The following is a 56,096-nucleotide window of genomic DNA, read 5'->3' on the forward strand; positions in this document are numbered from 1 at the left end:
TCTTGCAACATTTTACCTAATTACCTACATTTTCGATACAATATGAATTAAATATTCACATAAATCAAATCTTAATATTCACATAAAGGTTTTTCGTGTTAGGTGATAAGATCCTTGCTATGCTCAAAGATGAGATTTCGCAGATTGAGTATGAACGCTACATAAAAAATCTCTCTTTTGATGAGGAGGCCTCCAAAGTTGATCAAGCAGTCTTCAATGCTCCAAATCTTTTCATAGCAAACTGGGTAAAGACAAAGTACAAAGAGAAGCTTCAGCAACTTTTTGAACTTGAGACCGGTATCGAGACAGAAGTAATAATTCGTTCATCTAAAAAGAGTGTGCAAAAAATCCAAAAACAAATGGCTTCTCAACCCCCATCTAACACGAGCACAAAGATCAATCCTACCTACACTTTTGAAAATTTTGTTGTAGGAAGCTCTAACCAGTTTGCATATAGTGCGGCTGAGAGTGTTGCCAAAAAACCAGGGGTAACATACAATCCTCTCTTTATCTATGGAGGTGTTGGACTTGGAAAAACCCACCTTCTCCATGCTATTGGTAACTATAACATCAAGCAAAACCGCGTAGTTATCTATGCTACAATTGAACAGTTTATGAACGATTTTACCTATCATTTGCGCAATAAAACGATAGAAAAATTTCGTGAAAAGTACAGAGATTGTGATATTTTACTCATTGATGATATACAGTTTCTCAGTGGAAAAGAGCGTACACAAGAGGAGTTTTTCCATACTTTCAATGAGCTCCACAACGAACACAAGCAGATAGTCCTCACAAGCGATAAACCTCCAAAAAAGATTGCCGGACTTGAAGAACGTCTCAAAAGCCGCTTTGAGTGGGGACTCATCGCCGATATCCAGCCACCAGAACTTGAAACAAAAATTGCAATTATCAAAAAAAAGTGTGAGCTCAATGGTATCAATCTTGATGATGAGATAGTTAATTATCTTGCAGCAAACATGGATAGCAATATCAGAGAAATTGAGGGTGTTATCCTCAAACTCAACGCCTATTCCACACTTGTCAACCAACAGATAACTATGGATCTAGCCAAAAATGTCTTGGGTGAGCAAAAAAGAGAACAGCAAAAAAATATCTCTCTCAAAGATATTGTCGATGTGGTATCGAGTGAACTCAATATCAAACCAAGTGAAATTAAAAGTAGAAGCCGCAATCGTCAGATAGTCAATGCAAGGCGCATCGTCATCTATTTAGCTCGTACTCTCACACCAAACTCCATGCCACAACTTGCCCAGTTTTTTGGAATGAAAGATCACACTTCGGTAAGTCATGCAATGAAAAAGGTCAAAGAGATGATAGAACAAGATGAAAATTTCAAACTCAAAATAGAAGAGCTTGCACACAAAATTAAATCACATGCAAGTAGTGAAGAGTGAAAAAAGAAAAAACTTATCGCACCCACAAAAACAGTATAAAGCTCAACTTTTTCACCTTTTCACTCCAAATTACTACTACCACTAAAATATTTTAAATAATATAAAGGAAAATAACTATAAAATATAAAAAATCCCTTAAACGGAGAAAAGTATGAAGATCGAGATCAAAAAATCCCTACTCGAACAGATTCTCTCACAAATGCAACCATTTTTGGAAAAAAAAGACTTAAGCCAAATAACTTCACATATCTATCTTGAAGCAGATGAGAGTGGACTTATAGTTAAAGGGACTGATTATGAAACAGGTCTCAAAACAAAAACAGATAATGTAAGAGTCATACATCCGGGAAAAGCTACTGCAAATGGAAAAAAACTCCTCGACATTATACGAATTCTTAAAGATAGTAATGTGACACTTGCTACCGTAGATGAAACACTCCATATTACGCAAGAACACTCAAAGTTTAAACTTCCTATGTTTGATCCAAATGAATATCCAAAATTTCCAGAAACTGACAATCTTCCAAAGATTGACATCAAAAGCGGAGAGTTTATCAGCTCACTCAAAAAAATCACACCTGCAATTGATACAAACAATCCTAAATATGAACTCAATGGTGCACTCATAGATATCAAAGAGAATAAAATCAACTTTGTAGCAACCGATACAAGACGCCTTGCTATTGTAACGCTTCCACAATCTATGGGAAAAGTGTTCCACCTCATTATTCCCAAAAAAGCAATTATTGAGATCCAAAAGCTTTTCTTCGATGATATTGCGATGCACTATGATGAGACATACCTCATTATCCAAAGTGGGCCATACCTCTTCTTTACAAAACTCATCAACGGTAAATTTCCAGATTATGAACGTATCATTCCAAAATCCCTCAACTACGAATTAACATTACCAAAAGATAGTATGGTAGAGGCGATAAAACAGATCACTATTGTCTCTAATGAGATAAAACTGACATTCTTAAAAGATAGAATAATTTTTAAAAGTCTTAGTGATGAAAATATTGAAGCGCAAACAGAACTCGAAATTGCTACACCATTTGAAGAAAAGTTTGTCATGGCAGTCAATAGCCGCTATATTCTCGATTTTCTCAACAATATCGATGGCAACGAATTTATCATGGGAATTAATGAACCAGAACTTCCATTTGAACTCAAAAACAATAACTTCATAACTATCGTTATGCCAATAGTAATTTAACAGTTTTAAAGGGAGTCTATGAACACTAACCAATACAGTGCAGAAAAAATCAAAGTCCTCAAAGGTCTTGAAGCAGTACGCAAAAGACCAGGGATGTATATCGGAGATACAAGTATAAAAGGATTGCATCACCTTATTTATGAAGTAGTGGACAATGCCATTGATGAAGCTATGGCAGGCTACTGTGACAAAATAGAAGTAACTCTTACAAAAGATGGAAGTGCAAGAATCAGTGACAATGGACGAGGAATCCCAGTAGATATCCATCCTACTGAAAAGATTCCAGCTGCTACTGTAGTTCTCACAGTTTTGCATGCTGGTGGGAAATTTGGCGGTGATAGTGCATACAAAGTAAGTGGTGGTTTGCATGGTGTGGGTGTGAGCGTTGTGAACGCACTATCGAAAAAACTCATTATGACTATTAAACGTGATGGAAAAATTTGGCGCCAAGAATTTGAAAGAGGTATACCTGTAACAGATCTTGTTGTCATAGGAGAGACTAATCGTACTGGAACTACAATAGAGTTCTGGCCAGATGACGAGATATTCGAAACAACGGAATTTAAATTTGACATTCTTGCTAAACGTTTCAAAGAACTTGCATATCTCAATCCAAAAATAACTATCAAATTTACTGATGAAAGAATTGGTAAAAAAGAGGTTTATCACTTTGAAGGCGGTATTTCACAATTTGTTCAGGATCTCAATACCAAAGAGGCAATTACAAGTACTATTACTATCCAAGATAAGATCGATGATGTTGAGGTGGATATAGCACTTCTTTATAACTCAGGATTCGATGAAAAGGTTTTAAGCTTTGTAAATAATATCCGCACACCAGAAGGTGGAACACACGAAAGTGGCTTTCGCGCTGGACTTACGCGTGCGATTTCTAACTATATCGCACAAAACGCGAATCAGCGAGAAAAAAATGTCAAAATAACTGGTGAAGATGTACGTGAAGGTCTTGTGGCAGTTGTGAGTGTAAAAGTACCAGAACCTCAATTTGAAGGACAAACAAAAGGAAAGCTTGGTTCATCTTATGTACGTCCGATCGTCCAGAAACTGACATATGAGAAGCTAACTAAATATTTTGAAGAGAATCCAATAGATGCAAAAGCAATCATGCAAAAAGCTCTTGCAGCTGCAAGGGGAAGAGAGGCAGCAAAAAAAGCTAGAGAGCTAGTACGCCGTAAAGATAGCATGAGTGTTGGAACTCTTCCAGGTAAGCTTGCAGACTGTCAGAGTAAAGACCCATCAATTAGTGAGCTCTTTTTGGTTGAGGGAGACAGTGCAGGTGGTAGTGCTAAACAGGGACGTGATAGAGTTTTTCAAGCAATTTTGCCCTTGAAAGGTAAAATTTTAAATGTTGAAAAAGCACGTCTAGACAAAATTTTAAAATCTGAAGAGATCAAAAATATAATTACTGCACTTGGATGTGGTATCGGTGAAGAGTTTGATGAAAATAAACTGCGCTATCATAAGATTATCATTATGACAGATGCCGATGTAGATGGTAGCCATATTCAGACGCTGCTTCTTACATTCTTTTTCCGCTTTCTCAAGCCAATTGTAGAAAAAGGATATCTCTATATGGCGCAACCACCTCTGTATCGTTATAAAAAAGGCAAAAAAGAGGTATACCTCAAAGATGATACAGAACTTGCACAATTTTTGATCGAAAATGGCGTAGATGCTATTTTGGATCAAGTTAATCTCGGTCGCTATGACCTCATAGATTTTTTGAAAATGGTAGCCCACTATCGTATGGTGCTTAAAGATCTTGAAAAACGCTATGCACTTATTGAAGTAGTACGTTATCTTATAGAAAATCGTGACCTTGCAGCTCTTGATAATCAAAAACTTTATGAAGAGATCAAGAAATTTTTGGATAGTAAAAATTACAATATCTTAAATAAGCAGATAGATGATGAAAAAATTCATCTCTATGTGCAAACTGAAGATGGTTTGGAAGAGATTATTATTGATGATGAGCTCTTTACAAATCCCTACTATGTTGAGGCTGTCTATATTTTTGAAAAGATCGAGGAACGTATTCCACCAGAACTTAAAGACAAAGATATTATAGATATATTGGAAGAGGTAGAAAAAAATGCGAAAAAGGGTGCATATATTCAGCGCTATAAAGGTCTTGGTGAGATGAATCCTGAACAGCTTTGGGAAACAACTATGGATCCAGAAAATAGACGACTTCTTCGTATTACAGTAGATAATGCCGAAGAAGCAAGTGAGATTTTCAATCTCTTTATGGGTGATGAGGTAGAACCTCGCAAACGCTATATTGAAGAGCATGCCAAAGATGTGAAACATCTGGATGTGTAAGTGTATTCAGCAAAGTATGATCGCCAAAGAAAATTTCTCTTAGCACTCCGTACCGCTATACCAATAGTGATTTTAATGTCACTATTGGTTTTGGTAATTACTAATGAGAGTCGATCATTTTTGTATGATACTTTTATACTCCTCTCTGGTATCTTTGCTTCAGTCTATTTCATATTTTTTATGATCTTTTCCTCGCAAAAAGAGAAGATCCTCGATGATATGACCGAGAGTTTTAATAGACGATTTTTTGAAAAATTCTTGCGAAAAAATATCAACCCGCAAAGAAGCATCCTCGTACTCATTTCAATCGATAATATCAAAGATATCAATGAACGCTACGGTATAGAGAATGGCGATAAGGTCTTACAGAAGTTTTCCCATATTATTGATAGCTACTTCTCTACTATTTTCGGAAGTGTTCCAATAGCTCGCATGCGTGCTGGAGATTTTTTACTTTTGATAAATGCACCAGAAAAGAGAGTCAAAGAGGCAGTTGAGAACTTCTTGCTTACTTATGATAATCAATTTATTGACAATATTGAGATAAAACTCTTTGCTACTTACACACAAGCTGATCATAATGATATCAAGCACCTTCTTGATCATCTCTATGAAGAGATATATTACTGCAAAGGAAAATGCAAACTCACATCCAAAAAGAGGCCAAAAAAAGATAGTGATTTTGATGCGATAGTGAGAAGGAGCATTGAAGAGAATAAAATTCTCCTTTTCTATCAACCCCTCTACCATCTCCAAGTCAAAAAGTTTGACTATATCGAGATTCTTGTTAAGCTCTTAGATAGTGAGGGAAATATCATTCACCCTAGCCAATATATACCCGTCATGAATAGACTGGGTTTAGAAAATAGCTATGATCTAGCTGTTGTAACAAAGTTGATAGAAGAGTGTAAAAAGTATCAATTAGATACAAAGAGCCTCTACTCATTCAATCTCTCACCCTATTCAGTGCGTAACCGCCTCTTTAGCAAGAGATTTTTCAAACTTTTTGAAGATTCTGTACTTTCACCGCACAATGCAGTAATAGAGCTCTATGAGCCTACTGTCTATAATGATATTAAGTATTATAAATCGATTTTACAGATGTACAAAGAGCATGGCTTTAAAATTGCATTCAATAATTTTGGAGCTTTCAATGCATCAGTAGAGTATATTAAAAATATCGAGGCCGATTTTGTGTTGTTTGATAAGTTTTTTACGAAAAAAATTGATGAGGACCGCTACCGCGTACTTTTGGAAAACTGGATCGTGATACTCCATAAACTGGGTATAAAAAGTATCATAAAATTTATAGATAAAATTGAACTTTTGGATATTTTTGCTAGGATTGGGGCTGATTATGTAGGCGGTTTTGCAATAGCCAAACCTATGCAAGCCGAAGAGCTCAAAAAGTTTTTAGGAGAGAAGTATGAAATATGGTGAGAAGGAGATCAAGGAGTTTGATCCCCAAAAAGATCTTGAGATTTGGCCAAATAAGCACAAAAAAAACTATCGCATCAAAATAACACTGCCTGAATTTAGCTGTCTGTGCCCACGCAGTGGTTATCCAGACTATGCGACTATCAATCTAGAATATATTCCAGATGAATATGTGGTAGAACTTAAAGCTTTGAAACTCTATATCAACTCCTTTCGAGACCGGTATATTTCCCATGAGGATAGTGCCAATGAGATTTTTGATACTCTCTATGCAAGACTCAAACCAAAATGGATGAAATTGGTTGCTGACTTTAATCCAAGAGGCAATGTCCATACATTGATTGAGATCGATAGCGAGACTATTGAGAGAGAAGCATGAAGTGTGATGTAGTTATTGTAGGAAGTGGGGGTGCAGGGCTTGTTGCTGCAATAAGGGCTGCTGAGCTTGGCAAAGATGTAGTGGTCGTGAGCAAAGGCTACCCAACTGAAGCGCAGACTTCCATGGCACAAGGTGGTATCAATGCAGCTTCAACGCAGCAAGATATCCAGCAGCACATCGAAGATACTCTCCGATCAGGCCAAGGTCTCGCAGACCCTGAAGTAGTGGAATTTGTGTGTACGCAAGCTCCTAAAGCTATCAAGTGGCTCGATAGTATTGGAGTGCCTTTTGATAGAGATGACAAGGAGATTGCAAGGCGAAAGCTTGGTGGAGCGTCAAATCCACGTGCTTGCTATGCGCAAGATTATACAGGCCTTAAAATATTACATACACTCTATGATAACGCTTTGAAACTTGGTGTGCGTTTTGTGCATGAGCACTTTTTACTCAATATTATCAGTGAAGATAATAGAGCTTATGGTGTAACACTTTTAGATAAAAGGAGTACACAAGTCAAGCAGCTCTTGAGTCGTGCAGTCATTCTTGCAACGGGAGGCTTTGCCAAAATTTATGGGCCATTTAGTACAAATGGTGAAGGGAGTTTTGGTGAAGGAATTGCTGCGGCTATGCGAGCTGGAGCAAAGCTCAGTGATCTTGAATTTGTCCAGTTTCACCCAACAGCTCTTGCAAAAAGCGCTATTCTCATTAGTGAAGCTGCAAGAGGACTAGGTGCAAAGATAGTCAATCAAAAGGGTGAACAATTTATCGATGAGCTTGCCACAAGAGACAAAATCTCTCGTGCTATCTATGAGCAGCTAGCAATTGGTAATGAGGTCTTTTTGGATATGCGAGAAATCGGAGAAGAGATTATTCAAAGAGAACTCCCCCAAGAGCGAAAACTTGCTATGATCTATGAAAATGTAGATCCAGCAAAAGAGCTTTTGCCTATAAAACCTGCTGCTCACTATACAATGGGAGGTATAGATACAGAGAGTAATGGTGGTACAAATATTGCGGGTTTTTTTGCAGTGGGAGAGTGCGCCAATGTGAAGCTTCATGGAGCCAATAGACTCGGTGGTAACTCATTACTTGAGCTTGTAGTAATGGGTAAGAGGGTTGGTGAGAGTGCAGCAGCTGTGAGTCTTGAAATAGAAGAGAAAAATTTTGAAAGAACACTTATAGATAGTAATTTTATTAAAGCAGTTTTTACTCTTCCAAACAGTATCGACTTTATGGAGAGAAAAGAGTTTTTGCAAAAGGTACTCTTCCATAATGCTGGAATTGTAAGAGAAGAGCTTGCACTCAAAGGAGTTCTCTCTGTTATTCGTCAGCATCAAAAAGAGCTTGCTTTTATGGGGATCAAAGATAAATCTCCACTTTACAATACCGAACTTATAGCATTTTTGGAGTATGGCAATATGGTAGAACTAACCGAAGCGATGGTAGTAGGAGCAGTGCAGCGCAATGAGAGTCGCGGAGCACACTATCGCAAAGACCATCCAAAAACCAAAGAGGAGTATCATGCACACACTTTTATTTGGAAAGAGGATGGTGTCTTATGTGCAGATTTTGTTAAGCAAAATATAACAAAAAATTAATATAATGGAAATATTATGAAGATTAAAGTACGTCGCTATCATCCCCATTTTGCACCACCTACTATTGAAATGGAGTATGATATACCGCAGGATGTGACCCTCTTACAGGCTCTGAGTCACATCAAACGCCACATTGATAGGACTTTGACATTTTCATTTATGTGTCGCAGTGGTGTGTGTGGCAGTTGTGCTATGCGTGTCAATGGCAAAGAGGTTTTAGCCTGTGAATACAAAGTGCAAGAAAACGATATCATCGAGCCACTGCAGTTTACTCCGACTCTGCGAGATTTAGTTAGTGATAAAAAGAGCGCACTTGAAACTCTTGAGCGATCCAAAGCCTATCCACTTAATATGGAAGAGGTAGAATTGGAGCAAGCTGATATTGCGTTTTTGCAACGTCAAAGTGACTGTATCTTATGTAGCAGCTGCTATAGCAGCTGTCCTGTATATGAAGTCAATGAAGCGTTTCTAGGTCCATTTGCGCTGACACGAGTCTACCGCTATGTGTGTGATAAAAGAGAGCAGAAGAAAAAAGAGCATATCGACGCGATAGTTGAAAATGGTATCTGGGACTGCACTTTGTGTGGCAACTGTACAGAGGTTTGTCCGCAAGGGATCGATCCCAAAAACGATATTTTGATGTTACAGAGCTGGGCTGCCAAATTTGGCTATACAAATCCTCATATGGGATCATTTGGAAGTTTTGGATTGGAGTTTTGATGGATAGACAAGAGTATAATATAGAACTTTTTTCTGCAGTCCCAAATTTTGTCATAGATGATATCAATCGCTACGGCAAAATTGTAGAGTATTATAAAAATATGCCTGCTATGAGTAGCGATGATACTATGCGTTACTTCTATTTTATTATAGAAGGGCGTATCAAGGTGTATCAATTCAACTTTGAAACCTCTAAAGAGCAGACTATTAAGATTCTTTCTCGAGGAGATATGTTTGATGTGATAGTTTTAATGGATGAGAAACCGCATGAAGTGGTGACTGAAGCATATGAAGACTCCAAGGCTTTGCAAGTACCACTTGATATTGTGCGCGAATGGATCAATCAAAATAGTGAATTTCGCAAAATTTTCTTTCGTTATGTAGCAAATGAGATGCGTAATCTCGAAGAGCTTGCGACAGATCTTAGCCTCCTTGATACATCTACACGTTTTATCAAGCTTTTACTTAAGCACTTTGATCCACAAACTGCTAAACTCCGCCTCATCCATGACCTCCCCCATGAAGAGCTTGCCTCGTTGATAGGTACTGTCCGCCACGTGGTCAATCGCCATATTCAAGAGCTCAAAAAAGAAGGAAGCCTCGAAGTTGAGCGTAAAAAGCTCAAACTCACAAATATTGCAAACCTTCTTGATAGATTGCAACTAAAGTAGCAGCATAATTATATAGAATGTACTAAAATCATTTCAACCAAAATAAAATAAGGAGGTTGAAATGAAAAAACTCATTCTGAGTATTGCTACTGCTTCACTTTTGGTAAGTGGTGCTGTTGCTTCTGTAGCAAGTAAGGCAGAATCAAATAAAGCTGTTGCACAAGCAAAAAGTGAAGTGAAAAAAGAGCAAAAAGAGCTCAAAATTGTAAAAGAGGCAGTTGAGGCTGTTGCACTTACAAATAAAGTGTTAGTAGAGCTTGATAAAGGAAACAAAGATCAAGCGATTAAAGATCTGGAAAAGGCTATAGGAAAGCTTGAAGTAGTGTTGAGTGTGCCAAATGCTCCAGCACTTATACCGATTGACAGTTCTATAGAGGTTGTAGATTTTCCTGGAACTCTTGAAGATATCAAAACTGCAATTATTAGTGCAAAAGCGCTTCTAGCAGAAAACAAAATCCAAGAAGCAAGAGCAATTCTAGATACATTACGCAGTGAAATTGTGCTCAAAATTATCAACTTGCCACTTGCATCTTATCCTGCGGCTTTGAAACTTGCTGCAAAATTTTTGCATGAGAACAGAGTTGATGAAGCAAAAAATATTCTCAATCAAGCCCTTGCTACTTTTGTAGAGGTTGATGTTGTTACACCAATTCCACTTCTTCAAGCGATTCATCTTGTAGAAGTAGCAAAGAGTGAGGCGAAAAATGATAAGAAAAAAGCACTCGAGATGCTCACTGAAGCAAAAAAAGCTCTCAAAAAAGCGAAAGCTTTAGGATATACAAGTAGTTCTGATACTACATATAAAATGCTTGATGATTTGATAGAGAAGGTAGAAAAAGAGGTCAAAGGTAAAAATAAAGCAGAAAAACTCTTTGAAGAGTTACTTGCTAAACTCAATGAATTTAAAGATAAAGCTGTAAAGAAAGTAAACAAATAAGGAGGAGAAAATGGCAGTAATGGGGTTTCATCATCTAGAAGAGTTATTTAGAAGAGGAGCAAGCCTTGATATCAAAAAAGGTCATGCAAAAGATGTTACGGATATCGTAGAGCAAAAGCTTTACGATCTTTTGCTCATGGGTCAAAAGGCAGCCAAATATAATGGTCGTGATGTGATCTGGAAATATGATCTTCCTATCACAAAAGGTTTGGAAGAGACAATCAATGAGTTTAAAAAGTTAGAGCAAGAGATTGAAGTAAAAGATATATTAGAGCGTCTTGCAACATATCCACCTCTTTTAGAGCTTGAAGTTGAGCTAGAAAAGAGCTTGCCGGAGATTGTAGGAGGATTGACACTTGTTTTGGCACGTATTATGAAAAAACTTGATGAAGAAAATAGAGCTGTAACACATGAGCTTATCGAAAAAGCCAAAGGTGTTATGGACCTAACACTATAGGAGGTATATTATGGTTGGTTATCAAAATTTTATCGGAGACAAAGAGCTTTTGAAAAACTTTGAAAAACACTCCAAAATTGCTGGAGTAATTTTTCTTCTGTTGGGACTTGTTGGTATATTTTATCCAGTCGTGATGAGTCTCACTACTGCATATTTTGTAGCATTTTTGTTTATTTTTAGTGGTATTACAATAGGTTATCACACATACCAGACAGACAAGAAAGATTGGCTAGGATGGCTCAAAGCCTTTATCTATTTTCTTACAGGGGCACTTGTTATCTTTTTCCCTCTTCCAGGTGTAGCAGCTTTAGGTATTATCTTGTCTATTTACTTCTTTCTAGATGGCTTTGCCTCTTTTGCACTGGCTGGGCAGATGAAGGGAGAAAATAAATACTGGTGGCTCATTCTCATCAATGGTATTCTCTCAATTATTTTAGGAGTGATCTTTTTGGTAGGATGGCCATTTAGCTCTCTCTTTTTGGTTGGACTTTTTGTAGGTATTAGTCTCTTTTTTGATGGTATTGTACTCCTTACAATGAGTTCAGCTGTGAAGAAACTCGAAGAGAGCGATAAGCAAAAGAGTAACTCATAAGAGATTTTTCTCTTATGAGTAAAAACTACTTTTGTAAATGCTCAATTTCTAAAGAGATTTTTGTTGCATTCTTCTTTGCAAAAAAGTATAAGTTTATCTCCAGTTTATCAAGCAACTTTTTCACAATATTCATTCCCAATCCAAAGCCAGGAACATAGAGTGCTTCTCGGTAGTGACGCTCAAAAAGCTTTTGAGGATTTTTAATAGGTTCTCCCGGATTTTCTATACTCAGTTTCCCATTTTCATACATAATCTTAATATCGATTGTAGGAGTACTATATTTCATTGCATTAATCAAGAGATTGTCCAAGATACGAGTAAACATCATCTTATCTGTGTAGAGTTCTAATTTTAAGGGAATATCAACAAAAAAGTTGGCATTTTGGTTCATAGAGTGCAGATATTCAATACGCGAATCTACAAGTTTTTTGAGATTGAACTTTTGTGGATGAAAACTCTTTTGAAAAAGCATAAACTGTTCAAGATTTTGGTAGAGTGCTTTGAGTGTATCAACTGCAATATTGAGGCGCTTCAGACTCTTTTGGTTGGAGCATTGCAGTAGCTCACTATTTAAAGAGATCGTTGTCACGGGAGTTTTCATATCATGAATAATATCTTGAGTAAATCCATAGATAGCACTGTATGCTTCTTTTGCTGGCTTGATGGCATATTTTGCCAAAAAATAACTCACTAGAAGGAAAGGAAAAAAGAGCAGGATATACATAAATGCAATTTTGTAAAGGATTTTCTTTTGCTCATTTTTGATAAAATCTGCTGATGTTTTGACTACAAAGACTTTGTTTGGAAAAAATTTATTGGCACAAGCGACATATTCGATATGCTTGTCTGTTATTGTAAATGCGGGAAAATGGTATTTTTGAGCCTTATCGATATATATATCAAAACCTTTTGGATGAATATTAGGATTTTGACGCAGCTGTGAGACTACTTGCTGCATTTTCATATTGGCTTGTATGAGAATATCTCTTTTTGCATCAAAATAATAAAGTACTGCAATAATTGCAAGGAGGAAAAAGGAAGTAAACATATAGATTGATATAAATTTTAAAAGCATTTTTCTTTCATAATGTTTCCAGTCTATAACCAACCCCTTTGATTGTGCTAATATGCTCTTTTCCCAAAATTTTGCGAAGCTCTTTTATGTAGATCCGAATGATTGCAGGATCTGGAAGCTCTTCATTTTCCCAAAGAGTCTCTTCAATGACTCCTTTTTCTACAGTTACATTTGCATGGCGAGCTAAAATGTACAAAAGTTTCTTGAGTTTTGGTGAAAGATCATACTCTTCATTTTTATAGAGCAGTCTTTTGTGTACAAGATCAAATGAAAAGGTGTCATCTATTGCAATAATCTCACTTTTACCGCTATGCAATCTTTTATAAATGGCTTTAAGTCTTAGAAGAAGTTCGGTAATAGTAAATGGTTTGCGGATATAATCATCCGCTCCTTTTTGAAAACTCTTTTCTAAGTTTGTTGGAGTATCGAGTGCAGTCATAAAGAGAGCACCAATTTTTGGATTGTATTGGTGCGCCTCTTCTAAAATTGTAAAACCATCAGCGTAAGGGATATCGATATCAAGAAGAAGTATCTCATAATGTTTGGTAAAGAGCTTTTCAAAAGCCTCTTTGCCATTATAAGCCGATTCTATTTCTATTCCTTCTGCCGATAAAACATCATAGAGCGTATCACAGAGTGCTTTATCATCCTCAACGAGCAGTATTCTCATATATTTATTATACCTGTTTGATTGTCTTATAAAAAGGCTCTACCGGACCTTGTACCACATGAGCCCCTACAGGTCCTGCAGCTTTTTGAAATCTCACATCTATATGGGAGTTTTCATGATCCCATACACTCTCCCATACCCCATGCATAATGTATGCTCTTTGGTCACCATCTTTAAAAGCATTTTGTAAGATCTCAGTTGTAACTGCTTTGCGATAGTAGTGATTGTCAGGTGATCCTGGTTTTCCATTTGGATATGCTGGATCATAATCACTATCATTGATATCTGGACGGTAAGTTTGCTGTGCTACAGTTAGCAGGGCCTTAACTTTTGTATTAAAATCTTGGAGATCTTCATCGTAGATAGTCACATGGTTCTCTACTGTTATATAATCATTTCCTACCTCATCAGACTGATTTTGCAAGAAATTACGTATCTCTTCATCGCTAGTGTAGATATTGTTGCGATCTCCTGCAGCAACTGTTATGTAGACCCCTTCATAGTAGTCTAATGCAATAGGGGTTTTGACTGGTTGACCATTCTCATTTGTTCTATATGCATAAAGATGCGGTGCGACACTATTTTTGAAAAACTCTTTTGCCTGTGAGTTGAGCATACTATCATAACTATCAAAGCGGATAAAAAGTGTGTAAAAGAGCGGAAGCTTATGTGCCTGAAAACCATCTACATAAGCACTTTTGAGAACCCCTTTGAGATTGTTCGGATAGTTTTTCACCATTGTCGACTCTCCCACCATCTGCTTAAATGAGAGTGAATAAAACCCTTGCTTTTGACTCATTTCATTAGCCAAATCATTTATTGCAGTCATCACAGCAGCATTTGCTGGTCCAGGAACTCTCATCTCATAATAGAGTGTGACAGGGCCCTCAGGTTTTGGTTGCTCGCTAGTATCTGTAGCGTTACTGCTATTACACGCTGATAGCATCATCCCTGCACTAACAATTCCTGTAAAGGTAAAGAAGTCTCTACGCTCCATAATCTCTCCTTTTGTGTTTTGCAATCTCATTATAGAAGAGCAACGTATACTTAACGTATAAAGAGTCATTTTTGTGCTTTGCGATTAAAGTTGCAGACAATATTTTCTTTATTTCTTACAATAGTGCCAAAAATATAAAAGGAGAGATAATGATCATCAAAAAAGAGGCTGCAAAAATACTCCTTGCACTCCATAGAAGTGATGATAAAACTATCAATGTTGAAAAACTCAATAGTGAAGCAGTTGAAGAGCTTAATTTCTCAGGACTTGTTCGCTTTCCAATCCCTGCAAAAATTGAACTTACTTACAGTGGTGCTATAGTGGCTGATGTCCTTGATAGAGTTGAAAAAAATATCGAAAAGATTGAAGATTGGAAAGATAACTTCAAATGGATCAGTTCTGAAGTCATTGCTATGATCGATGGAGCAGTCAAAAACAAAGACAAAACTACTTCAATCACACAAGAAGAGCTTGCAAAAAGAGGTTTTGCCAACGAAAAAGGTGAGCTCACACAAGAGGCAAAAGATATCTATAACGCATATGCTATTACTGAGCCCGAACTTGTCATCGATGCCGTGCTTGCTGAGTATATTAGAAAATCTCCAATGGGTCCTACTGATGCACACTATCTGCCTATTGAAGGAAATAAAAAAGATCTGTTAGAGGCTATGAGACTCATTGCATACTCTATTCCATATGGAGACTTCTTCACATTTACCGAACTTGGTCAAGCAGTCAAAGAGACACTTACCCTTGGTGGATGGGCGAATGAAGGAAGCGTTCTTGATATCTCTATTCTTGAATCAATTGCCCTTGTAGCAGATGGGGAAGATGTAGATGTAGATACTCTCATCAATCTCGAAGCTTTAGGGTATGTAAGCGATGTGGATACGTTGACAAAAGCAGGAGAAAAAGCGTTAGAGGTTTATAGAATTTTTAAAGATAAAACAGAAAAACCACTTTACTCTTTCGCTATTGAAAAAGAGGAGGTTGAAACACTCAAAACTATCGATAAGATCTGGAAGGAAAAATATACTTCCAACCCAGAAGAGACTGCAACATTTGATGAGATCAAAAGAGAACTTGTGGATCGTAAGGTGCGTGAATACAAGAAAATGCTTGAAAAATATGGTCGTAGACTCAATGAGATGCCGAAGAAAAAACAAGAGATTCTCAAAAAATTTGGCGAAGCAAAAGATATGGTCAAATGGTTTGAAGAAAACTTTGATTTGAGAGAATATCTCTATAGTCTTGAAGCTTTTGGACTTATAACTGAGGGTATTGATAGTAAAGGAAGAGCTGTCTACTATGTTACTGATGATGGGCAAAAAGTTATAGAAGATCAACGTGATGAGAGAAGTATTCACTCTTGGAGTGTAAAAACCCTCACAATCTCTAATAAAATCTTTAGCTCACCAAATAGAGAATGGGTATTGGAAGCGCGAAAAGAGCGCATACTCGGAACATTTGAGCCGAGCAGCTCAGGATTACTTTATGAAGAGCTTGCAAGTCATGAAAAGCTTCCATTTATGACACGCTATGAAATGGATATTTTCAAAATGATTCCGGACCATGGCATTGCATGCGAAGATGTTCTTAGTGAATCATTGCATGAGGATGAGTATGTTCATCGCAAAGAGGCTCTTGATAAACTTGAAGCAAAAGGTTTTATTGAGATTATGCCTGATGGTCATATTATTGAGACAGAATATGGCAAGATGATGGATGAGGCTTTGAGTGGTGTGCCTGAAGGATTTGGTGCGCCTATTAATCCAACAATTTACAGAGTGGTAAAAGCAATAGCAGAAACTGGAAGTATGTTCGTCAAAGAGCAAAAAGTACGCATTATGCCAGAAAATATCAAAGAGGCGATTAAGCGCAGTGGCCTAAGCAAAGAGAGCTTTGAAAAGGCATATGTGGCTGCTAGAGAAGCAAAATTCCTTGGCAAAAACAGTGTAAACGAAGCAGGTTTGAAAATGCTTGAAGCTGTTGAGGTACTCAATAGCTAAGCTACTTTTGTAGCAGAAAATTTTACTGTTTTGGAGTAAAATGTCCATAAAGCCAAAAAAGGAGGCTAGTATGGGATTCAATGAAAGACTCCAAGAGATTCTCGACTCTCAAGTAGATGTCGTCAAAAAAGTGATGAATTTAGTAAGTGAAAGTATCGATGAGCTCAAAGAAAAAGCAAAAGCTGAGAAACGCTCACTCGAAGATGTGATCGAAGAGATTATGCAAAAAGCAATAAAAACAAAAAAGGAGGGTAGAATGGGAATGCCGCTACTTGGAGATAAATTTCCAAGCCTCAATGTACAAACAACACATGGACCAATGAGTTTGCCAGATGATCTTAAAGGTAAATGGACAGTGCTCTTTAGTCACCCAGCAGATTTTACACCAGTATGTACTACTGAGTTTGTAAGTTTTCAAAAACACAAGAGCGAATTTGATGCAATCAATACACAACTTATAGGTCTTTCAATCGACCAAGTATTTAGCCATATCAAATGGATTGAGTGGATCAAAGAGAAGTTTGATGTAGAGATCGAATTCCCTATCATTGCTGCTACTGACACACTTGCAGCACAAATTGGTATGGTGCATCCAAATAAAGGTACAAACACTGTGCGCGCGGTATTTATCATCGACCCTGAAGGTGTTGTGAGAACAATTCTTTACTATCCACAAGAGATAGGAAGAAATATACCTGAAATCATCAGAGCTGTTAAAGCATTGCAAAAAAGCGATGCTGAAGGTGTTGCAACACCTGCCAACTGGCCAGAGAATGAGCTGATCGGTGATAAAGTTATCATTCCACCAGCCACTGATTGCGAAACTGCAGCAAAAAGACCAAAAGAGTATGAGTGTTTTGACTGGTGGTTCTGCTATAAAGAATCAAAATAATTTTCAGGCCATTTGGCCTGATGGATTGCTAAAGAGTAGATCTTTTGCTATCTAAAATGTACCACTATTTTTTCTACTTCTATTAAAATATTCTCAATCCAACAGTTTCCCCTTATCTTTTTCATATTCACGAGAATGCTCCTTTTTTATAGTAATCGAGTAATTAAATAAAACCTTTACACGAAAATTGCACATTTAATTGTGTATAGTGGAGAGTATAAAACAAAGGGAGACATTATGAAGCGAGTGACAATATTAATTGGTGCAATGACATTATTGGGAATAATGAATTTACAGGCGAGTGAAATGAAGTGTGGTTCTGGCATGATGCAAAAGAGTGAAGGCACAATGATGGAAAAAATGAATAAAAAAGGGATGCATAAATGTGGCCCTGGTATGATGCAGAAGATGCAAGAAAAAAATAGTACAAAAAAAATGAATAAATGTGGTGATGGTATGATGAAAAATAAATTGCAAATAAACAGAAAGGATGAATCTGGAAATAAGATGATGTTAAGAAGTGAGTGCAAAGAAAAAATGCACAAGATGATGAGGCAATGTCAAGAGGAAATGCGAAAGGGTAATATGCAGAAGAATAATAATGATATGACGGAATCAACTATGAGAAAAAAAATAGATAGATGAAAAAAAGAAGAGCCTTTCTGATACTTTGTGGTGCCTCTTTTTTTGTTCCAGTCTCAACACTATTGGCTTCGGATCAAAAAAAGATACTTCAAGCGCTTGTTGAAATTCTCATTCCATATTCTGACAAACAACTACAAGACGCTGCACATAACTATATCATCTATTTTATTTTTACACATCCTACATTAAATAATCAAAAACGAAAATTTTTGAAAAAATCTCTTCTTTGGCTCAATACATTTTCTATAGAAAAAAAGAGAAAAAGTTTTGATGCCCTTGCAAAGAATGAGCAACAATACCTACTCGAAGAGCTCCTTGAGCATGACTGGGGCAAAGAGATGATAGCTCATTACACAACTTTACTTCTGGAAGCAACACTGGGTGATCCGATCTATGGCATAAATCCTAAAGGGCTGGGATGGAAAAGAGTCGGTTTTACGCCAGGATTTCCAAGACCAAAGAGGGTATATCGTGGAAGTTGATGTATGCATTGTAGGTAGTGGTGCCGGAGGAGCTCCCATAGCCTACGTTTTACAGCAAACTGGATTTGATGTGGTGGTAGTAGAAAAAGGTCCCTATATCAAAAGAGAAGATTTCAGTAAAGATGAGATTGCACTTCGAAGAGGAATATACCGGAGCAATATCAATGAAGAGTTTCATGTCATCTATCAAAATGGCAAGCGTTACGTTGGAAAGGAGTGTGGATGGAGTTTCAATAACGGAAGCCTCGTAGGTGGTGCTACCAATTTTATGAGCGGATATTTTCACCAGATGCAGCCTATCGATTTTCGGTTAAAAACGGAATTTGGTGGTATAGAAGAAGCAAATATCGAGGATTGGCCCATAACATATGAGGATTTGAAGTCCTATTATGACAAAGTAGCTCATGTTGTAGGAGTCAGTGGAGAGGGACTGCCCTATCCTCCTTTGAAAGAGAATATTGCTGCACAATGGTTTGATGAAGCATGTAGAAAGTTAGGGATTTATCCCGTAAAAACCTCCAGGGCCATTCTCTCTTTATCTAAAGGAGATAGAAACAGCTGTGTCTATTCTGGATTTTGTGGAAGTTATGGTTGCAGTAGCGGCGCAAAATCGAGTTCACGCGAGGCGCTTTTGCAAGATGTGAAGATTTTAGATAACTCTTTTGCGTATAAGCTTGATAGCGATGCAAAAAGAGTGCATACGCTGTACTATTTTGATCAAAAGAGAAAATCACATAAAATACATGCCTCAATCTTCGTTTTGGCGCTTTCACCTATTGAGACGGTCAGATTGCTTTTCAATTCAAAAAATAGATACTTTCCAGATGGCCTTGCCAACAGCTCATCCCAACTTGGGAAAAACCTCATTTTCAGTGCAGGTGGGGTTGGCGGAGGAGTGATGAAAAAAGAGATGATGCATGAAGATCTCTTTACAGAACTTCAAAATAGAGCTCTCTTTTTGAATAGAAGCTTGAAAGAGTGGTATGTGTATGAGAAAGGTAATCGAAGGCAAAAAGGAGGAGTGATCGATTTTCTGTTTGAACATAGCAATATCATTATGCAGGCGCAAAATAGAATGTGGAGTGGCAATGAGCCCCTTTGGGGTGTGCAGTTGGCGAAACGATTGGAGAAGATCAACAATGAGCGGGTGATACAGTTTGAAGTGTTCAATGACTGGCTTCCTACCGATCGATGCTATGTGAGTATAGAGCAAGGTGTAAAAGATAAATGGGGGATCGATGTCGCAGCTATCTATCTGGATGTCCATCCAACAAACAGAGAAGTTGCAAACTTTTTAGGGAAAAAAGGGATGGAAGTACTGAAAAAAATGGGTGCAACATCGCTCTATTACTCTTTAAGCGACGATCCACCCACCAACCTGGTGGCAGGGGGATGCCGATTTGGAAATGATCCTAGACATTCTCTTCTCGATCCTACGTGCAGATCATGGGATCTAGAGAACCTCTACATCAGTGATGCTTCTTTTATGCCAACTGGTGGAAGCGTCCCTTATACCTGGACCATTTATGCAAACGCCTTTCGAGTGGCGGATAGTATCAAAAAGCAATTACAATAGTCCAAGGAGTGCTACCGTTAAAACAGGAGGTGTTATGACAAGTCCCACTTTCATATACTCTCCCCAGCCGATTTTTACGCCTTTGTTAGCCAAGACATGTAGCCACAAAAGTGTAGCGAGTGAGCCAATAGGCGTCATTTTCGGTCCAAGGTTGCATCCAAGGATATTCGCATAGGCTAGGTGCTGGGCGTTTGCTTGATCCAGTGCTATATCCATCACCATAACTGTTGGCATGTTGTTCATTATTGAGCTTAAAAGTGCAGATAAAAATCCTGTGCCGTATACTGCATAGGTTTGACTCATATCTTGCAAAGCTACAATTATCTTTGCCAACTCATCGGTAAGTCCCACGTTTTTGAGTCCAAAAACCACTACATAAAGCCCTATACTAAACCATACCACCTGCCAAGGGGCGATTTTGAGTGTCATGAGAGGTTTCACAGCCTTGAAGTGCGCTCCAAGCGCCAAAAAGACCAAAGCGCCTCCCAAAGCGAAAATGGAGACTAGAATGTGGTAGATATCTGCTATGAAGTAGCCAACAAGCAAAAGAGCCAAAAAGAGCCAGCTGAGCATAAACATCGTTTGGTTTTTGATGGCACTTGATGGGTTCTTGAGCAGCGTTATATCCACCGTTTTTGGAATACTTTTGCGAAAATAGACGAAAAGAACCAAAATGGATGCAACAATACTGAAAAGATTTGGCAAAAACATCGCTTTTGCATACTCCCAAAAGCCGATACCAAAATAGTCAGCCGTAACGATATTGGTGAGATTGGAGATTATAAGCGGATTGGAAGCGCTGTCTCCTATGAATCCGCCAGCCATAATAAAAGCAAAAAGTGCTTTTTGATCAAGTTTTAGTATTCGCATCTTTGATAGCAAAATAGGCGTCAAAATCAAGGCTGCCCCGTCATTGGCAAAAAGGGCGGCGACTATTGCTCCAAGAATCAAAGAGTAGATAAACATCTTTGTGCCACTTCCGCCACTCAGCTTTGCCATCTTCAGCGCTGCCCACTCAAAAAAGCCGATCTCATCCAAAACCATCGATAAAATGATGATACCAATAAAGGCTAACGTTGCATCCCAAACGATTCTAACAACCTCTATCACATCACCCCAGCTTACAATGCCAAGCAAAAGTGCAACTATCGCTCCAAGCATAGAGGTCGTACCAATCTGCAGCCCCTTTGGCTGCCAGATTATGAGGATTAAAACGACCAAGAAAAGAGTGATTGCTGTAATCATCCCAAAATCCAATTAAAAAGATAGCCAATAACCATAATGCCGATACTGACAACGCCAAAAAAGATAAAAAGCAGTTTTGTACTCATGATCTTTTTTAAAATCATCGCCTCTGGTAAACTCAGAGCCGTAATGGCCATCATAAAGCTTAGTGCCGTTCCAAGACTCATGCCCTTATTCACCAAAACTTCAATCAAAGGCAAAACCCCGGCAGCATTGGAGTACATCGGAACGCCAAGAAGAGTTGCCAAAGGTACGGCATACCATGCGTCTTTCCCGGCAAGCTGGACAATGAAGTCAGTCGGAACATATCCATGGATAAATCCACCAATGGTCACAGCAATGACTACATAAAGCCAAATCTTTTTGAGCAGATCCATTGTATGATACCAAGCCTCTATGGTTCTATCTTTCAATGGAAGGGGTTCAGCCTCGAAAGCCTCGGCATTTATCGGTTTTGGTTTGATCAAAATCTCATCTTCCAGATCCATTTTTCCTATGATGATTCCAGCTACAATTGCAACCAAAAGCCCAAATCCGATATATAGAGCCGTAATCTTCCACCCAAACAGAGCAAACAGCAACGCGATAGCAATCTCGTTGTTCATAGGAGCAGAAATAAGATAGCTAAAGGTGATGCCAAGAGGAATTCTTGCTTGCAAAAATCCCAAAAAAAGCGGAATGGCACTACAGCTGCAAAAGGGTGTAATGATTCCAAAGAGTGCAGCTAATATATGCCCCACTAAGGGATGTTTTGTAGCAAGATAGTCTCGGACTCTTTCAATTGGAAAGTAGCTTCTAATAAGTGTAATCACAAAGATAATAACTACCAATAGAGTAAAAATCTTAACCGTATCATAGATAAAAAAGTCAAGGGCGTCGGCAAGTTTGCCAGAAAGCCCTAGCCAGTGATAGATGAGTGTATCAACGAAGTTTTTCCACATGATCAGCCTAAGAGTTTTTCAATCTGATCAACTGTCAAAAGTTTACCGGTACTTACAACCTTCTCATCGATTACTAGTACGGGAGTGCTCATCACTCCATAATTCATAATTTCTTGAATATCCTCAATCTTTTCAATCTGGGCAAAGATGCCTTTTTTGGCAACTGCTTTTTTGACATTTTCTTCCAGTGCTTTACATTTTGCACAACCAGTTCCAAGTATCTTTATTGTCATGTTAGCTCCTTTTGTATGATAGGGAATAGTCTTTGTTTCATCTCTTTGGCCAAATTTTCAAAGGCTTCATAGGGTTTTCCGTCGGGATCTTCAAATCCGACATGTACAACTTTTGTTCTTTTAGGAAAAACCGGACAGGACTCTTTTGCATTGTCACATACGGTCACTACAAGATCAAAATCCTCATCCATCACCTCATCGATCGATTTTGAATGGTAGCTATCGTTCCAGGCCCCCTCTTTTATCAGCACTTTTTTAGCGTTTTCATTGATTTTGCCGCTTGGCTTGCTTCCAGCACTTTTTGCTTGGATATTTTCAAAATATTTGTTAATCAATCCTTCAGCCAAAATAGATCGGCAACTATTTCTTGTACATAAAATCAAGACCTTTTTCATGTGGAGCACTCCTTACTTTTGTTTGGCAGATCAATTGGCAACTGTTTGATAACCTCTAGGGCGCACTGTTGGAGAGGATCAAGCTCTTTGGATAGATCATAGTAGATCCATTTGCCCTCTCTTTTGCTTGTTAAAAATCCAGCATCTTTTAAGATCTTGAGATGCCTGGAGAGTCTCGATTGGCCAAGATCAAGTGCGCTTTGGATTTCGCAAACGCAACTTGAGCCATGTTCGAGTAAAAAGCGAAGAATCTTTACGCGTGTCTCATCATAGAGTGCTCCGCTTGTTTGTAAAAACTGCTCCATTGCTGCTCCTTTGCGTGGAATAATAACTAAATTATTTCAACAAATCAAGAAATATCGATATGAGAAACGGAATCATTATAAATATAATAAATTATCGTTATACTAATAAAATATAAGTATAACTAATCAAAAGTATAAATCAAATATAAAAATTTCTAATAATAAATTAAGTTGATTGATATTATCATTTTGATTGAGCGATGTTTCTCTTGGAATTTCGCCCCAATGAAGAAACATTATAAAAAGGATGAACCATGGCACTTAGTAGAAGAGATTTGCTAAAACTTGGAGGAGTGGCTGCTGCTGGAGCAGCATTGAGCGGTTGTACAGCAGCAAGCGGTAGTGCAAATACAAGAGGAGCAGCTGCAACGGCTGGTCTACGTATGGCACCAATTCCAAAGGCTAAAGGGCCAAGAGTTGTTGTTGTTGGTGGTGGTTGGTCAGGTCTTTCGATCGCTAAGTATGTAAAACGCTATGCACCAAATGCTGATGTAGTGCTCATCGAAAGACGCGCTTCTTTTATGAGTTGTCCTGTAAGTAACCTTTGGCTTGTTGGCCTTGTAGATCTTGAGTTCTTGACCCATGACTATTTGCAAGCAGCACGTAACAATAATTATACCTTCCTCAATGCAATGGTGCACGATGTAGATCGTGATAGCAAGATGGTTTTTACAAATGAGGGTGCGGTCAAATATGATATTTTGGTTTTAGCCCCTGGAATCGATTATGACTATTCAAGATGGACAAAGGGAGATATAGAGTTAGAGACGAGACTACGCACAGAGTATCCTGCTGGATTTATTCCAGGAAGTGAACATATTTCACTACGCAATAAGGTGCAAGATTTTGAAGGTGGGAATTTTGTTCTGACTGTTCCTGGGGGGAATTATCGCTGTCTTCCAGCTCCATATGAGAGAGCCTGTTTGATAGCTTGGTTTATGAAAAAAGAGCAGATTCCTGGCAAAGTCATCTTGTTGGATGAAAACCCAGATATCACAATCAAAAAAGATGGTTTCCATTCGGCATTTGATAAGCTCTACAAAGACTATATCGAGTATATGCCAGGTACTGCTATTACAAAAATCGATCTATCCAAAAAGCGCTTAGAGACTGAACTTGGTGAGGAGATCAAATTTGCAGATGCGGCACTCTATCCACGTGTACGTGGTGGTAAGATCCTAGAGATTGCAGGTGTTGCAAAAGATAGCGTCTTTAATAAAGCAGAGGCTGATATTGATCCATTTACGTATCAAACAAGAGTAGACCCAAATATCTACTGTGCAGGGGATGTGCGTCCTATGGGATTTAGTAAATCTGGAAATACAGCTAATTCAGAGGGACATATCGTTGCAAGTATGATAGCAACTCGCCTCAAAGGCAAAGAGCCTACATGGAAGTCACCACTTACAGTTTGTTACTCAGCGATTTCTGGCGATCCTGTACGAGCAATTTCAGTCAATGCACAGTATAAATATAACCAGAAGAAAAAAGCGTTTGAATTTTATAAAGCTGCTACAAACGAAAAATGGGATGGTCAAACAGGTGTACAAAATGGAAAACTGCTCTTTGAATGGGCTAAAGGTATGTATAGAGATATGTTCATGTAGCCCCAAGATGGCCTGCAAAGAAGTAGCGTAAATTTAACAATTTAGGATGATACATGAATAGAAGAGGATTTTTCAAAGTTGTGGGTGGCACGCTTCTTGTAGCGGCCAATCCCACACTTATCAATGGATTTTTACGTGCTGATACGGGAGAGCTTTTTAAGGCTTACGAAAAAGTACAGCTTATAGATGCTAAGGGGAAACCTATTAATTATAATAGTCTCAAAAAAGAAACACCCTATATATTTTTCTACCCTTATGCATCAACACCAAACTTTTTGCTCAGAACTCGGACAAAAACGCACAAAAATGTAAAACTGATTGCCGAAGACGGGACAGAGTATATCTGGAAAGGTGGTGTAGGCAAACATGGTGACTTGGTTGCATATAGTGCAATCTGCCCTCACCAGCTCACACACCCCACTCCTGGTGATAGCTTTATTACGTATGTACCTAAGGGTAAGAAGAGTATGGCGTGTAAGTGTGATGGAGAGATCATTGTCTGCTCTTCGCACCTCTCTGCATATGATGTGAAGTCTGGAGCAAAAGTGAAAGCCGGTCCTGCACCGCAACCATTGGCTTCGATAATTCTTGAAGTAGATCCAAAAGGAATGATTTACGCATCAGCGGTACTAGGATCAGATAAATTTCATGACTATTTTCGCTCTTTTAAACCGGAGCTCAAAGAGATCTATGGAAATATACGCAAAGCAAAAAAACAGGTCAAAAAGAGTGCACCTGTGCAGCTGCTCAGCGAATACTCCAAAGAGATCGTGCAATACTAAAGGATGGGTATGAAAAGAAGAGAGTTTTTAAAACTTGGTGGTTTTGCAATTGCAAGCACAATGTTTGTACACATACCACTTAAAGCAGAAGATGATGAGAATGAAGCGATAGAGATACCTTTTGAGGAGGCATACAAAGATGCCACAGAAGGAGCAAAAAAAATAGTCAAAAATGCTAATGAGCTCAAGCTCAATATCCCAGATGCTCCAGAAAATGGTCTTGTAGTGCCTATCGAAGTAGAGGTAGACTATCCTATGGAGACAAAGAGATATATCAAAGAGATTCATGTGCTTCCTACAAAAAATAAAGTAAATAAAGTAGTAACAGCAAACTATACGCCAGCGAATGGCAAAGCGTATCTCTATGTCAACGCAAAGCTTGGTGGTACGCAAGATGTTGTGGTACTTGCAAGAACCAATGATGATGTAGTTTTTGAGGCACGTAAACATGTCAAGGTCGCACTTGGCGGATGTGGATAAGGAGAGAGGATGAAAAAATTTGTTTGGCGAAGAGGTGTTGTAAAGCCTTTGAGTGATGATTACAAAGTAGGTGATGTTGTGATATTTCAAGCTATCACCATACACCCAATGGATACAGGATTTCAAAAAGACAAGCACTCTGGGCAGATAAAACCACGCTTCTTTGTAGAAGAGCTTAAAATCCTCTATAATGGTAAAGAGGTGTGTAGCTTTGATTTTGAGGTGAGTGCAAGTCCCAATCCAAAAGTAAAGTTCCCACTCAAAATCACAGCTCCTGGAGAGGTGAAAGCTATATGGATAGACAATCTTGGTAACAAATTTGAAAAAGTTGCCAAAATTTCGCCAAAATAGGATGCAACATGAAAAAAGTAGCACTATTTTTAGGAGCAATATTTATGGCTTTGTCTGTGCAGGCTGCAGATCATAAGGGAAAGTCAAAGCTGCAGATTGAGATGCAAAAGTTTGCAGCAGCTTTGGATATGCTGCAAAAAGGGATCTTGTATAACTGTAAAGAGTGTATCGATGATGGAGCGGATAGAATTTTGAAGAATGTTAAAGTCTTAGAGAAAGTAGATGTGAAGCATTTCTTACCAGAGAAGCAAAAATATGCCTATAAATTTGCCCAAAAAACAGCTAGACTCATAGAACTCTACGCAAAAGATGCTAAAGAGTCTTTTGCTCAAGGGAATATGGATGATGTGATAAACGACCATTCACAAATCATTCGCCAGTGCAACAGCTGTCACATGCGTATTCGGGGGTGGTAGCTTAGGCTATTCTCCCCTCCTCCCATTAATTTTCTCCTTTATACTCTTGCAAACCTTCCCTTGCTATAGTTAGAGAAAAAGGTTTATCATGCATGATGCATGTCAAAAGTTTATGAATTTAATAAAAGAAGAGAAGTTTTATGATGCCCATGAAGTTTTAGAAGATGTATGGTTTCCTCAAAGAAAAGAGAAGACTCCTCAAGTTTTGGTACTCAAAGGTTTTATCAACGCTTCGGTAGCTTTAGAGCTCAAGCGTCTTAGACGTGATGAGAATGCCAAGAAAGTGTGGCAAAACTATCTCAAATATCGTCCACTTATAAAGAAGTGTAATGAAGAGATTTTTTATGAGATAGAAGAGTTCTTAGATAGTTGCTATGACAAATACCTATCATGAAGCTACAAAGCATTCCTACTGGAGTGTACGGCGCAATCCAAACTATCTTGATTGGTCTAAACAACCCTCCCCTTTTAAGGTATATCCCGAAGATTATCCCTTCATTCCCTTTGATCTATCAAACAGTTTGCATAGATTTTTCTACCTCCTTGGTGGCGTCAATGCCAAAAAGGTCTATCCAGGTGTTGAATACTACCTCCGTATTATTCCCAGTGCAGGAGCTCTCTATCCAACTGAGATCTATCTGCAGATACGAAATGTAGAGGGAATGAAAGATGGAATATACCATTTGAGTATAGCTGAGAATGGTTTGCGGCTGCTCTATGAACTTGATAGCAATGAAGGGGTGGAGTACTATTTTGAGGATAAGAGGCTTGTAGATGGTATCATTGTGCTCTACTCTGCCATCTATTACCGATCAAGTTGGAAGTATAAAAATAGAGCTTTTCGCTACTGCTTGCTTGATGCAGGGCATGCTCTTGGAGCTTTGGAGATGGCAAGTTTGTGGTACGAGCATGCCTATTATATTCTCTACAACTTTGACAAACTTGCCCTCAATGAGAAGTTTGGATTTGCCAATCGTGAGTTTTTTCTCTCAAGCGGTGTTGTGGGAGTACGCACCAAAGAAGTAGCAAAGAATTTTGCTATGGAGTTGCCTTATGTGGAGGGTACCTACACTTTTGAAGAGAACGCTTTGATTTGGCAGGCTTACCTTGATACACTGCAGCTTCATGGATGCAAAAAGGATTTTCGTTTTCCTCATTTGATGTTTGAAAAGAATAGGCTTCATGAAGCAGTTATGCAACGCCGCTCCATTCGTGAGTTTGCAAGTGAGGCTATAAAAAGTGAGCAGCTAGAATTTGTGCTCAAAACGATGCAAGATGCAATTCCAAGCGATTGTGATGAAGAGGTGAAGATTTGGTATGTTGTCAACCGTGTAGAGAACATAACTCCAGGCATTTATCTTGATGGTAAACTTATCAAGGAGGGGGACTTTAGCCAAAAGGTTGGATATTTATGTCTTGAACAGGCTTTGGGAAGCCAGAGTGCAGTGACATTTTTCCTCACAAGTAGCGGTAAGAATTATCAGCCTCTCTACCAAAAAGCAGGCCACATAGGCCACCGCTGCTATATAGCAAGCGAATATCTTGGACTTGGATGTAGTGGGATTGGTGCATACTACGATGATGAAGTAAGAGAATTTTTGGATACCGAAGATATGGTATTATATGCCCTAGCAATTGGAAGCTAAAGGGTGGTTATGCGAGGATTTTTGCTTATAATTTTTACTCTCTCTTTATTTGGAGCAGATAGCAATAAGACAAAAGAGTATTTTCATCTGCTCATGCAGCGACAAAATCCCTATCTCTTTGATAAAAAAGAACGACTTGAGCTCAAAAAAGCACAGATTGCTGCGCAAGTACAGAGAGAAAAAGCCCAACTTGAATATAAAAAAGCAGTTGAGACAGCCAAAATCAAAAAAGAGTCAATCGTCCAGGCAAAAAAGCTTGATGTTGATAAGGAAAAAGTAGCTATAGCGCCACGATTGGAAGAGACAAAAACCAAAAAGAGCATTTTTATATACTTTTTCCTCTTTGGAACTTTGACATTGATACTTCTTTATATTATCTTCAAACGCTACCAGGCGCACAAAGAGAAGATTGCTCTTGAAAAACTACGCATAGAAAAAGAGATCCACGAGAAAGAGCTTGCAATGAGAGAAAAAGAGCTCCAGGCACAAATGGCAGCAAAGCTCATGGATGCACTTGCAAATGGGAAACTTACAAAAGAGCAAGAGGAGCAGCTTGTTAAAATATTGACCGGAAATACAAATCTTTTAGAAGGGAAAAAGTGAGACTTATTATCTTGTTCTTCATCGGAATACTATTTAGCGGTTGTATCAAAGATGTAACAAATACAATTGCATTAACTTTAGATAAGAGAAGTGCTAATAATTTTGATCTGAGTGAATACGGGTATAAAAATGGTAAATATCGCCATTTAGATGTGGGCCATCTTCGCCTAAAAACTGCGCACTCTTTTCACAAAATTATCGCCGATGATGTCAAAGTGTTTCACTATTCTGTCCCAAAAAACTGCCGTTTTATAGGATATATCACGATAGAAAACCCAAAAGGTTTAAAAGATATGGCGGGAAATTATGGAATAGGTCGATTTGATACAGAATCAAATATGATTAAACGACTCAAAAAAAGCTGCTTCACTTCAAGGAGTTAAATGGATTTCAGATATAACAAAGTGGAAACAAAAAGTAACAAAAGTTGGGAAATATTATCTCCTTGATACAGGTGGATTGAAAATGCTTCATGATAGAGAGAATAAATTGGTTCGAGTTAGTGCAAGGGCGTACGAGTGCCGCTAGCATTAGCTCAATATAAAGAGCAAAAGTTGATATATCAAATTATTATAATTTTGTTTGAATTTGACTGCTAAATAAATATTCAAAATCTCGTGCTTCAATAATAGTCAGCGCTCCATTAATTATAGTTAACCTTCTCATTATAATAATTATATTCAGTATTAACCTAAATGATAGTTTTGTGGCATGAGGTGCTCTCTTACATGAATAGTGTGCTATAATACTTATGAATATAAGTATTAAAGGATTTGAGATGAAAGCATTGGGAATTAGAGATTTACAAAAAAATCCATCGGAATTGACAAAGTTTTTGGAGAATAATGAATATACGCTTATCACAAAAAGAAATGCTCCTTTGGGAATAGCCATATCCTTTAACGATAGCATCATTACAAAAGGATTGAAAACCTCTTTACTTGTCAACGCTTACGAGGAAGGATTGATAAGCCTGGGTGAAGTAGCAAAAGCTTTGGATATATCAAAAAAAGAGGCTATGAAGCTGCTATCTATAAATGGAAAAAATGTGATCGATTACGATTTCAAAGAAGATTTGGAAAATTTAAAAGATATTGTGCAATGATCGTAGTAAGTGACAGCACCACATTGATTATTCTGTTCGATTTGGACAGATTGGATCTGCTGCAAAACATTTTTCAAAAAATCTATATTCTAAAAAAAGTATACGAAGAGATTACATATAAAGAAGATTTTTGCATACCAGAGTTCATAGAAACGGTGGAAGTTAACAAGAGTGACATATTGGACTATTTGGAGTATTATCTTGATGAAGGAGAGAGTGAAGCGATAGCTTTGGCTTTGGAGAAAGATCTACCTTTGGTTATTGATGAGAAAAAAGGGAGAAAAATAGCTAAAAATCTTAATATCAAGATATTGGGGCTTCTTGGTATTGTCTATTTGAACATACAAAAGGGTTTCATCACCAAAAAAGAGGCAAAAGAGTTTTTGGAAACGGCCGTGAAAAATGGTTATAGGATTTCTGAAAAATTGATGCAGGAGGTATTGAAATAAAAAAGGATATAGATGGCAAAATTCAAACTCGATATCTATCTTAATCAAAGACGCTGCAAAGATGAGTGTAAAGGTATTAATTGTATGGAAAAGAAGAGTGCCTTACAAGATATGTACTTGATAAAGAGATAAAGCGCTATTTGCACAATACCTAGGCATCAAAAAAGAAAAGTGCGGTATGCACATGTTAAGATATACCCACTCTACCTATTTTATTCGAGAACAAAGGATTCTGTTTTGTTGCAAGAGAGACTTTGGCATATCAATCCGCAGACAACCAGGCGATATATCCATTTAGAGGATGAGAAGATTAAAAGAAGTGTTGATGCGCTGAGATGAGATTGATATACTACTCGCACATCAACTACTCCCCCGCCGAAAGGCGAGAGCTTGAAGGTATGAGCGCTAAAAATGATTGATGAAATATCAATATAAATGAGTTAACTCCAATAGATGTGAAAAATAAAATATATTTTGATGTAAATGGCAACCGTATTACGACAATATAAACAAAAATACATATATTCCGAACAATATCCATTTTGTTGAATAGACATGCGAAAAATATTCGGATATTACAAAAATAAAATTCCCAGATTGTATCTTATTAATGCAAATTAATTTTAAGTAAAATATTCCTCTCTTCCATTAATAATTCAATTTTTTTCAAAACCAGTTCTTGTTTTTCCAGAAAGTTCATATTGTCTCCTTTGTGCTTTTTATATATTCACAATGTATTCAGAATGGCTCATATATTAGTCCATATAAGGTATAGTATATGCCTCTTGACTGTTTGTAGAAATTACTTTATTATGTTATAAATTCTTAGCAAAAGGAGAAAAATGATGAGAGTAACATCAGCAAACTCTTTTAAAACTTGCTATATAGCTGAAGTAAAAGAAGATATGGGACTGCTAACAGGAAGAGTACAAAGAAGAGGGGCCACTAGAAAGATAAAAGCTCCCGAAGAATATAAAAAATATATATCTCAGGCTATTAAAGAATTGCAAGCCAATGGGAAAAAAGCGACTTATAAAGAGATACAGCAAAAAGCTTTTGAGATATACCAGGAAGATAGAAAAAACAGCTTGATACAAAAGTATATGAATACGATAAAACCAAGTAAGGAACTTTCAAATGACAAAATAAAAATGCTTATAGAAGATGAGGAACTCATTTATGAAGATTAAAGTCATGGTTGATACAAATGTTCTCATCTATACCTTTTTAGACATAGATATGCCTCAAAAGCAAAATATAAAAGAACTATTTGAAGCCAGCAACCGATTTCAATACGTAACAACAACGAGAATCATCGACGAAGTAATCTTTAAACTAGTAATTATAAGCAGCGGCAAAAAACTTAAACAACTTAAAAAAGATAGGGAGTTGTTGGAAAAACAGACCTCTATTATTACTATGATAAAAAATTTTTTAAAAGATTTCAACTTTAAAGTATATGAAATAAAAGAGAAACACTATTGGAAAATGATAGATATCATAAAAGAATACGGTTTGTTGGGCAATGATGCTTTAACCATGGCTATCATGAAAGAAAACAATTTAAAATATGTAGCTACGTTTGACAATGACTTTGCAGATACGTATGTTGAGAATGTTCTCATATATGAATGATATACAGAAGCAAAAAAATATAAATCGAAAAGGAGAAAAATGGCAAAACAACATCATGTAGTACCAAATGGAGATAATGGATGGTGTGTAAAAACGGATAACGCTAAAAAAGCTAGTAGATGCTTTCTGCATAAAAAAGATGCTGTAAATTATGCAAGAGAACTTAGCAGAAAACAAAAAACGGAACTAGTGATACATAACAAAGATGGGAAGATCGCACAAAAGGATAGTCATGGCAACGACCCATACCCGCCAAAAGGATGATATACTAGATATTAACTACTGTTTCATTCCTATCTTCAAAGGTTTTAAAAATTGTGATCCTTATAATATTGTAAGTGAGAATACGCCAAAAATTCCGATAATCTATTGCAAGAATCCTCATACAAAATTTGCTGTCAAAGTCGAGGAAAAGTATGAAGATTTTAATATCTCACCAGGAGATATACTGATTTTTAATAAAGCTAATGTAAAGGAAGGTATAGTTCATTTCCTTGATAGAAAAACAAACATTTCTGGTCTCGGGTTGCTTAGTTTTAGAGGCATGGCGAAAATATATCTCGAACCTGGCTCATCTGAATATGCTGTTCCTTATGATGAGAGTGTGTTGATTGCTGGTTGCGTGCAAAAGATCTCTGTTGTTTTTTAAATACTTCAAAAATAAAAACAAAAATAAAATAATTCTATAATCATGTTGAAAATGAAGGAATTCAAATGATTATAAAAGACAAATATTCTAAATTGAAAAATATAAATAGAATACTTGTAACTATCGCATTACAGTCAAGCACCGTTTTGATCCAACTATACAGATGTACGAAGATGTTTATCCTTTCAATTCTGATCAAAAACTTTACCTAATCAATGGAGAGTGGGTAAAAGCTACTTGTGGCGGTCATACCATTATGGGAGAAAACCATGATATTTCTACTTGGGATGGAAAAAAAGAAAATGAGTGTTATATGATTGATAATCCGCCTCAAGAAAAGATAATAGCCAACAGTTATGAATTCAGACCAGGACATAACTATAGTGATTTTTTGTCTGAAGGATTAAAACCGCCTGTAGGTACAATCGATAATAGTACTGGGTGTGCTACGATTCATGTACCAGATGGATATCTAACTTTCTATCGATTGAAACATTCTAGTGGCAATAGCTGTGTACGTGATTACCAGTTTGGGTACAAAGAAGGGCAGATTTATACTTGCCTGCCTGCAAGTTATTTTGAAATGATTGGTTCTATTCGTATATTGGACTTTCTTCAACAGGCAAAATACAATGGTTTAATTGATATTTGTGGAGGAACTAATTCTTCTTGGAGTAGAAAATGAAAGGAATTGTGATGTTAAAAGCTATCATAATGCTTGTAATAATGAGCTTTGCTATTAATGCACAAACCGTTATAGCTCATATATCCAAAGGTGATATAACAGAATATGCTGTTAAATGTGATAATAATGTAACACGATTCATTCAAGAAAAGAATGGTGTCTATTATAGTGGAGGAACCGAGTTTAGCAGTTTACAGAAGGTAGTAAATAATATTTGTAAAAACAAATGAAATTGTTTGTTTGACATTACTCTGATATTTAGTTGGTATTGTTCACTTTTTCCGTACATTCATAATACAATTACAAAAGAGTTGAGAGAGAGTCTATTCCTTGAAACTCTTTTATGATATTGTTTTTATTAATATTTGTAGAGTTGGGGAATCGATTCTTGGCATAGGGGAAGTAAGACTGGCTATCGCTGGCATCTCCGCTTGAAGCCAGAATCCCTGCCTTTTGCCCTCGGACTTTGTCCTGCGGGATTGTCGCTTCGCTCGGATGGCGTGGGGGGGTATGTCAAGGCGGATTTTTGGTAAAGAGAATAAGCAAAAATAAGACAATCTTTTTCATTGCATCTCTCCTAATGTAACGATATCGATATCGCATTTGTCACGAGTAGAGCTCATTATTCCACCACCACCTCCAAGCATATGCCCGCTCAAAGATGCATTAAACTGCCAGTAGGCTTTGACACGATCTTTAGTATTGAATATTTTTGGTTTTATATCTTCAAAAAAATCATTATTTATATAGGCATCTTCGATTTTTGTCCCTTTTTTAATCAGTTTATCTATAAAATATCCTTCACAATCCATAGCTCTGTCAAAAATTTCATAGGTTTTATTTTCATAAGCGTGCTTGGGATCATGTGTGATAATGTATTGAGAAGCTTTGGCATACTGCAAGGCAATTGCTGTTTTGGTTTTTGGGTATTTAGGATCGTTGGCATAGCGATGAATGATCCATCGTTCTACATCGTCTCGAATCCCATTATGGTTAAAGTCAATTCCTTCGATAGTTTCATTGTTTTTTTTGGGGTCTGGTTCTGGTGGAAGTTTGAAGCCATTAATCACTTCCGGGACATAGAAACGATAAACAATAGGCTTAACGATCATCCCTTTTTTTAGTTTTTGTTTCATCAGGTGATGAAATCTTACTTCATAAAAACCTACTGCAAGAGGTTTATTTGGTTTGAACGTTATCGTATGAGTACTTTTGTCATATTTTATACTTCCCTGGACATACTTTTGTTTTATTGTCTTTCCAAAACCAAAAAAACCTTTTGTTTGTGTTAACTTTTTCAAAGTTACACCTCTTTTTGCAAAGAGAGGATAAAGCGGCTCAGTAAAAACTGCCTTGATTGTCACATTTGCATCCACTTGCGTTGATGCAGGGGCTGGTTCGAGTGAAACGATGATGCTTTGATCCGTTCCCTTCTGTTTGGCTATATAGATTTGATCAGCGAAAAGAATTCTGGCAAAAAGCAGTATGATAGGTAACAATTTTTTCATGGTCATGCACTTATCATTTTTAATTCAAATTTCATAGTAAAAACAACCCTCAATGTGTCTTAATTTACTTCATAACGGCATAGGGCATCTTGTATAAAAGAAGGTAACATTTTCAACTTTTTACGTTTTTCAAGAAACTTCTTGCGCCTTTTTTTGGCCTTTTTCTCTAAAAATTCTACAAGATAGGCAAGAGCTTTATTTTTATGCTCTTGCTGTAGTTGCCGCAGATAATCAATTTGCACTACAAAATCTTGATGCTCGCCGAGGATTGTCTGAAACTCTTTGGCTAAAGTTAGTGCTTTTTTAAAATAGCGAGGTTCTAAAATAGTCTGAAAAAGCTCTAATAGATAGCGTAGCTTCTTGGCTTCTATACGCATTTTGTGAAAATCTTTTGGATATGATTTTTTGCTCAGATTTTTGCTCATTTTCTTTATTCTTTTTAGCTCTTTTTTGAGAAGTCTCTTGGCTGCGATAATGGCTGGCAAGTTGGCAATTTCAACTTTTTGGCAAAACTCAGCAAGATCAGCAAGCACTTTCTTAAAAGCTTCACTATGCAAAAACTCATGCAGCTCTTTGTCGCTTTTTGCTTTTTGTTTTTGCAGCTCTTTTATAATCGCGTCCAAATGGTGCTCAAGATTTGGTGGGAGCTCTTTTTTATATTCTTCCATCCAGGCAAGTGCTACATCAATGTCGCGCGCTCTATTTGTCTGCTTCATAACATATGAGAGCTCTTTTTGTAAATCTTTTGGAACTGTATGGATATGTGAAAAAAGTGTTAAGTAGCTGCGTATTTTTCGCATTGCGATGCGAAGCTGATGGAGTCTTTCGCTATCTTGATCGCCAGCAAGGATTGCGTTTTTGTTATTGAGGATAATGTGCAAAAGAGCGTAGATAGTGGCTTTGAGCAGATAGGAGATATCGTGGTAGGGATGGAAATTGAGTATCACTTTTGCTTGGAGTCTATTTACTGCAGCACTCTTTGCATCTTCTAAAAGCTTAGTAAGATCAGCATCTATAATAGGCATTCCGTGAAGGGCCAAAGAAGCATTAGTAAAATTTGGATTTTTGGTTACTTCATCAAGGATTATCTGTGCTATTTTTGGAGGTGGTGTGAACTCTTTTGCTTCTTGAAGGCTTGGAAACTCTACTTCTAAAAAGGCTAAACCTCTAAGCTGATCTTTAAACCAGTCAAACTCATATATTCGTCCTTCAATTGTTGCTAGATAGCGAGTTTTGTGAATGATAGCACCTTGGGCGTGCATGAATGCTTTTGCAAACTCCTCTTTTGTAATGAGATGCTCAATTTCTGTTCTCTCTATTCCCTCACCCTTTTTGATAGTTTTGTAAAAATGGCCATTGCGTTGACGATAGCGGATGTGATCTGGTGTATAAAACTGTACGATTTTGCTCTTCTGATAAGGGATGCCGAGGAATTTGAGGAGTCTTTTAGGATTACATGGAGGCAAGATATATTTGCGCTCGATCTCCTTTGATTCCATTTTGTGCTCTTTTTTTTATATTGTAACACAAAATGGAAAAGGAGTTATACCTCTCCCACCTCCTCTTCAATTTCTCTGTTTGGAAGTAAAAAGGCTATGATTATGAGTGCAATGCCATAAGCAAAGATGAACCAGTCATGTCCTACAAGCTGAGCAAGAGTGAGCTTGCCAAAGTTTGGACCCATGATAGTTTTGAGATCAGGGTAGAGGTATGTAAAGAGTGCACCTGCCAAAAGTCCTCCTATGAGGCCTGTGAATACATCGATATTTCCTTCGCTGACTGCTACAGGTCCCGTTCCAGGGCAAAGACCCAAAATAGCCATACCTATGGCAAATAGTATACCACCAATGATAAGTCCACCTAGAGTAATTGGTTTGATATGATAGTGAGCATAACCAAATTTTATCATGAAATATAGACCGATACTTGCTATACCAATGGTAAAAAAGAGCATTTTTGGTACTTTAAATCCATGAAGCATAGCAAAACCTGCAATTTTGTCGAAGGTGTCTACCCTGCTCCATTGAATGATAACTCCAAATACAATACCGATAGCAATGATGAGCCAAATACTACCGTGATGTTGTGCTGCTACATATGCATATGTTTGGCGGAAAAATTCTATTATGTTGAAATTCATCTATACTCCTTAGAGGTTTTTATAAAAGAGACGGCCGGTAATTAAGAGTACAATAATAACAACGCCCCCAAAAATAAGCCCACTTACAGCTGTCTGGCTTGCTCCACTGAGGAAATGTCCGCTTGTACATCCACCAGCTAAACGTGCACCAAATACAACCAAAAATCCTCCTATAAAACTCCAAAAAAGACGTGAAACAGGAGAATTGTTTTTGTGTTTTTTCCATAGTGGCGGCAGAATACGAAATTTGAATGTTTTGGTGATAAAGATTGATGTCAAAAAACCACCGATAAGTACTCCAATGAGGAAGAAAACTTCCCAACTTCCACTATTTTTTATATGCTTGAAATATTCAGTATCTGTGAGACCAAAAAACCAAGCACCCATATACGCTATGCCTGTAGATGCTCCTATTGGTCTATTGGCTCCGTAGGTAGAAAATGTAAACCACAGAAGGAGTGCAAGTGCAATACCACCTGATATCCAACCAAGTCTTTTTGGTATATTCATAATAAATCCTTATGAAAAAAATTTTACGAAATTATAATAAAAGTGTGTATCAGAAGTAAAATATATGGAGTTTAATGATTAATTCAGTTTGATTGAATGATAGAAGTGAGGTTCTTCGCCCAAGAGGGCGAGTGATTATAGCTGTGGTCCAGCTTGGGAGTAGTCGAAATTTCCGTAACCTTCGTAGCGTTTAAAATTTTCTATAAAAAGTTTTGCTAGGTGCTCTAGCTGCTTATCATAAGCCGCTTTATCTTCCCATGTATTGCGTGGATTGAGAATAGTGCTATCAACACCTTTGACACTTTTTGGAATAGCGAGGTTAAAGATTGGAAGTGTCTCGAACTCGCTCTCATTTATACTTCCATCCAAAATTGCATTGATGCAAGCACGTGTAGCAGGAAGGCTCATACGCTCTCCCACTCCATAAGGTCCACCAGTCCATCCAGTGTTAACAAGATAGACATTCACACCATGTTTATCAATCTTTTCTCCTAGAAGCTTTGCATAGACTGTTGGATGCAGTGGCAAAAACGCTTCACCAAAGCATGCGCTAAAAGTAGCTACCGGCTCAGTAATACCTCGCTCAGTCCCAGCAACTTTTGCTGTATAACCGCTGAGGAAGTAGTACATCGCTTGCTCTTTCGTAAGTTTGCTCACCGGTGGCAGCACACCAAATGCATCGGCACTGAGGAAAATAATATTTTTTGGATGTGGACCTTGGAGATCCTCTTTGTGTTTGCAGATATGGTAGATCGGGTAGCTGACTCTGGTATTTTCTGTTTTGCTCGCATCTTCAAAATCTACCTCGCCACCCTCTTTGACTACCACGTTTTCCAAAAGGGCATCACGCTTGATAGCGTTGTAGATATCTGGTTCTTTCTCTTTGTCAAGTCCTATAACTTTTGCGTAGCAGCCTCCCTCAAAGTTGAAGACCCCTTTATCATCCCATCCATGCTCATCATCGCCAATGAGACGTCTATTTGGATCGGCACTGAGGGTTGTTTTTCCTGTACCACTAAGACCAAAGAAGAGGGCTACATCATCTTTATCACCTATGTTGGCAGAACAGTGCATACTGAGCTTACCCTCCAGTGGCAGCCAGTAGTTCATCATTGAAAAGATTCCCTTTTTAATCTCTCCGCCATACCATGTGCCGCCAATGATCGCTATATTTTCTTCAATATTGAAGATGATAAAGACATCTGAGTTGAGACCATGTTCTTTGTAGCGATCATTCTTGAGGTTTGCTGCTACATAGAGTGTGAAGTCTGGATGAAAATTTTGCAGTTCCTCTTCAGTTGGGCGAATAAACATGTTTTTGACAAAATGAGCCTGCCACGCAATCTCAGTCACTACACGGATAGCTTTTTTACTCTCATCACTCGCACCAGCAAATGCATCCATGATATAGAGCTCTTTGCCGCTCAAATACTCTTTGGTTTTTACAAAGAGCTCATCAAAGATCTCTTTAGATACTGGTTGATTCACATCACCCCATGCGATATATTTTTCGCTTGGCGGCTGTTTGACAAAATATTTATCTTTTGGGCTTCGACCGGTAAAAATTCCTGTATCGACAGCTACTGCACCAAGATTGGTCTCTACACCTTCTTGCTGTTCAAGTTCGTGTCTGAAGAGAGTCTCATAGTCGGGGTTATGGTAGATTTTTTTGATATTTTTAATACCAAGTTTATCTATGTCATTGACTTCCATCGTGACCTTCTTGTTGTAGATTTGTAATGCAATTGTAACAATTAATATCTAAAATATGCAAATTATTTTTTATGTGCTGCTGCATATTCTGGTGTACAAAAAATTCCACAGTGGCACTTGCCCTCTTCTGGAATCTCCTTTTCGATAGCCGGTTTACATGGACAGATGCGGTCATCCGCACTTTTAAACTTCCCATCCTCTTCGATTACCATAAAGCATGGACAAAATCGCTTGCCATACATAAGCTTGTTTCTTGCTAGACCCATGGTCACACCTTCATTTACCTCTTCGTTGGGATTATAGACCCAGCCAAACTGTTTGCATACCTTGTCTGTAAACTTTTTGGTCTTCTCTAATTCATCGAGAAATTCTTGAGAGCTCATATCAATTTCACGTCTTTGGGCCATTTGTACTCCTTTGTTTTTCCAATATTAGCAGTCCTTAAGTTTAAAAATATTTAAAAACTCTTATTCTACTCCACTTTTAGAATCGATAAAGTAACATTTCTCAAGCTCAGTCGCCTTACCATTTTTGTCAAAACGGGTGATTATCTGCTGGTTTCCCTTGATAATTGGTGCGACTATGATCCCGTTGTCGCTGAGTTGGTCAAATATCTGTAGTGGAATTTTGTCGATTGCAGCAGAGAAGAGGATGCGCTCATAAGGCGCAAATTCTCTCCATCCAAGCTTGCCGTCTGCGTAGCGGATATGGACATTATGGATATTGAGTTCTTTAAAGCGTCTCTTTGCTTCAATTACAAGCCTCTCGATACGTTCAACACTAAAGACACGTCTGACAATCTGGCTTAAAATTGCTGCTTGATAGCCACTACCACACCCGATTTCTAAAACACTATCGACACCAAGAGGATCTAAATAGTGTGTCATTTTAGCTACTGTCAAAGGCGAGCTTATCCACTGGCTTGCAGCTATGGGAAGTGCATCGAGCTTGTAAGCATGGTGTTTGAGTCCAGGAGGGACAAAGAGCTCACGAGGAATCTTTGCAAAAGCCTTCTTTATTTGAGGATGGAGTGGAAATGTTGCATCTATATTATGGGCGAGTCGTTCACACTTTTGCATTTCTATTGTATGTGCAAAATTCATAAACCAATATCCATATAGCGACGCATTTTTTTGATAGCAGACAAATCTATCTCTTTATTGAGCAGATGTTTTCTATCATCTCTGTAGGCAACTCCAAAGGGATCAATTATTGCACTACTTTTTGCCATATCCTCATTTGCGCTATCACTGGCAATAACAAAACATTGATGCATAAGCGCAAGAGCTTCTGTAAACTGTTCAAAATGGCGTTTACGTAGTTTCCCCCACATAGCTGGAACAAAAATAATGTCGGCTCCTTTGAGACGCTGCCAAATCTCAATAAAACGCAACTCAAAGCAGATGAGCAGGCCAAATTTTTTGCCTTCTATTTCAAAAAGGTTGATTTCATCAAGATTGCCTGCACTAAAGTACTCTGTCTCACCTCCAAACTTAAAAAGCTTCACTTTTGGCTGTTCATAGACTACTTTTTCTTTGTAAAGTACTTTTGCAATGTTGTAAAACTTACTCCCCCGCTTTTCGATCTGTGTATAGCAGATAATACGATTTTGTGAGAGAGGGAGAAGCTCTTCAAGAGCTTTTTGGCTAAATGTGGCTGCCTCATCAAAGCGGTCATATGCGAAGCCTGTGAGTACTACTTCAGGAGCGACGACAATATCGCCGCTTTTTTTGATGAGCTTTTTTAATGTTTTGAGATTTTTTGCAAAATCAGGTGTAGTTTGAGACTGGACAGCACTAAAAATCATCGAAATCGAGGCTACCTTTCGAGTAGTTTGTTACATTTCCTTCAAAGAAGTTTGTCTTTTGGTCATTAAATTTTGCAAAATCATCTACCCATTTTATAGGGTGCTCTACGTTATACATCGGTTCTAATCCTACTCTTTGGAGACGGTCATCTGCTAAGTATTTAATATACTGTTCAATAATTTCATCAGTAAGCCCGAGAATTTGCCCTTGAGTGATATATTTACCCCAGCTACTCTCCAAGTTCACTGCCCCTTCAAACATTTTGTATACATCATCGATAAGCTCTTTTGTAAAGAGCTCTGGTCGCTCTTTTTTGAGAGTGTTAATCATATTTTGAAAGATAAGCAGGTGTGTTACCTCATCTCTTTGGATAAAGCGTATCATTTGTGCACTTCCAAGCATTTTACCGCTGCGAGCTAGAGTATACATATAGGTAAAACCGCTGTAAAAGTAAATACCCTCCAGTATTTGGTTTGCAAACATTGCTTTTACGATATTCTCATCTGTTGGGTCTGCTGCCAACTCTTCATACACTTGTGCTATATAGTCATTTTTTTGTTTGAGCTTGAGGTCTTCACGCCATAGCTCATATATTTCATCTGTGTTTTGACTGATAGAGTCAACCATTACCGCATAGCTTTGTGAATGAAGCGCTTCTTCAAAAGCTTGTCTAACCAAAATAAGGTTGATCTCAGGAGCTGTGATGTAGGGGTTTACATTGTCTATAAGATTGTTTGTCTGGAGGCTGTCCATAAAGATGAGTTGAGCTAACACTTTATCATACGCAAGCTTTTCTGCATCAGTAAGGAGCTTATAGTCTCTTGCATCTTGTGTCATATCTACTTCTTTTGGAAACCATGTATTTGCAAGCATCATCTCCCATAGATTATATGCCCACTGATATTTGATTTTATTAAGCTCAAAAATCCCCGTAGGATCACCGCCAAAGACTTTTCGCTCGTTAACGCTTTCATGGGATTCGGGATTGTAAATCTTTTTTCTATGGTATGTCATGCTCTGCTCCTTGAGGCATACTGTAAAACATTTGAGAAATATTTTACAATATGACTTTATGTATGAATTTTATTATATAAAGATAGCATTAAAATAAAGTAAAGGAAAAATGTATGAAAGTAGCTACCACATTTGGGGCATCTAAAGCTGCTAAAGATTCTTTAGAATATCTAGAGGGAATGGAGCTTGGTCAATTTCTAGCTCAAAAGGGTTATATTGTTAAGTGTGGTGGATATGGTGGTTTGATGGAAGCAGTGAGCAAGGGGGTTTATGAAGCGGGCGGTATTTGTATTGGCATTGGACTCGAAAAATTTGATAAATTCCGCCCACCAAATCCCTATCTCTCCAAAAAAATCCTTGCAAAAACACTTTATGAAAGATTGGAGCTTTTGATAGAGGGGAGTGAGCTTTTTGTTGCACAAAAAGGAAGTATAGGGACACTTAACGAGATATTTATGGTGGCAGCTTTGAAGTATGGTGGATTAAAACCTGATATTCGTATCATACTTCTTGGCAAAGAGTACAAGGAGTTCAACTGCTTTGATGAGAACTTTTTGCAAAACGTGGAAATCTATGCTACCCTTGCGGAGTTTGAGCAAAATTTATAAGGAAAAAAGATGATAGTAGTCCATACACGTTTGCCAATCAAAGAGGAGTTTCAAGAGCAGTTTTTGAAACATTTACAAAAGAGATCTCATGATGAGTTGAGTGCTATGGAAGGATTTGAAGGGATAAGTATTCTCAAGCCTCTTACAGTTCCTCATATGTTACCAAATAATACTTTTGTAATAGAGACGAAATGGAAAGACTTAGAAAGTTTTCTTGGATACACAAGAAGCGAGGCTTTTAAAAAGTCTCATGAAAACCTTCCACCACAAGAGTGGTTTGCAGGTGCAGCGAGTGTAGAGGTGTTTGAGGCTTAAGACCTCAAACCTTTTGCCCACTCCTCCATTGCTGCATGTGCAGTTGGATTTGGTGCTTCAAGAAAACTTACTACAAACTTCTCTCCCAAATCAGCTACACCGATACTGCGAGGACGAACACCCATTACTTCAGGTTTTGGTAGCTCTTTACCAAAGCAAAAAACAATATTTTTAGCTGCTTGAATATCAGGATTTATCTGTCCATCTGCCAAAGATTTTGTATGCGCATAGTGATCAAAAGTTGCTATGTAGGTCGCTACTGGATGGGCTTCAATCTTCTCTTTAAAATATACGATGATCTCATCAACACTCTTATACTTTGTCTCATTTTTATTGAGTTCGAGTGTAAAGAGTGGATACTTTTCCATGAATGTTATCTGTTTCATATGACTCCTTTTACAAAAAATTTGTGAAATTATAACTATAAAATATGAAAAATATTAAATGTAGTTATGAAAAGTTAATATATTAAATTTTTTGCAAGATTGTATCGAGTATCGTTGTAGGGAGGACCCTTTCGAGCATAGCCAAAATATAGGATGCATTTGTAATATAGTAGCGGGGTTTTGGATGAGATGTTTGCATAATATCCAAAATTTTCTTTGCTGCCTCTTCGCTGGTGAGAGTAAATGGAGGGTTACTAGTGCCTTCCATTCTAGCTAGCTCCTCTTCATAGGCCTTTTTGTAAGGACTCTTTTGCAAATCAATATATTCTAAAAACTTTTGCAAAGCATTCTTGCGAAAACTACTAATAACTGGTCCGGTATTGAGTGTGATTACCTCTATGCCGCTTCCTTGTAGTTCGAGTCTCAGAGTATCGGTATAGCCTTCAAGTGCAAATTTGCTAGCATTATATGCACCACGGTATTTGAGGGCTACAAGTCCCAATATGGAACTATGCTGGATAATGCGACCATGACCTTGTGCACGCATAATGGGAATTATTTTTTGTATAAGGGCATGCCAGCCGAAGAGATTGGTTGCAAACTGCTCTTGCAGTGCTTTTAATGGTAGGTCTTCCAGCGCTCCTGGCTGTCCATATGCAGCATTATTAAAAAGTATATCGATTGTTTTGCTCTTTTGTAAGACTTGTGCAATTGCACTACCTACTGAATCAATATCGCTTAGTTCAAGGAAAACAGGCTCAAGTCCCAATGAGGTAAGATAAGATAGATCAGACTCTTTTCTAGCCGTTGCAAAGACACGAAAGCCCTCTTTTTTGCATAATTTAGCAGTTTCGAGTCCTATCCCGCTACTGCAACCTGTGATGAGAACTGTTTTATGCATGTGGGACAAATTTCAAGCATACTCCATTGATACAGTAGCGTAGACCTGTTGGAGGAGGACCATCAGGAAAAACGTGACCAAGGTGTCCTCTGCACTTGGCACAATGAACTTCTGTGCGTACCATACCATGGCTTGTATCTATCTCTTCTTCTATCACATCTTCTGCAATCGGTGCATAAAAACTTGGCCAGCCTGTACCAGAGTCAAACTTTGCTTCGGAAGAAAACAGAGGTGTATTGCAGCATTTGCACTGATATATACCGTTTCTCTTTTCTGTATAGAGAGGACTTGTAAATGGTGGTTCTGTACCATGATCGAACATTATATGATATTCAAAGGGAGTAAGCTTTTCTTTACAGTTCATAATCGATTCCCAAAGATTTAGCTGTTTCGATGTAAACCCGATAGTCGTGTTCGTTGTGGAGCACGCAGATAATTTCCATGGAATAATAAGCACATTTTTTTAAAAACCAATCGATTGTAGAGAGTGCAATTTTGCTTGCTTTTTCTATAGGATAACCATATATACCTGTACTAATGGACGGAAAAGCAATAGAATGAATTTCATAGCTTCTAGCTATACACAATGAATTTTCATAGCATCTGTGTAAAATTACATCTTCATTATGTTTACCTCCTCGCCATACAGGACCTGGTGTATGGATCACCCATTTTGTTGGGAGGTCGTATCCGTGTGTGATTTTAGCCTGGCCTGGATTTGCTCCACCTAAGGTTTTGCACTCTTCTAAAAGTTTGGGTCCAGCAGCCCTGTGTATTGCTCCGTCAACACCACCTCCACCAAGAAGGCTAGGATTGGCGGCATTGACAATAGCATCAACTGCTAATTGTGTAATGTCACCTTGAATGATTTTTATTGGCACCCGTGACACTCCATACTTCTATCTGCAATATCTTCAGCAACTTCAGGAGATTGACTTCTAAGGTAATAGGTAGATTTAAGTCCCAATTGCCAAGCGAGCATATATATTTCATGAAGATACTTTCCACTTGCTTTATCAAGGCGAATGAAGATATTAACACTCTGTCCTTGGTCGATCCATTTTTGCCGTACAGCAGCAGCTTTGATAAGCAATCGCTGATCAAGGTCATATGCTGGGGTATAGTATTGCCAGGTATCTGGACTGAGATTCGGTACAACGACTGGAATGAGTCCAGAAAGATTCTCTTCAAACCATTTACGTTTATATACCGGTTCAATTGTTTGTGTAGTTCCGGTAAGTATGGATATAGAACTTGTAGGAGCTATTGCCATGAGGTAGCCGTTGCGCATACCATCGCGTTTGACCTTTTCTCTCAGCTCATTCCAATCATAAATATAGCCAAAGAGACCTCCACGATCTGGAGTGAGTTTTTTAGCCTCTTTATTTGCAGTATCGATAGGCAAAATTCCTTTGCTCCACTTTGAACCTTCAAAGAGTGGATATGTGCCTTTTTCTACTGCAAGATTGGATGAAGCACGGATGGCATTGTAGCTGATCATCTCCATGATTTCATCTATTTTTCTAAAGTGCTCATCACTTCCCCACTCTATTTTGTGTTCGGCAAGCATTTGTGCTTCACCCATAACTCCTAGACCAATAGAGCGTGATTGAAGATTTGTTTTTTTAACTTTTTCGAGAGGGTAAAAGTTGAGATCAATTACATTATCGAGCATACGAATGGCAATTGGAACAACTCTTTCAATATCTTCTTTTGTATTGATCTTGCTCAAATTTATACTTGCAAGGTTACATACTGCTGTGAGTCCATCAATTCTTTCTTTTTCAACAATAAAAACTTTTTTGCCTCCTATGCTATCAAGGCTTGAAATCTTTTTGGCTTTTTTTGTAATGCCTATATCGATTGTGACATCCTCTTCTTCATCAAAAAGATCGATAGAGCCATCTTCATATTTGACTTTGACTTTATAGTAGTTTGGCTCGGTATTTTGGAAGATTTCTGTACAGAGGTTGGAGCTGCGGATGATTCCTGCATGATCATTTGGATTGCACTGGTTGGCATTATCTTTGAAGCAGAGGAATGGGTTTCCTGTCTCAAAGTAACTGCGCAGGATCATTTTCCAAAGATCTTTTGCTCTTACACGTTCTTTTGTAATATCATCTCTTTCTTCATACTCTTTGTAGCGCTTTTCAAATTCCTCTCCCCAAAGTTCAGTTAAATCACTAGTTTCATAAGGATCAAAGAGTGTCCAGATGCCATCTTCTGCAACTCTTTTCATAAAAAGGTCATTGATCCAAAGAGCTGGGAAAAGGTCATGCGCACGTCTACGCTCTTCACCACTGTTTTTTTTCAAATCTATGAAATCTTTGATATCTATATGCCAAGGTTCGATATAGACTGCAATCGCTCCTTTGCGTGTACCAAGTTGATCGACTGCAATAGCTATGTCATTGGTGATTTTCAAAAAGGGGATAATTCCTCCCGCTGCATGCTTGTGACCATCAATATAACTTCCCATTCCACGTACTCTACTCCAGTCCCATCCAATACCTCCACCAAATTTGCTCAGCAGTGCCATCTCTTTGTAGCTGTCAAAAATCCCTTCGATATTATCTGGTGTGGAACCTATATAACAGCTGGAGAGCTGATGGCGTGTTGTGCGGGCATTGGAGAGGGTTGGAGTCGCTACCATTACCTCAAACTTGCTAATCACATCATAGAACTTTTTTGCCCAAGTTTGACAGTCGAGTTCATTTTGTGCCAAGAACATAGCAACTGCCATGAAGAGCTGCTGTGGCAGCTCAATTGGATTGCCATTCCTATCTTTGAGAAGATAGCGATCATAGAGTGTGCGGATACCAAGATATGTAAACTGTAAGTCTCTCTCAGGTTTTATGTAGGCATTGAGATCATCAAGGTCATATTTTTCTTTGAGTCCTGGAATTATACGTCCCTCTTTCTCTCCACGTTCAAAATATTCTCTTAGGTGTGTATATCCTGTAAAACCACTAACTTTGTGATAGAGATCATACAAGAAGAGCCTTGCAGCTACAAAAGTCCAGTTTGGTCTGTCTACATCAATTTTATCAACAGCTGTACGGATGAGTGTCTCTTGAATCTCTGCCGTACTAATACCATCACGAAACTGGATTTTTGCATCCACTTCAAGTTCACTTTGGCTTACACCCGCTAGTCCTTCGCAAGCAGCTTTTGTATATTTTTGAATTTTAGTGATGTCAAGAGGCTCGACTCTTCCATTGCGTTTAATTACGCGTATCATTCCTCGCTCCCCTTCTCAAAAACTCTTGCAAATATCCTGTCTACATTTTTTGTATAGTAGCTGTAATCAAAAAAGCTTCTAATCTCCTCTTCCCTAATTTTATCTGTGAGTTCTTTATCTTCTAAGAGGTATTGCAAAAAGAGGCTCTCCCCTTTTTCGTTGATAGGGGCATGTCCTTCTTGAATCTGCTCCCACACTTTCATTGCATTTCTTTGGACGATTTTATATGCATCTTCTCTTGTAACCCCTCGTTTTGTAAGCTCAAGAAGTACTCTTTGACTAAAGACAAGACCACCTGTGAGGTTGAGGTTTTTCATCATATTTTTTGGATAGACTACTAGGTTTGCGATGACGTTATTGAGCCTGTGGAGTGCAAAATCAAGGGTGATAAATCCATCTGGCAAGATAAAGCGCTCTACTGAAGAGTGGCTGATGTCTCGTTCATGCCAAAGTGCTACATTTTCGAGTGCCGGCATAACCATTGAGCGGATTTGACGAGCAAGACCTGTGAGATTTTCGCTGAGAACCGGGTTGCGTTTATGGGGCATTGCAGAGCTTCCCTTTTGTCCCTTACTGAAAAACTCTTCTGCTTCATACACTTCAGTACGTTGAAAGTGGCGAATGTTGACGGCAATTTTTTCTATTGTTGATGCTATCAAAGCCATTGTTGTAAAGAGTCTTGCATATCTGTCACGTTGAATTACTTGATTAGATACTGGAGCTGGTTTGAGGCCGAGCTCTTCGCACACATACTCTTCAAGCTCCATCGGTGCATGGGCAAAGTTTCCCATAGCGCCACTTACTTTCCCCACACTTATTACTTCGAGGGTCTCTTCAAGATTTTTGAGGTGTCTTGCAAATTCGTCATACCATATTGCCAAAACAAGACCGAATGTTATTGGCTCACCATGGATTCCATGGCTGCGGCCGACCATAAGAGTCATCTTATGTTCAAATGCTCTTTTTTTAATAGATTCCATTACTATTTTTACATCTTCAATGATGAGTTTGAGAGAGTCCCGCATCTGCAAAGCTACCGCTGTATCTATTGTATCTGAACTTGTCATTCCGTAATGTATCCAGCGAGATTCTGGTCCCAAAGATTCTGCTACACTTGTCAAAAATGCTATTACGTCATGTTTTGTCTCTTTTTCAATTTCATCTATTCTTTTCACATCAAATTTCGCATTTTTTAAAATCTTTTCCATATCCTCTTTTGGAATAAGCCCTAATCTATTCCAGGCTTTTACTGCAGCCAATTCTACGTCGAGCCAAGCTTGATATTTTGCTTGCTGTGTCCATTTATCAGCCATCTCTTTACGCGCATATCTCTCTACCATTCATTACCCTTTAAACAATATTTTATTTATATATAATTACTCTTATGTTACCCAAAAAAAACTTTGAATTTGCTCAAAGGAAATTCCTTGCCATTTGTTCGAAAGATAGTTAAAACTGATACTCCTATGAAGCTTTTTTTGCTTCTTATGCGTCACTTCCATATCTCGCAAAAAGAGGCACAAAAACTCATAGATACAGGTCGAGTTTACCAAAATGGAGTGTCTGTTACAGATAAGAGTGCAACTGTTTACGGAGAGATAAAGGTAGTAGTTTTTGAGCCACAGTCACGTGGATTGTATCCTCTTTTTGAGACAAAAGACTTTGCGATTTTTGATAAACCCACTGGCATTATGGTACATCCCCGTAATCGTAACACCCAATATTCGCTCATCGATGAGATAAAACACCATTTTGGTCTGCAAGCTAATATAACCCATAGAATCGATAAAGAGACGAGTGGTTTAGTACTTGCCAGTAAACACAAAGAAGCCGAAAAGAGGCTAAAGCAGATGTTTGAGGCAAAAGAGATAAAAAAGAGATATCTTACACTTGTCAAAGGAAGAGTCGCACAAGAACTTTTTATAGACGAACCAATTAAGCTTAATCGTGACTATTCACGTATTAAATTGAAGGTAGTTATTGATACTACAGGAAAGCCTGCACAGACCATAATACGGCCTCTCTATACTTTTGGAGATTATACTCTTGTGGAGGCTGAGCCTCTTACAGGTAGGCAGCATCAAATTCGTATTCATTTGTTTCACGTGAAACATCCAATAGTGGGTGATCCGATATATGGGGTAGACACAGATACAGCTATTCGCTATCTTGATGGAAAGATGGGCGTTCAAGAACGTATTGAAGCAACAGGAGCACCACGGCTAATGCTCCATGCACATACATTGGAGTTTACATGGAAAGAGAGTGTCTATAAAATATTTTCAAAGCAAAACTTTGTGCAAGAGTGTTTTGCTATAGCAAACCAAAAATAAATTCATTTTTTTGCTTTAAATGTGACAAGAATAAACCCTATTAGTCCTATAAGAACTGTGCCTCCTATAATGAGCAGCATTGCATTATCAAGCATTGTCATCTTTGTGCTCCTCATGTTCTATCGTTATTTTTACAAATGCAACAATCATAAATATTACAGCAATGATAAGCACCATAGCCATAATAAGCTCATAATTTTTAAATGGAACAGGCATTACTTTTCTCCTTCAATTGTCCGCATGCTGCACTGATATCTAATCCTTTTGATTCACGTACTGTACAGAGTATTCCATGGTCAAGGAGATACTTTTGGAATCTTTTCACGTCCTCTTCACTTGGTCTTTGGAACGGACTTCCGGGATAGGGATTGAAGTAAATGAGATTTACTTTTGCTTTGATACCATGGAGCAGTTTTACAAGTTTTTTAGCAGATTTTAAATCATCATTGACATCTTTTATGACAAGATATTCAAACATGACACGTTTTCGCTGGTCTATTGGAAACTCTTTGACAGCATTTATTATGCTTTCTATGTTATAAGCTTTATTGATTGGCATCAGTTTTTGACGTAATGCATCATCGACAGCATGAAGACTAATTGCCAAAAGTACTCCAAGATTCATCTCACCAAGCTTTTTGATTTTTGGTGCAAGACCACTTGTAGAAATAGTCTGACGACGAGGGGAAATTGAAAGACCATTCTCATCACTAAATATTTTTATAGCTTTAGCAACATTGTCAAGATTATCCAATGGTTCACCCATACCCATATAGACTATATTAACACGACGATTTGCAGGGATTTTGTTATCTTCTTTGATTGCAAGGACCTGCCCTACTATCTCACCCGGTGTGAGATTGCGTACAAAGCCACCTTTGGCAGTAAGACAAAATGCACATCCCACTTTGCATCCTACCTGACTGGAGACACAAACAGTATATCTTGCCTCTTTTATAATATTTCCCTTTTCATCTCTTTGCTCCTTTTTCATAGGAAGAAGTACTGATTCAATAGTATGTCCATCCTCCAATCCCAAAAGATACTTTTTGCTGCCATCTTTGCTGACTTCGACATTGAGTATTTGAGGAGTAGCGATAGAATATTTTTGCGCTAGATCCTCTCGCATTGCTTTTGGGAGATTGCTCATAACATCAAAGCTCCTAGCTCCTTTTTGATAAACCCATTGATATATCTGCTTGGCGCGAAACTTTGGTGCAATCTCCTCTTCAAGCTCTTGGCGTGTTAAATCGAGTATATTTTTCATAGATTGTAGCGCTCCTTGATAAATTCATACAGTAATTCTAAACCTTTTTTATAGTTTTGCATATATGTTGTGTGTGCATTCTCGTCGCAATAATTTGTGATAACAAATATCCCACCGCACGGAATATTGTGTTCTTTTGCAACTTGCAAAATAGAGAAAAACTCCATATTTTCAGCTACTATCCCGTTTTTGACAAATGCTGGCCAAAACTTTTTGGATGCGGTGATATAGTTTGATGAATTGATCATGCCATCATGATTAATTTCCAATCCTTCGCTCACAAGAGCGTTATCAAGAGGTGTATAGGAGTTGCCTTCAAAAAAAGAGAGCTCTAGCTGTGTAGCACCTCTGCTTTGTACAATATCGAAAATCTTATGCTCTCCATAACTCCCAGCACTACCTACAAAGAGCAAAAACTCTGGTTTGTCAAAGAGTGCAAGTTGTGTTAGATTCATTGCACTCTCAATGAGTCCCACCCCAATCGGATGCGCAAAAGGGAGTGTTTCATTTTTTCCTGCACAAACTATCATAATCTTACCGGTATCCCTTCTTCGTGGAGATAGTGTTTAAGCTCCATGATATCAATCTCTTTGAAGTGGAAGATACTTGCTGCTAGTGCAGCATCTGCATTACCTTCGGTAAAAGCCTCTTTGATATGCTCCATTGTTCCAGCTCCACCGCTTGCTATTACAGGTATACCAACAGCATCGCTTACTGCACGAGTAAGCTCGATATCATATCCAGCTTTTGTGCCATCTGCATCCATGCTTGTGAGCAAAATCTCTCCAGCACCTCTATTATAGACCTCTTTTGCCCATGCTATAGCATCTTTACCGCTATCATATCTGCCCCCAGCTGTAAAAACGTGCCAGCTACCACCCACTCTTTTTGCATCTATAGCGACGACGATGCATTGACTTCCAAATCTTTTGGCCCCGGCATCAATGAAATCTGGGTTTTTTACTGCTGCAGAGTTGATGCTCACTTTATCACATCCTACATCAAGGAGTTTGTATATGTCGTTGAGTTCCCTGATCCCGCCACCAACTGTGAGTGGTATAAAAACCTCTTTTGCTACCTCTTCAACGATGTGAACAATAGTATCGCGCTCTTCATAGGTTGCTGTGATATCGAGAAATGTAATTTCGTCAGCACCTTCATCATTGTAACGTTTGGCTATCTCTACAGGATCGCCTGCGTCGCGTAATCCTATGAAATTGACCCCTTTGACTACACGACCCTTATTTACATCGAGACAGGGGATAATGCGTTTTGCGAAATACTCTTGCATAGTACCCTCAGTTTTTTGCATATATTATACTAAGAATTTCTTACATATATGTTTCACGTGAAACAGGCTTGACATATTCATAGAAAACGGCTATATTTTAGAGAAATTTAACCAACTATAGGTTATGATTAAGGTTACTCGTGGAAGTTGTTGCAAAGAAGAGATTTGGGCAAAACTTTCTCAAAGATAGGGTAGTTTTAGAGAAGATCATCCAATCGATGCCCAAGACAGACAATATAGTTGTAGAGATTGGGCCTGGATTAGGTGATTTGACACAGAAGCTATTAGAGCATAAAGATGTGATAGCTTTTGAGATCGATAAGGATCTATGTCGTCATTTGCAACAAAAATTTGCACAAGAGATCTCATCAGGGCGCTTGAAGCTCATATGTGGGGACGTCATAGATCACTGGAAGCAGCATTTAGTTGAGCAAGATTACGACTTGGTGGCAAATCTACCCTACTATGTAGCAACCAATATAGTGCTCAAAGCATTGAGTGATGAGCGGTGTAAAAATATATTGGTAATGTTGCAAAAAGAGGTAGCGGATAAGTTTAGTGCCAAGCCAGGCGCGAAAGAGTTTTCATCTCTAGCAGTTTTGGCGCAAAGTGTTGGTGAAGTAAAGAGAGCAATAATTGTCAAGCCATCATCTTTTTCACCACCACCTAAAGTCGATTCGGCTGTTTTGGCTATACAAAAGCATACAAATCTAGATGATAAAGATTTTATGGAGTTTTTAAAGATCGCATTTAAGCAGCCACGTAAAATATTGATGAAAAATCTTTCGCAACACTATCCAAAAGAGAAACTTGCAACAATCTTTTCTCAGCTAGGGCTTGCTTCTAATATTCGGCCTCATGAAGCTAGCACATCTATCTATCACCAGTTATATAAGAGATTAAAGGAGAAGATAGATGGAGAAATCGCAGCAAACACAACAACCACAGCAGCCCCAGCAACAAAACCAACAAATTCCACAAAACAGTAGAAATCAACAAAGAAACAATCAGCAAAGGCGTGGACAAAATCAAGGTGGTGGAGTCTATCGCGATATCAAAAAAGCCCTTGCAGCAAATGAGCGTATGCACCAAAGCCGCCTTACTTCACGTGTTAACACTAAAAGCAACGGAAAAGTGCGTATCACGCCTCTTGGAGGTCTTGGAGAGATTGGTGGCAATATCACAGTCTTTGAAACTGAAAAGAGTGCTATAGTAGTGGATGTAGGGATGAGTTTTCCTACTGAAGACATGCATGGAGTCGATATTCTCATACCAGATTTTAGCTATTTGCGTGAGATTAAAGATAAAATCAAAGGTATTGTTATCACGCATGCTCACGAAGACCATATTGGAGCTGTGCCATATCTATTCAAAGAGATGCAGTTTCCTGTCTATGGTACGCCTCTGCCACTTGGAATGATAGGAAACAAATTTGATGAGCATGGATTGCGGCAATATAAGAGTTATTTTCGTTATGTAGAAAAGAGAAAACCGATTAAAATTGGTGATTTTGAAGTAGAGTGGATGCATATCACCCACTCTATTATTGATGCATCTTCACTAGCAATAACTACAGAAGCTGGTACTATTATTCATACAGGTGATTTCAAAATCGATCATACACCAATCGATGGCTATCCAGCAGATTTGCATAGGCTTGCATACTATGGTGAAAAGGGAGTATTGTTGCTTCTATCAGATTCTACCAATTCCCACAACCCTGGGATTACAAAATCTGAAGCGAGTGTGGGTCCAACATTTGACCTGCTCTTTTCACGAGCAAAAGGTCGCGTACTTATGAGCACCTTCTCATCAAATATTCACAGAGTTTACCAAGCAATTGAGCATGGTATCAAATATAACCGTAAAGTCTGCATAATTGGACGTTCAATGGAGAAAAACCTCGATATTGCTATGGAGTTAGGATATGTGAAATTGCCACAAAATATTTTCATAGAACCCCATGAATTAGGCAAATATAAAGATGATGAGATTCTTATAGTGACTACTGGGAGCCAGGGAGAAGCGATGAGTGCGCTCTATCGCATGGCAACAAATGAGCATCGCCATGTCAAAATCAAACCAACTGACACCATTATACTCTCAGCAAAAGCGATTCCTGGGAATGAGAGAAGTGTCTCAAGCCTCATCAACTTTATTCAAAAGTGTGGTGCGACTGTTGCATACCAAGATTTCAGCGAGATTCACGTTTCAGGCCATGCGGCCCAAGAGGAGCAAAAGCTCATGCTGCGCCTCACAAAACCAAAATTCTTCCTCCCTGTGCATGGTGAGTATAATCACCTCATGAAGCATAAAGAGACAGCGGTTAAGTGTGGTATTCCTGAGCGTAATATCTATCTCATGAGTGATGGTGATCAGATAGAAGTTACTCCAAAATATATGAAGAAGGTGCGTACAGTACGTACCGGAAAATCGTATATCGATAATCAGCTCGGAGCCGAAATAGAGAGTGACGTGGTAATCGATAGACAAAAGATGGCTACTGAGGGAATTGTTATTATAGTAGCGCAGATCTCTAAAGATACGAAAAAGTTTATTACCAAGCCAAAAGTGAGTAGCTTCGGTCTTGTAGCTGACAAGCACGACAAAGCTTTTGAAGAAGAGATTAGCGGACTCCTTGAGCAGCTTTTGGTAAACAAACCAGAGCTTGTAGAGGCTCCTAAAAAACTTGAAAATGATTTTCGGCAAGTAGTACGTAAACATATTTTTAGAAAATATAAGAAGTATCCAACAATTGTTCCCACTATTTTTATCATGTAGGATAGATGATGGACTTTACTCAAATTGCGAAGGACGTTCTGGATATTGAGGCAGATGCTTTGAAGCAAGCAAAGAATCGTATCGGTGAGAATATCAACAAGGCAGTAGATGTTATCTATAATCTCAAAGGTAAACTTGTCGTCACTGGTGTTGGCAAAAGCGGACTTGTAGGCTCTAAAATGGCTGCAACGTTTGCCTCTACCGGGACTCCTAGCTTCTTCATCCATCCAACAGAAGCACTTCATGGCGATCTTGGTATGATTGGCAAGGATGATGGGGTTCTAGCAATTAGTTATAGTGGCGAGAGCGAAGAGCTTGTAAAAATTTTGCCCCATATCAAACGTTTTGATATTCCACTCATTGGCATGAGCAGTAATCCAAACTCAACCTTGGGTCGTTATAGCGATGTGTTTATATCGATAGCGGTTGAGCGCGAGGCTTGTCCCTTGCAAGCAGCTCCAACAGCCTCTACTACCCTTACTATGGCTTTGGGGGATGCTTTGGCAGTATGTTTGATGAAAAAGAGAAACTTTCAAGTAAGTGACTTTGCATCTTTTCATCCAGGTGGAAGTCTTGGCAAACGTCTCTTTATCAAAGTCAAAGACCTAGCCCGTACCAAAGATTTGCCAATTATCG

General features: G+C 38.2%; 65 protein-coding genes and 1 pseudogene (1 of these 66 running past the window's edge). 39 read left to right on the forward strand and 27 right to left on the reverse strand.

The window, feature by feature from the left end:
* Positions 1-95: 95 nt before the first annotated feature.
* The 11 genes from dnaA (at position 96) to JG734_RS00055 (ending at position 11,771) form a co-directional block, all read left to right on the forward strand.
* Positions 96-1,418: a chromosomal replication initiator protein DnaA gene (dnaA, locus tag JG734_RS00005; RefSeq protein ID WP_201333006.1), complete on the forward strand. Its 1,323-nt coding sequence runs from the start codon at positions 96-98 to the stop codon at positions 1,416-1,418.
* A 151-nt stretch (positions 1,419-1,569) separates the two neighbouring features.
* Complete coding sequence (dnaN, locus tag JG734_RS00010) at positions 1,570-2,637, forward strand: DNA polymerase III subunit beta (protein WP_201333007.1); 1,068 nt, start codon at positions 1,570-1,572, stop codon at positions 2,635-2,637.
* An 18-nt stretch (positions 2,638-2,655) separates the two neighbouring features.
* Complete coding sequence (gene gyrB, locus JG734_RS00015; RefSeq protein WP_201333008.1) at positions 2,656-4,980, forward strand: DNA topoisomerase (ATP-hydrolyzing) subunit B; 2,325 nt, start codon at positions 2,656-2,658, stop codon at positions 4,978-4,980.
* The gene (locus JG734_RS00020; protein ID WP_201333009.1) at positions 4,981-6,420 is read left to right on the forward strand and encodes an EAL domain-containing protein; all 1,440 of its coding nucleotides are present in this window, start codon (positions 4,981-4,983) and stop codon (positions 6,418-6,420) included.
* On the forward strand, positions 6,407-6,796 hold the full coding sequence (gene queF / locus JG734_RS00025) for a preQ(1) synthase (protein WP_201333010.1): 390 nt from the start codon (positions 6,407-6,409) through the stop codon (positions 6,794-6,796). The genes JG734_RS00020 and queF overlap by 14 nt, the downstream gene beginning before the upstream one ends.
* Positions 6,793-8,394: an L-aspartate oxidase gene (locus JG734_RS00030; RefSeq protein ID WP_201333011.1), complete on the forward strand. Its 1,602-nt coding sequence runs from the start codon at positions 6,793-6,795 to the stop codon at positions 8,392-8,394. The genes queF and JG734_RS00030 overlap by 4 nt, the downstream gene beginning before the upstream one ends.
* Positions 8,395-8,409: 15 nt before the next feature.
* Positions 8,410-9,114, forward strand: coding sequence for a succinate dehydrogenase/fumarate reductase iron-sulfur subunit (locus JG734_RS00035; protein WP_201333012.1), 705 nt, complete (start codon positions 8,410-8,412; stop codon positions 9,112-9,114).
* Positions 9,114-9,785: a Crp/Fnr family transcriptional regulator gene (locus JG734_RS00040; RefSeq protein WP_201333013.1), complete on the forward strand. Its 672-nt coding sequence runs from the start codon at positions 9,114-9,116 to the stop codon at positions 9,783-9,785. Before JG734_RS00035 ends, JG734_RS00040 begins: the two co-directional genes overlap by 1 nt.
* A gap of 61 nt (positions 9,786-9,846) precedes the next feature.
* Entirely contained in the window at positions 9,847-10,722 is an 876-nt protein-coding gene (locus JG734_RS00045; protein WP_201333014.1) for a YfdX family protein, read from the forward strand.
* A gap of 10 nt (positions 10,723-10,732) precedes the next feature.
* Complete coding sequence (locus tag JG734_RS00050; RefSeq protein WP_201333015.1) at positions 10,733-11,179, forward strand: DUF1931 family protein; 447 nt, start codon at positions 10,733-10,735, stop codon at positions 11,177-11,179.
* Between the two features lie 10 nt (positions 11,180-11,189).
* Positions 11,190-11,771, forward strand: a complete 582-nt coding sequence (locus JG734_RS00055; RefSeq protein WP_201333016.1) for an HdeD family acid-resistance protein — start codon at positions 11,190-11,192, stop codon at positions 11,769-11,771.
* A gap of 25 nt (positions 11,772-11,796) precedes the next feature.
* Here the strand turns inward: JG734_RS00055 and JG734_RS00060 are convergent, their stop codons facing one another.
* Genes JG734_RS00060 through JG734_RS00070 form a run of 3 tightly spaced genes read right to left on the reverse strand, consistent with a single transcriptional unit; the run spans position 11,797 to position 14,513 of the window.
* Complete coding sequence (locus JG734_RS00060) at positions 11,797-12,846, reverse strand: HAMP domain-containing sensor histidine kinase (protein WP_201333017.1); 1,050 nt, start codon at positions 12,844-12,846, stop codon at positions 11,797-11,799.
* A gap of 7 nt (positions 12,847-12,853) precedes the next feature.
* Positions 12,854-13,516 (reverse strand): response regulator transcription factor, encoded by a 663-nt coding sequence (locus JG734_RS00065; protein ID WP_201333018.1) that lies wholly within the window; start codon positions 13,514-13,516, stop codon positions 12,854-12,856.
* A 7-nt stretch (positions 13,517-13,523) separates the two neighbouring features.
* Positions 13,524-14,513, reverse strand: a complete 990-nt coding sequence (locus tag JG734_RS00070) for a hypothetical protein (RefSeq protein ID WP_201333019.1) — start codon at positions 14,511-14,513, stop codon at positions 13,524-13,526.
* A gap of 149 nt (positions 14,514-14,662) precedes the next feature.
* Here JG734_RS00070 and JG734_RS00075 point away from each other — a divergent pair, with 149 nt between their 5' ends.
* The 5 genes from JG734_RS00075 (at position 14,663) to JG734_RS00095 (ending at position 20,117) form a co-directional block, all read left to right on the forward strand.
* Positions 14,663-16,522: a DUF505 domain-containing protein gene (locus JG734_RS00075; protein ID WP_201333020.1), complete on the forward strand. Its 1,860-nt coding sequence runs from the start codon at positions 14,663-14,665 to the stop codon at positions 16,520-16,522.
* A gap of 256 nt (positions 16,523-16,778) precedes the next feature.
* Positions 16,779-17,414, forward strand: a complete 636-nt coding sequence (locus JG734_RS00080) for a peroxiredoxin (RefSeq protein ID WP_370583643.1) — start codon at positions 16,779-16,781, stop codon at positions 17,412-17,414.
* A gap of 237 nt (positions 17,415-17,651) precedes the next feature.
* Positions 17,652-18,059, forward strand: a complete 408-nt coding sequence (locus tag JG734_RS00085) for a hypothetical protein (protein WP_201333022.1) — start codon at positions 17,652-17,654, stop codon at positions 18,057-18,059.
* Positions 18,056-18,541, forward strand: a complete 486-nt coding sequence (locus JG734_RS00090; RefSeq protein WP_201333023.1) for a gluconate 2-dehydrogenase subunit 3 family protein — start codon at positions 18,056-18,058, stop codon at positions 18,539-18,541. Before JG734_RS00085 ends, JG734_RS00090 begins: the two co-directional genes overlap by 4 nt.
* Positions 18,531-20,117: a GMC oxidoreductase gene (locus JG734_RS00095; RefSeq protein ID WP_201333024.1), complete on the forward strand. Its 1,587-nt coding sequence runs from the start codon at positions 18,531-18,533 to the stop codon at positions 20,115-20,117. The genes JG734_RS00090 and JG734_RS00095 overlap by 11 nt, the downstream gene beginning before the upstream one ends.
* Here the strand turns inward: JG734_RS00095 and JG734_RS00100 are convergent.
* Genes JG734_RS00100 through JG734_RS00120 form a run of 5 tightly spaced genes read right to left on the reverse strand, consistent with a single transcriptional unit; the run spans position 20,109 to position 23,236 of the window.
* On the reverse strand, positions 20,109-21,362 hold the full coding sequence (locus JG734_RS00100) for an arsenic transporter (protein WP_201333025.1): 1,254 nt from the start codon (positions 21,360-21,362) through the stop codon (positions 20,109-20,111). The two genes, JG734_RS00095 and JG734_RS00100, sit on opposite strands and share 9 nt — an antisense overlap.
* Complete coding sequence (locus tag JG734_RS00105; protein ID WP_201333026.1) at positions 21,359-22,303, reverse strand: permease; 945 nt, start codon at positions 22,301-22,303, stop codon at positions 21,359-21,361. Before JG734_RS00105 ends, JG734_RS00100 begins: the two co-directional genes overlap by 4 nt.
* Before the next feature lie 2 nt (positions 22,304-22,305).
* Positions 22,306-22,536: a thioredoxin family protein gene (locus JG734_RS00110; protein WP_201333027.1), complete on the reverse strand. Its 231-nt coding sequence runs from the start codon at positions 22,534-22,536 to the stop codon at positions 22,306-22,308.
* Positions 22,533-22,931: an arsenate reductase ArsC gene (locus JG734_RS00115; protein ID WP_201333028.1), complete on the reverse strand. Its 399-nt coding sequence runs from the start codon at positions 22,929-22,931 to the stop codon at positions 22,533-22,535. The genes JG734_RS00110 and JG734_RS00115 overlap by 4 nt, the downstream gene beginning before the upstream one ends.
* On the reverse strand, positions 22,928-23,236 hold the full coding sequence (locus tag JG734_RS00120) for a helix-turn-helix transcriptional regulator (RefSeq protein WP_201333029.1): 309 nt from the start codon (positions 23,234-23,236) through the stop codon (positions 22,928-22,930). Before JG734_RS00120 ends, JG734_RS00115 begins: the two co-directional genes overlap by 4 nt.
* 254 nt (positions 23,237-23,490) lie before the next feature.
* Between JG734_RS00120 and JG734_RS00125 the strand changes: the two genes are divergently transcribed.
* The 17 genes from JG734_RS00125 to JG734_RS00205 all read left to right on the forward strand — a co-directional run bounded on the left by JG734_RS00125 (position 23,491) and on the right by JG734_RS00205 (position 33,874).
* Positions 23,491-24,843: an FAD/NAD(P)-binding oxidoreductase gene (locus JG734_RS00125; protein ID WP_201333030.1), complete on the forward strand. Its 1,353-nt coding sequence runs from the start codon at positions 23,491-23,493 to the stop codon at positions 24,841-24,843.
* A gap of 53 nt (positions 24,844-24,896) precedes the next feature.
* Complete coding sequence (locus tag JG734_RS00130) at positions 24,897-25,625, forward strand: Rieske 2Fe-2S domain-containing protein (RefSeq protein WP_201333031.1); 729 nt, start codon at positions 24,897-24,899, stop codon at positions 25,623-25,625.
* A 9-nt stretch (positions 25,626-25,634) separates the two neighbouring features.
* Entirely contained in the window at positions 25,635-26,105 is a 471-nt protein-coding gene (locus tag JG734_RS00135; protein WP_201333032.1) for a thiosulfate oxidation carrier protein SoxY, read from the forward strand.
* A gap of 9 nt (positions 26,106-26,114) precedes the next feature.
* Positions 26,115-26,456 (forward strand): thiosulfate oxidation carrier complex protein SoxZ, encoded by a 342-nt coding sequence (locus JG734_RS00140; RefSeq protein WP_201333033.1) that lies wholly within the window; start codon positions 26,115-26,117, stop codon positions 26,454-26,456.
* A gap of 8 nt (positions 26,457-26,464) precedes the next feature.
* Positions 26,465-26,872, forward strand: coding sequence for a hypothetical protein (locus JG734_RS00145; RefSeq protein WP_201333034.1), 408 nt, complete (start codon positions 26,465-26,467; stop codon positions 26,870-26,872).
* Between the two features lie 88 nt (positions 26,873-26,960).
* Entirely contained in the window at positions 26,961-27,266 is a 306-nt protein-coding gene (locus tag JG734_RS00150; RefSeq protein ID WP_201333035.1) for a DUF309 domain-containing protein, read from the forward strand.
* Complete coding sequence (locus JG734_RS00155; protein WP_201333036.1) at positions 27,247-28,518, forward strand: SagB family peptide dehydrogenase; 1,272 nt, start codon at positions 27,247-27,249, stop codon at positions 28,516-28,518. Before JG734_RS00150 ends, JG734_RS00155 begins: the two co-directional genes overlap by 20 nt.
* Positions 28,519-28,527: 9 nt before the next feature.
* Positions 28,528-29,121: a hypothetical protein gene (locus JG734_RS00160; protein WP_201333037.1), complete on the forward strand. Its 594-nt coding sequence runs from the start codon at positions 28,528-28,530 to the stop codon at positions 29,119-29,121.
* Positions 29,118-29,504 (forward strand): hypothetical protein, encoded by a 387-nt coding sequence (locus JG734_RS00165; protein WP_201333038.1) that lies wholly within the window; start codon positions 29,118-29,120, stop codon positions 29,502-29,504. Before JG734_RS00160 ends, JG734_RS00165 begins: the two co-directional genes overlap by 4 nt.
* A gap of 395 nt (positions 29,505-29,899) precedes the next feature.
* A complete protein-coding gene (locus tag JG734_RS00170) occupies positions 29,900-30,226 on the forward strand; it encodes a UPF0175 family protein (RefSeq protein WP_201333039.1) in 327 nt (108 codons plus the stop codon).
* Positions 30,223-30,675: a DUF3368 domain-containing protein gene (locus tag JG734_RS00175; protein WP_201333040.1), complete on the forward strand. Its 453-nt coding sequence runs from the start codon at positions 30,223-30,225 to the stop codon at positions 30,673-30,675. The genes JG734_RS00170 and JG734_RS00175 overlap by 4 nt, the downstream gene beginning before the upstream one ends.
* A gap of 842 nt (positions 30,676-31,517) precedes the next feature.
* A complete protein-coding gene (locus JG734_RS00180; protein WP_201333041.1) occupies positions 31,518-31,865 on the forward strand; it encodes a hypothetical protein in 348 nt (115 codons plus the stop codon).
* Entirely contained in the window at positions 31,855-32,310 is a 456-nt protein-coding gene (locus JG734_RS00185) for a PIN domain-containing protein (RefSeq protein ID WP_201333042.1), read from the forward strand. Before JG734_RS00180 ends, JG734_RS00185 begins: the two co-directional genes overlap by 11 nt.
* Positions 32,311-32,349: 39 nt before the next feature.
* Positions 32,350-32,574 carry a DUF2188 domain-containing protein gene (locus JG734_RS00190; RefSeq protein ID WP_201333043.1) on the forward strand — a complete coding sequence of 75 codons (225 nt, stop codon included), beginning with the start codon at positions 32,350-32,352 and terminating at the stop codon, positions 32,572-32,574.
* Positions 32,543-32,959 (forward strand): hypothetical protein, encoded by a 417-nt coding sequence (locus JG734_RS00195; protein WP_201333044.1) that lies wholly within the window; start codon positions 32,543-32,545, stop codon positions 32,957-32,959. The genes JG734_RS00190 and JG734_RS00195 overlap by 32 nt, the downstream gene beginning before the upstream one ends.
* A gap of 163 nt (positions 32,960-33,122) precedes the next feature.
* On the forward strand, positions 33,123-33,644 hold the full coding sequence (locus JG734_RS00200) for a hypothetical protein (RefSeq protein WP_201333045.1): 522 nt from the start codon (positions 33,123-33,125) through the stop codon (positions 33,642-33,644).
* An 11-nt stretch (positions 33,645-33,655) separates the two neighbouring features.
* Complete coding sequence (locus tag JG734_RS00205) at positions 33,656-33,874, forward strand: hypothetical protein (protein ID WP_201333046.1); 219 nt, start codon at positions 33,656-33,658, stop codon at positions 33,872-33,874.
* A gap of 333 nt (positions 33,875-34,207) precedes the next feature.
* On the opposite strand, the gene JG734_RS00210 is transcribed toward JG734_RS00205, so the two are convergent.
* From JG734_RS00210 to JG734_RS00250, 9 genes and pseudogenes are all read right to left on the reverse strand, one after another.
* The gene (locus tag JG734_RS00210) at positions 34,208-35,152 is read right to left on the reverse strand and encodes an Ig-like domain-containing protein (RefSeq protein WP_201333047.1); all 945 of its coding nucleotides are present in this window, start codon (positions 35,150-35,152) and stop codon (positions 34,208-34,210) included.
* A 59-nt stretch (positions 35,153-35,211) separates the two neighbouring features.
* Positions 35,212-36,651 (reverse strand): CHAD domain-containing protein, encoded by a 1,440-nt coding sequence (locus JG734_RS00215; protein WP_201333048.1) that lies wholly within the window; start codon positions 36,649-36,651, stop codon positions 35,212-35,214.
* A gap of 44 nt (positions 36,652-36,695) precedes the next feature.
* Entirely contained in the window at positions 36,696-37,292 is a 597-nt protein-coding gene (locus tag JG734_RS00220; protein WP_201333049.1) for a YeeE/YedE thiosulfate transporter family protein, read from the reverse strand.
* Between the two features lie 9 nt (positions 37,293-37,301).
* Positions 37,302-37,802, reverse strand: a complete 501-nt coding sequence (locus tag JG734_RS00225; protein ID WP_201333050.1) for a YeeE/YedE thiosulfate transporter family protein — start codon at positions 37,800-37,802, stop codon at positions 37,302-37,304.
* Positions 37,803-37,937: 135 nt separating this feature from the next.
* Positions 37,938-39,515 carry a phosphoenolpyruvate carboxykinase (ATP) gene (gene pckA / locus JG734_RS00230; RefSeq protein WP_201333051.1) on the reverse strand — a complete coding sequence of 526 codons (1,578 nt, stop codon included), beginning with the start codon at positions 39,513-39,515 and terminating at the stop codon, positions 37,938-37,940.
* Between the two features lie 74 nt (positions 39,516-39,589).
* Positions 39,590-39,922: pseudogene (locus tag JG734_RS00235) on the reverse strand (ferredoxin-thioredoxin reductase catalytic domain-containing protein); the annotation flags it as partial.
* 60 nt (positions 39,923-39,982) lie between these two features.
* On the reverse strand, positions 39,983-40,618 hold the full coding sequence (locus tag JG734_RS00240; protein ID WP_201333053.1) for a protein-L-isoaspartate(D-aspartate) O-methyltransferase: 636 nt from the start codon (positions 40,616-40,618) through the stop codon (positions 39,983-39,985).
* Complete coding sequence (locus JG734_RS00245) at positions 40,615-41,322, reverse strand: carbon-nitrogen hydrolase family protein (RefSeq protein ID WP_201333054.1); 708 nt, start codon at positions 41,320-41,322, stop codon at positions 40,615-40,617. Before JG734_RS00245 ends, JG734_RS00240 begins: the two co-directional genes overlap by 4 nt.
* Positions 41,312-42,337 (reverse strand): ribonucleotide-diphosphate reductase subunit beta, encoded by a 1,026-nt coding sequence (locus tag JG734_RS00250; protein ID WP_201333055.1) that lies wholly within the window; start codon positions 42,335-42,337, stop codon positions 41,312-41,314. Before JG734_RS00250 ends, JG734_RS00245 begins: the two co-directional genes overlap by 11 nt.
* A gap of 113 nt (positions 42,338-42,450) precedes the next feature.
* Here JG734_RS00250 and JG734_RS00255 point away from each other — a divergent pair, with 113 nt between their 5' ends.
* Together JG734_RS00255 and JG734_RS00260 are read left to right on the forward strand one after the other, a co-directional pair.
* The gene (locus JG734_RS00255) at positions 42,451-42,945 is read left to right on the forward strand and encodes an LOG family protein (protein ID WP_201333056.1); all 495 of its coding nucleotides are present in this window, start codon (positions 42,451-42,453) and stop codon (positions 42,943-42,945) included.
* A 9-nt stretch (positions 42,946-42,954) separates the two neighbouring features.
* Positions 42,955-43,260: an antibiotic biosynthesis monooxygenase gene (locus JG734_RS00260; protein WP_201333057.1), complete on the forward strand. Its 306-nt coding sequence runs from the start codon at positions 42,955-42,957 to the stop codon at positions 43,258-43,260.
* Here JG734_RS00260 and JG734_RS00265 read toward each other — a convergent pair.
* The 6 genes from JG734_RS00265 to purB all read right to left on the reverse strand — a co-directional run bounded on the left by JG734_RS00265 (position 43,257) and on the right by purB (position 49,128).
* Positions 43,257-43,646 carry a DUF6858 family protein gene (locus JG734_RS00265; RefSeq protein ID WP_201333058.1) on the reverse strand — a complete coding sequence of 130 codons (390 nt, stop codon included), beginning with the start codon at positions 43,644-43,646 and terminating at the stop codon, positions 43,257-43,259. The genes JG734_RS00260 and JG734_RS00265 overlap by 4 nt on opposite strands.
* Before the next feature lie 82 nt (positions 43,647-43,728).
* Positions 43,729-44,547 (reverse strand): SDR family NAD(P)-dependent oxidoreductase, encoded by an 819-nt coding sequence (locus JG734_RS00270; RefSeq protein ID WP_201333059.1) that lies wholly within the window; start codon positions 44,545-44,547, stop codon positions 43,729-43,731.
* Positions 44,540-44,911: a peptide-methionine (R)-S-oxide reductase MsrB gene (gene msrB, locus JG734_RS00275; RefSeq protein WP_201333060.1), complete on the reverse strand. Its 372-nt coding sequence runs from the start codon at positions 44,909-44,911 to the stop codon at positions 44,540-44,542. Before msrB ends, JG734_RS00270 begins: the two co-directional genes overlap by 8 nt.
* A complete protein-coding gene (locus JG734_RS00280; RefSeq protein ID WP_201333061.1) occupies positions 44,901-45,428 on the reverse strand; it encodes an O-acetyl-ADP-ribose deacetylase in 528 nt (175 codons plus the stop codon). The genes msrB and JG734_RS00280 overlap by 11 nt, the downstream gene beginning before the upstream one ends.
* Entirely contained in the window at positions 45,419-47,788 is a 2,370-nt protein-coding gene (locus JG734_RS00285) for a ribonucleoside-diphosphate reductase subunit alpha (RefSeq protein ID WP_201333062.1), read from the reverse strand. Before JG734_RS00285 ends, JG734_RS00280 begins: the two co-directional genes overlap by 10 nt.
* Entirely contained in the window at positions 47,785-49,128 is a 1,344-nt protein-coding gene (purB, locus tag JG734_RS00290) for an adenylosuccinate lyase (RefSeq protein ID WP_201333063.1), read from the reverse strand. Before purB ends, JG734_RS00285 begins: the two co-directional genes overlap by 4 nt.
* An 87-nt stretch (positions 49,129-49,215) precedes the next feature.
* Between purB and JG734_RS00295 the strand changes: the two genes are divergently transcribed.
* Positions 49,216-50,121 (forward strand): RluA family pseudouridine synthase, encoded by a 906-nt coding sequence (locus JG734_RS00295; protein ID WP_201333064.1) that lies wholly within the window; start codon positions 49,216-49,218, stop codon positions 50,119-50,121.
* Positions 50,122-50,208: 87 nt separating this feature from the next.
* On the opposite strand, the gene JG734_RS09455 is transcribed toward JG734_RS00295, so the two are convergent.
* The 4 genes from JG734_RS09455 to hisF are packed head-to-tail and all read right to left on the reverse strand — an operon-like array spanning position 50,209 to position 52,679.
* Complete coding sequence (locus tag JG734_RS09455; RefSeq protein ID WP_255531387.1) at positions 50,209-50,337, reverse strand: hypothetical protein; 129 nt, start codon at positions 50,335-50,337, stop codon at positions 50,209-50,211.
* Positions 50,321-51,388 carry a 23S rRNA (adenine(2503)-C(2))-methyltransferase RlmN gene (gene rlmN / locus JG734_RS00300; protein WP_201333065.1) on the reverse strand — a complete coding sequence of 356 codons (1,068 nt, stop codon included), beginning with the start codon at positions 51,386-51,388 and terminating at the stop codon, positions 50,321-50,323. The genes JG734_RS09455 and rlmN overlap by 17 nt, the downstream gene beginning before the upstream one ends.
* A complete protein-coding gene (locus tag JG734_RS00305; RefSeq protein ID WP_201333066.1) occupies positions 51,385-51,918 on the reverse strand; it encodes a purine-nucleoside phosphorylase in 534 nt (177 codons plus the stop codon). The genes rlmN and JG734_RS00305 overlap by 4 nt, the downstream gene beginning before the upstream one ends.
* The gene (gene hisF, locus JG734_RS00310) at positions 51,915-52,679 is read right to left on the reverse strand and encodes an imidazole glycerol phosphate synthase subunit HisF (protein WP_201333889.1); all 765 of its coding nucleotides are present in this window, start codon (positions 52,677-52,679) and stop codon (positions 51,915-51,917) included. The genes JG734_RS00305 and hisF overlap by 4 nt, the downstream gene beginning before the upstream one ends.
* A 140-nt stretch (positions 52,680-52,819) precedes the next feature.
* Between hisF and rsmA the strand changes: the two genes are divergently transcribed.
* The 3 genes in view from rsmA to JG734_RS00325 are tightly spaced (at most 8 nt apart) and all read left to right on the forward strand, a layout consistent with a single transcriptional unit that may run on beyond the window.
* Positions 52,820-53,668: a 16S rRNA (adenine(1518)-N(6)/adenine(1519)-N(6))-dimethyltransferase RsmA gene (gene rsmA, locus JG734_RS00315; RefSeq protein ID WP_201333067.1), complete on the forward strand. Its 849-nt coding sequence runs from the start codon at positions 52,820-52,822 to the stop codon at positions 53,666-53,668.
* Entirely contained in the window at positions 53,595-55,460 is a 1,866-nt protein-coding gene (locus JG734_RS00320) for a ribonuclease J (protein WP_236586953.1), read from the forward strand. Before rsmA ends, JG734_RS00320 begins: the two co-directional genes overlap by 74 nt.
* 8 nt (positions 55,461-55,468) lie before the next feature.
* Positions 55,469-56,096 carry the 5' portion of an SIS domain-containing protein gene (locus JG734_RS00325; protein WP_201333068.1) on the forward strand. It continues 332 nt past the right edge of the window, so only the first 628 of its 960 coding nucleotides appear in the window; its start codon is at positions 55,469-55,471; its stop codon lies beyond the right edge, outside the window.

It is taken from the genome of Nitratiruptor sp. YY09-18, assembly GCF_016593235.1.
Taxonomy (GTDB): Bacteria; Campylobacterota; Campylobacteria; order Campylobacterales; family Nitratiruptoraceae; genus Nitratiruptor.

Coding starts and splice junctions, on each gene's coding strand:
- dnaN (WP_201333007.1), top strand. CDS start 1,570: ATGAAGATCGAGATCAAAAAATCCCTACTCGAACAGATTCTCTCACAA.
- gyrB (WP_201333008.1), top strand. CDS start 2,656: ATGAACACTAACCAATACAGTGCAGAAAAAATCAAAGTCCTCAAAGGT.
- queF (WP_201333010.1), top strand. CDS start 6,407: ATGAAATATGGTGAGAAGGAGATCAAGGAGTTTGATCCCCAAAAAGAT.
- JG734_RS00030 (WP_201333011.1), top strand. CDS start 6,793: ATGAAGTGTGATGTAGTTATTGTAGGAAGTGGGGGTGCAGGGCTTGTT.
- JG734_RS00035 (WP_201333012.1), top strand. CDS start 8,410: ATGAAGATTAAAGTACGTCGCTATCATCCCCATTTTGCACCACCTACT.
- JG734_RS00040 (WP_201333013.1), top strand. CDS start 9,114: ATGGATAGACAAGAGTATAATATAGAACTTTTTTCTGCAGTCCCAAAT.
- JG734_RS00045 (WP_201333014.1), top strand. CDS start 9,847: ATGAAAAAACTCATTCTGAGTATTGCTACTGCTTCACTTTTGGTAAGT.
- JG734_RS00050 (WP_201333015.1), top strand. CDS start 10,733: ATGGCAGTAATGGGGTTTCATCATCTAGAAGAGTTATTTAGAAGAGGA.
- JG734_RS00055 (WP_201333016.1), top strand. CDS start 11,190: ATGGTTGGTTATCAAAATTTTATCGGAGACAAAGAGCTTTTGAAAAAC.
- JG734_RS00060 (WP_201333017.1), bottom strand. CDS start 12,846: ATGCTTTTAAAATTTATATCAATCTATATGTTTACTTCCTTTTTCCTC.
- JG734_RS00065 (WP_201333018.1), bottom strand. CDS start 13,516: ATGAGAATACTGCTCGTTGAGGATGATAAAGCACTCTGTGATACGCTC.
- JG734_RS00070 (WP_201333019.1), bottom strand. CDS start 14,513: ATGGAGCGTAGAGACTTCTTTACCTTTACAGGAATTGTTAGTGCAGGG.
- JG734_RS00075 (WP_201333020.1), top strand. CDS start 14,663: ATGATCATCAAAAAAGAGGCTGCAAAAATACTCCTTGCACTCCATAGA.
- JG734_RS00080 (WP_370583643.1), top strand. CDS start 16,779: ATGGGAATGCCGCTACTTGGAGATAAATTTCCAAGCCTCAATGTACAA.
- JG734_RS00085 (WP_201333022.1), top strand. CDS start 17,652: ATGAAGCGAGTGACAATATTAATTGGTGCAATGACATTATTGGGAATA.
- JG734_RS00090 (WP_201333023.1), top strand. CDS start 18,056: ATGAAAAAAAGAAGAGCCTTTCTGATACTTTGTGGTGCCTCTTTTTTT.
- JG734_RS00100 (WP_201333025.1), bottom strand. CDS start 21,362: ATGATTACAGCAATCACTCTTTTCTTGGTCGTTTTAATCCTCATAATC.
- JG734_RS00105 (WP_201333026.1), bottom strand. CDS start 22,303: ATGTGGAAAAACTTCGTTGATACACTCATCTATCACTGGCTAGGGCTT.
- JG734_RS00110 (WP_201333027.1), bottom strand. CDS start 22,536: ATGACAATAAAGATACTTGGAACTGGTTGTGCAAAATGTAAAGCACTG.
- JG734_RS00115 (WP_201333028.1), bottom strand. CDS start 22,931: ATGAAAAAGGTCTTGATTTTATGTACAAGAAATAGTTGCCGATCTATT.
- JG734_RS00120 (WP_201333029.1), bottom strand. CDS start 23,236: ATGGAGCAGTTTTTACAAACAAGCGGAGCACTCTATGATGAGACACGC.
- JG734_RS00125 (WP_201333030.1), top strand. CDS start 23,491: ATGGCACTTAGTAGAAGAGATTTGCTAAAACTTGGAGGAGTGGCTGCT.
- JG734_RS00130 (WP_201333031.1), top strand. CDS start 24,897: ATGAATAGAAGAGGATTTTTCAAAGTTGTGGGTGGCACGCTTCTTGTA.
- JG734_RS00135 (WP_201333032.1), top strand. CDS start 25,635: ATGAAAAGAAGAGAGTTTTTAAAACTTGGTGGTTTTGCAATTGCAAGC.
- JG734_RS00140 (WP_201333033.1), top strand. CDS start 26,115: ATGAAAAAATTTGTTTGGCGAAGAGGTGTTGTAAAGCCTTTGAGTGAT.
- JG734_RS00145 (WP_201333034.1), top strand. CDS start 26,465: ATGAAAAAAGTAGCACTATTTTTAGGAGCAATATTTATGGCTTTGTCT.
- JG734_RS00150 (WP_201333035.1), top strand. CDS start 26,961: ATGCATGATGCATGTCAAAAGTTTATGAATTTAATAAAAGAAGAGAAG.
- JG734_RS00155 (WP_201333036.1), top strand. CDS start 27,247: ATGACAAATACCTATCATGAAGCTACAAAGCATTCCTACTGGAGTGTA.
- JG734_RS00160 (WP_201333037.1), top strand. CDS start 28,528: ATGCGAGGATTTTTGCTTATAATTTTTACTCTCTCTTTATTTGGAGCA.
- JG734_RS00170 (WP_201333039.1), top strand. CDS start 29,900: ATGAAAGCATTGGGAATTAGAGATTTACAAAAAAATCCATCGGAATTG.
- JG734_RS00175 (WP_201333040.1), top strand. CDS start 30,223: ATGATCGTAGTAAGTGACAGCACCACATTGATTATTCTGTTCGATTTG.
- JG734_RS00180 (WP_201333041.1), top strand. CDS start 31,518: ATGATGAGAGTAACATCAGCAAACTCTTTTAAAACTTGCTATATAGCT.
- JG734_RS00185 (WP_201333042.1), top strand. CDS start 31,855: ATGAAGATTAAAGTCATGGTTGATACAAATGTTCTCATCTATACCTTT.
- JG734_RS00190 (WP_201333043.1), top strand. CDS start 32,350: ATGGCAAAACAACATCATGTAGTACCAAATGGAGATAATGGATGGTGT.
- JG734_RS00195 (WP_201333044.1), top strand. CDS start 32,543: ATGGCAACGACCCATACCCGCCAAAAGGATGATATACTAGATATTAAC.
- JG734_RS00200 (WP_201333045.1), top strand. CDS start 33,123: ATGTACGAAGATGTTTATCCTTTCAATTCTGATCAAAAACTTTACCTA.
- JG734_RS00205 (WP_201333046.1), top strand. CDS start 33,656: ATGTTAAAAGCTATCATAATGCTTGTAATAATGAGCTTTGCTATTAAT.
- JG734_RS00210 (WP_201333047.1), bottom strand. CDS start 35,152: ATGAAAAAATTGTTACCTATCATACTGCTTTTTGCCAGAATTCTTTTC.
- JG734_RS00215 (WP_201333048.1), bottom strand. CDS start 36,651: ATGGAATCAAAGGAGATCGAGCGCAAATATATCTTGCCTCCATGTAAT.
- JG734_RS00220 (WP_201333049.1), bottom strand. CDS start 37,292: ATGAATTTCAACATAATAGAATTTTTCCGCCAAACATATGCATATGTA.
- JG734_RS00225 (WP_201333050.1), bottom strand. CDS start 37,802: ATGAATATACCAAAAAGACTTGGTTGGATATCAGGTGGTATTGCACTT.
- pckA (WP_201333051.1), bottom strand. CDS start 39,515: ATGGAAGTCAATGACATAGATAAACTTGGTATTAAAAATATCAAAAAA.
- JG734_RS00240 (WP_201333053.1), bottom strand. CDS start 40,618: ATGAATTTTGCACATACAATAGAAATGCAAAAGTGTGAACGACTCGCC.
- JG734_RS00245 (WP_201333054.1), bottom strand. CDS start 41,322: ATGATTTTTAGTGCTGTCCAGTCTCAAACTACACCTGATTTTGCAAAA.
- JG734_RS00250 (WP_201333055.1), bottom strand. CDS start 42,337: ATGACATACCATAGAAAAAAGATTTACAATCCCGAATCCCATGAAAGC.
- JG734_RS00255 (WP_201333056.1), top strand. CDS start 42,451: ATGAAAGTAGCTACCACATTTGGGGCATCTAAAGCTGCTAAAGATTCT.
- JG734_RS00260 (WP_201333057.1), top strand. CDS start 42,955: ATGATAGTAGTCCATACACGTTTGCCAATCAAAGAGGAGTTTCAAGAG.
- JG734_RS00265 (WP_201333058.1), bottom strand. CDS start 43,646: ATGAAACAGATAACATTCATGGAAAAGTATCCACTCTTTACACTCGAA.
- JG734_RS00270 (WP_201333059.1), bottom strand. CDS start 44,547: ATGCATAAAACAGTTCTCATCACAGGTTGCAGTAGCGGGATAGGACTC.
- msrB (WP_201333060.1), bottom strand. CDS start 44,911: ATGAACTGTAAAGAAAAGCTTACTCCCTTTGAATATCATATAATGTTC.
- JG734_RS00285 (WP_201333062.1), bottom strand. CDS start 47,788: ATGATACGCGTAATTAAACGCAATGGAAGAGTCGAGCCTCTTGACATC.
- purB (WP_201333063.1), bottom strand. CDS start 49,128: ATGGTAGAGAGATATGCGCGTAAAGAGATGGCTGATAAATGGACACAG.
- JG734_RS09455 (WP_255531387.1), bottom strand. CDS start 50,337: ATGCCTGTTCCATTTAAAAATTATGAGCTTATTATGGCTATGGTGCTT.
- rlmN (WP_201333065.1), bottom strand. CDS start 51,388: ATGAAAAATATACTCGATTTAACACGCCAAGAGCTTGAAGAGGAGATT.
- JG734_RS00305 (WP_201333066.1), bottom strand. CDS start 51,918: ATGATAGTTTGTGCAGGAAAAAATGAAACACTCCCTTTTGCGCATCCG.
- hisF (WP_201333889.1), bottom strand. CDS start 52,679: ATGCAAGAGTATTTCGCAAAACGCATTATCCCCTGTCTCGATGTAAAT.
- JG734_RS00320 (WP_236586953.1), top strand. CDS start 53,595: ATGGAGAAATCGCAGCAAACACAACAACCACAGCAGCCCCAGCAACAA.